The 55174-nt window shown below is 72.9% G+C and carries 53 protein-coding genes and 1 pseudogene; 27 read left to right on the top strand and 27 right to left on the bottom strand.

What is annotated here, in order from left to right:
* Positions 1 to 25: 25 nt before the first annotated feature.
* Positions 26 to 1504: an MFS transporter gene (locus ABZ857_RS11000; protein WP_357040948.1), complete on the bottom strand. Its 1479-nt coding sequence runs from the start codon at positions 1502 to 1504 to the stop codon at positions 26 to 28.
* A 191-nt stretch (positions 1505 to 1695) separates the two neighbouring features.
* Here ABZ857_RS11000 and ABZ857_RS10995 point away from each other — a divergent pair, with 191 nt between their 5' ends.
* The 6 genes from ABZ857_RS10995 to ABZ857_RS10970 all read left to right on the top strand — a co-directional run bounded on the left by ABZ857_RS10995 (position 1696) and on the right by ABZ857_RS10970 (position 8999).
* Positions 1696 to 2052 (top strand): helix-turn-helix domain-containing protein, encoded by a 357-nt coding sequence (locus ABZ857_RS10995; protein ID WP_357040945.1) that lies wholly within the window; start codon positions 1696 to 1698, stop codon positions 2050 to 2052.
* Between the two features lie 490 nt (positions 2053 to 2542).
* The gene (locus tag ABZ857_RS10990; protein ID WP_357040942.1) at positions 2543 to 4477 is read left to right on the top strand and encodes an AfsR/SARP family transcriptional regulator; all 1935 of its coding nucleotides are present in this window, start codon (positions 2543 to 2545) and stop codon (positions 4475 to 4477) included.
* 239 nt (positions 4478 to 4716) lie between these two features.
* The gene (locus ABZ857_RS10985; RefSeq protein ID WP_357040939.1) at positions 4717 to 6108 is read left to right on the top strand and encodes an aminotransferase class III-fold pyridoxal phosphate-dependent enzyme; all 1392 of its coding nucleotides are present in this window, start codon (positions 4717 to 4719) and stop codon (positions 6106 to 6108) included.
* Positions 6090 to 7142 (top strand): NAD-dependent epimerase/dehydratase family protein, encoded by a 1053-nt coding sequence (locus ABZ857_RS10980; protein ID WP_357040936.1) that lies wholly within the window; start codon positions 6090 to 6092, stop codon positions 7140 to 7142. Before ABZ857_RS10985 ends, ABZ857_RS10980 begins: the two co-directional genes overlap by 19 nt.
* Positions 7143 to 7228: 86 nt before the next feature.
* On the top strand, positions 7229 to 8143 hold the full coding sequence (locus ABZ857_RS10975; protein WP_357040932.1) for a UbiA prenyltransferase family protein: 915 nt from the start codon (positions 7229 to 7231) through the stop codon (positions 8141 to 8143).
* Positions 8144 to 8204: 61 nt separating this feature from the next.
* A complete protein-coding gene (locus ABZ857_RS10970; RefSeq protein ID WP_357040929.1) occupies positions 8205 to 8999 on the top strand; it encodes a BTAD domain-containing putative transcriptional regulator in 795 nt (264 codons plus the stop codon).
* A 9-nt stretch (positions 9000 to 9008) separates the two neighbouring features.
* Here the strand turns inward: ABZ857_RS10970 and ABZ857_RS10965 are convergent, their stop codons facing one another.
* The 4 genes from ABZ857_RS10965 to ABZ857_RS10950 all read right to left on the bottom strand — a co-directional run bounded on the left by ABZ857_RS10965 (position 9009) and on the right by ABZ857_RS10950 (position 13428).
* Entirely contained in the window at positions 9009 to 10091 is a 1083-nt protein-coding gene (locus ABZ857_RS10965) for an endonuclease/exonuclease/phosphatase family protein (protein WP_357040926.1), read from the bottom strand.
* Between the two features lie 148 nt (positions 10092 to 10239).
* A complete protein-coding gene (locus ABZ857_RS10960) occupies positions 10240 to 11274 on the bottom strand; it encodes a glycosyltransferase family 2 protein (RefSeq protein WP_357040923.1) in 1035 nt (344 codons plus the stop codon).
* 3 nt (positions 11275 to 11277) lie between these two features.
* A complete protein-coding gene (locus ABZ857_RS10955) occupies positions 11278 to 12309 on the bottom strand; it encodes a glycosyltransferase family 2 protein (protein ID WP_357040920.1) in 1032 nt (343 codons plus the stop codon).
* Between the two features lie 66 nt (positions 12310 to 12375).
* On the bottom strand, positions 12376 to 13428 hold the full coding sequence (locus ABZ857_RS10950; protein ID WP_357040917.1) for a glycosyltransferase family 2 protein: 1053 nt from the start codon (positions 13426 to 13428) through the stop codon (positions 12376 to 12378).
* Between the two features lie 143 nt (positions 13429 to 13571).
* Between ABZ857_RS10950 and ABZ857_RS10945 the strand changes: the two genes are divergently transcribed.
* The 4 genes from ABZ857_RS10945 (at position 13572) to ABZ857_RS10930 (ending at position 17691) form a co-directional block, all read left to right on the top strand.
* The gene (locus tag ABZ857_RS10945; RefSeq protein WP_357040914.1) at positions 13572 to 14795 is read left to right on the top strand and encodes an endonuclease/exonuclease/phosphatase family protein; all 1224 of its coding nucleotides are present in this window, start codon (positions 13572 to 13574) and stop codon (positions 14793 to 14795) included.
* A gap of 39 nt (positions 14796 to 14834) precedes the next feature.
* Positions 14835 to 15917: a glycosyltransferase gene (locus ABZ857_RS10940; RefSeq protein WP_357040911.1), complete on the top strand. Its 1083-nt coding sequence runs from the start codon at positions 14835 to 14837 to the stop codon at positions 15915 to 15917.
* A complete protein-coding gene (locus ABZ857_RS10935) occupies positions 15914 to 16921 on the top strand; it encodes a lysylphosphatidylglycerol synthase domain-containing protein (protein ID WP_357040908.1) in 1008 nt (335 codons plus the stop codon). Before ABZ857_RS10940 ends, ABZ857_RS10935 begins: the two co-directional genes overlap by 4 nt.
* Before the next feature lie 113 nt (positions 16922 to 17034).
* A complete protein-coding gene (locus ABZ857_RS10930) occupies positions 17035 to 17691 on the top strand; it encodes a maleylpyruvate isomerase N-terminal domain-containing protein (protein ID WP_357040905.1) in 657 nt (218 codons plus the stop codon).
* A 10-nt stretch (positions 17692 to 17701) separates the two neighbouring features.
* Here ABZ857_RS10930 and ABZ857_RS10925 read toward each other — a convergent pair whose 3' ends face one another.
* Positions 17702 to 18658 (bottom strand): tyrosine-type recombinase/integrase, encoded by a 957-nt coding sequence (locus ABZ857_RS10925; protein WP_357040902.1) that lies wholly within the window; start codon positions 18656 to 18658, stop codon positions 17702 to 17704.
* A 98-nt stretch (positions 18659 to 18756) separates the two neighbouring features.
* On the opposite strand from ABZ857_RS10925, the gene ABZ857_RS10920 reads away from it, so the two are divergent.
* Positions 18757 to 21810, top strand: a complete 3054-nt coding sequence (locus tag ABZ857_RS10920) for a BTAD domain-containing putative transcriptional regulator (RefSeq protein WP_357040899.1) — start codon at positions 18757 to 18759, stop codon at positions 21808 to 21810.
* A gap of 90 nt (positions 21811 to 21900) precedes the next feature.
* Here the strand turns inward: ABZ857_RS10920 and ABZ857_RS10915 are convergent, their stop codons facing one another.
* Genes ABZ857_RS10915 through ABZ857_RS10905 form a run of 3 tightly spaced genes read right to left on the bottom strand, consistent with a single transcriptional unit; the run spans position 21901 to position 24170 of the window.
* Positions 21901 to 22329 (bottom strand): glutaredoxin domain-containing protein, encoded by a 429-nt coding sequence (locus ABZ857_RS10915; protein WP_357040896.1) that lies wholly within the window; start codon positions 22327 to 22329, stop codon positions 21901 to 21903.
* Positions 22330 to 22359: 30 nt separating this feature from the next.
* Entirely contained in the window at positions 22360 to 23187 is an 828-nt protein-coding gene (locus ABZ857_RS10910) for an ABC transporter permease (protein ID WP_357040893.1), read from the bottom strand.
* Positions 23184 to 24170: an ATP-binding cassette domain-containing protein gene (locus ABZ857_RS10905; RefSeq protein WP_357040891.1), complete on the bottom strand. Its 987-nt coding sequence runs from the start codon at positions 24168 to 24170 to the stop codon at positions 23184 to 23186. Before ABZ857_RS10905 ends, ABZ857_RS10910 begins: the two co-directional genes overlap by 4 nt.
* 75 nt (positions 24171 to 24245) lie before the next feature.
* Here ABZ857_RS10905 and ABZ857_RS10900 point away from each other — a divergent pair, with 75 nt between their 5' ends.
* The 3 genes from ABZ857_RS10900 (at position 24246) to ABZ857_RS10890 (ending at position 26640) form a co-directional block, all read left to right on the top strand.
* Positions 24246 to 25013, top strand: a complete 768-nt coding sequence (locus ABZ857_RS10900; protein WP_357040889.1) for a TetR/AcrR family transcriptional regulator — start codon at positions 24246 to 24248, stop codon at positions 25011 to 25013.
* A 269-nt stretch (positions 25014 to 25282) separates the two neighbouring features.
* Complete coding sequence (locus ABZ857_RS10895; RefSeq protein ID WP_357040886.1) at positions 25283 to 25822, top strand: DUF2243 domain-containing protein; 540 nt, start codon at positions 25283 to 25285, stop codon at positions 25820 to 25822.
* Positions 25819 to 26640 carry a cytochrome c oxidase assembly protein gene (locus tag ABZ857_RS10890; protein WP_357040883.1) on the top strand — a complete coding sequence of 274 codons (822 nt, stop codon included), beginning with the start codon at positions 25819 to 25821 and terminating at the stop codon, positions 26638 to 26640. Before ABZ857_RS10895 ends, ABZ857_RS10890 begins: the two co-directional genes overlap by 4 nt.
* Positions 26641 to 26698: 58 nt before the next feature.
* Here the strand turns inward: ABZ857_RS10890 and ABZ857_RS10885 are convergent, their stop codons facing one another.
* Both ABZ857_RS10885 and ABZ857_RS10880 read right to left on the bottom strand, forming a co-directional pair.
* The gene (locus ABZ857_RS10885; RefSeq protein ID WP_357040880.1) at positions 26699 to 27859 is read right to left on the bottom strand and encodes a cation:proton antiporter; all 1161 of its coding nucleotides are present in this window, start codon (positions 27857 to 27859) and stop codon (positions 26699 to 26701) included.
* Positions 27860 to 27868: 9 nt separating this feature from the next.
* A complete protein-coding gene (locus tag ABZ857_RS10880; protein WP_357040877.1) occupies positions 27869 to 28351 on the bottom strand; it encodes a cation:proton antiporter regulatory subunit in 483 nt (160 codons plus the stop codon).
* Between the two features lie 117 nt (positions 28352 to 28468).
* Between ABZ857_RS10880 and ABZ857_RS10875 the strand changes: the two genes are divergently transcribed.
* Positions 28469 to 29083, top strand: coding sequence for an XRE family transcriptional regulator (locus tag ABZ857_RS10875; RefSeq protein WP_357040874.1), 615 nt, complete (start codon positions 28469 to 28471; stop codon positions 29081 to 29083).
* On the opposite strand, the gene ABZ857_RS10870 is transcribed toward ABZ857_RS10875, so the two are convergent.
* The 7 genes from ABZ857_RS10870 to ABZ857_RS10840 form a co-directional block, all read right to left on the bottom strand.
* Positions 29058 to 29846, bottom strand: a complete 789-nt coding sequence (locus ABZ857_RS10870; protein ID WP_357040871.1) for a class I SAM-dependent methyltransferase — start codon at positions 29844 to 29846, stop codon at positions 29058 to 29060. The genes ABZ857_RS10875 and ABZ857_RS10870 overlap by 26 nt on opposite strands.
* A gap of 34 nt (positions 29847 to 29880) precedes the next feature.
* Positions 29881 to 30732, bottom strand: a complete 852-nt coding sequence (locus tag ABZ857_RS10865) for an SRPBCC domain-containing protein (protein WP_357040868.1) — start codon at positions 30730 to 30732, stop codon at positions 29881 to 29883.
* The gene (locus ABZ857_RS10860; RefSeq protein ID WP_357040865.1) at positions 30725 to 31294 is read right to left on the bottom strand and encodes a helix-turn-helix domain-containing protein; all 570 of its coding nucleotides are present in this window, start codon (positions 31292 to 31294) and stop codon (positions 30725 to 30727) included. The genes ABZ857_RS10865 and ABZ857_RS10860 overlap by 8 nt, the downstream gene beginning before the upstream one ends.
* Positions 31295 to 31374: 80 nt before the next feature.
* Positions 31375 to 32625: an RNA polymerase sigma factor gene (locus ABZ857_RS10855; protein ID WP_357040862.1), complete on the bottom strand. Its 1251-nt coding sequence runs from the start codon at positions 32623 to 32625 to the stop codon at positions 31375 to 31377.
* Positions 32626 to 32708: 83 nt separating this feature from the next.
* The gene (locus ABZ857_RS10850) at positions 32709 to 33080 is read right to left on the bottom strand and encodes a YciI family protein (RefSeq protein ID WP_357040859.1); all 372 of its coding nucleotides are present in this window, start codon (positions 33078 to 33080) and stop codon (positions 32709 to 32711) included.
* 48 nt (positions 33081 to 33128) lie between these two features.
* Positions 33129 to 33803, bottom strand: coding sequence for a DUF998 domain-containing protein (locus ABZ857_RS10845; protein ID WP_357040856.1), 675 nt, complete (start codon positions 33801 to 33803; stop codon positions 33129 to 33131).
* Between the two features lie 125 nt (positions 33804 to 33928).
* On the bottom strand, positions 33929 to 34534 hold the full coding sequence (locus ABZ857_RS10840; RefSeq protein WP_357040852.1) for a TetR/AcrR family transcriptional regulator: 606 nt from the start codon (positions 34532 to 34534) through the stop codon (positions 33929 to 33931).
* 346 nt (positions 34535 to 34880) lie between these two features.
* Here ABZ857_RS10840 and ABZ857_RS10835 point away from each other — a divergent pair, with 346 nt between their 5' ends.
* The 4 genes from ABZ857_RS10835 to ABZ857_RS10820 all read left to right on the top strand — a co-directional run bounded on the left by ABZ857_RS10835 (position 34881) and on the right by ABZ857_RS10820 (position 38519).
* A complete protein-coding gene (locus ABZ857_RS10835; protein ID WP_357040849.1) occupies positions 34881 to 35441 on the top strand; it encodes a hypothetical protein in 561 nt (186 codons plus the stop codon).
* A 1-nt stretch (position 35442) separates the two neighbouring features.
* A complete protein-coding gene (locus ABZ857_RS10830) occupies positions 35443 to 36882 on the top strand; it encodes an NAD(P)/FAD-dependent oxidoreductase (protein ID WP_357040846.1) in 1440 nt (479 codons plus the stop codon).
* Positions 36883 to 37050: 168 nt separating this feature from the next.
* Entirely contained in the window at positions 37051 to 37899 is an 849-nt protein-coding gene (locus tag ABZ857_RS10825) for an oxidoreductase (protein ID WP_357040843.1), read from the top strand.
* Positions 37899 to 38519, top strand: a complete 621-nt coding sequence (locus ABZ857_RS10820; RefSeq protein WP_357040840.1) for a TetR/AcrR family transcriptional regulator — start codon at positions 37899 to 37901, stop codon at positions 38517 to 38519. Before ABZ857_RS10825 ends, ABZ857_RS10820 begins: the two co-directional genes overlap by 1 nt.
* Positions 38520 to 38608: 89 nt before the next feature.
* On the opposite strand, the gene ABZ857_RS10815 is transcribed toward ABZ857_RS10820, so the two are convergent.
* Positions 38609 to 38977, bottom strand: a complete 369-nt coding sequence (locus ABZ857_RS10815) for a VOC family protein (protein ID WP_357040837.1) — start codon at positions 38975 to 38977, stop codon at positions 38609 to 38611.
* A 35-nt stretch (positions 38978 to 39012) separates the two neighbouring features.
* Positions 39013 to 39786, bottom strand: coding sequence for an oxidoreductase (locus tag ABZ857_RS10810; RefSeq protein ID WP_357040834.1), 774 nt, complete (start codon positions 39784 to 39786; stop codon positions 39013 to 39015).
* An 80-nt stretch (positions 39787 to 39866) separates the two neighbouring features.
* On the opposite strand from ABZ857_RS10810, the gene ABZ857_RS10805 reads away from it, so the two are divergent.
* Both ABZ857_RS10805 and ABZ857_RS10800 read left to right on the top strand, forming a co-directional pair.
* A complete protein-coding gene (locus ABZ857_RS10805; RefSeq protein WP_357040832.1) occupies positions 39867 to 40439 on the top strand; it encodes a TetR/AcrR family transcriptional regulator in 573 nt (190 codons plus the stop codon).
* Positions 40440 to 40749: 310 nt separating this feature from the next.
* On the top strand, positions 40750 to 41628 hold the full coding sequence (locus ABZ857_RS10800; protein WP_357041101.1) for a pentapeptide repeat-containing protein: 879 nt from the start codon (positions 40750 to 40752) through the stop codon (positions 41626 to 41628).
* A 181-nt stretch (positions 41629 to 41809) separates the two neighbouring features.
* Here the strand turns inward: ABZ857_RS10800 and ABZ857_RS10795 are convergent, their stop codons facing one another.
* Positions 41810 to 43792 (bottom strand): AfsR/SARP family transcriptional regulator, encoded by a 1983-nt coding sequence (locus tag ABZ857_RS10795; protein ID WP_357040829.1) that lies wholly within the window; start codon positions 43790 to 43792, stop codon positions 41810 to 41812.
* Positions 43793 to 43930: 138 nt separating this feature from the next.
* On the opposite strand from ABZ857_RS10795, the gene ABZ857_RS10790 reads away from it, so the two are divergent.
* Positions 43931 to 44809, top strand: a complete 879-nt coding sequence (locus ABZ857_RS10790; RefSeq protein WP_357040826.1) for an alpha/beta hydrolase — start codon at positions 43931 to 43933, stop codon at positions 44807 to 44809.
* A gap of 34 nt (positions 44810 to 44843) precedes the next feature.
* On the opposite strand, the gene ABZ857_RS10785 is transcribed toward ABZ857_RS10790, so the two are convergent.
* A complete protein-coding gene (locus ABZ857_RS10785) occupies positions 44844 to 46385 on the bottom strand; it encodes an alpha/beta hydrolase (RefSeq protein ID WP_357040823.1) in 1542 nt (513 codons plus the stop codon).
* A gap of 257 nt (positions 46386 to 46642) precedes the next feature.
* Here ABZ857_RS10785 and ABZ857_RS10780 point away from each other — a divergent pair, with 257 nt between their 5' ends.
* Positions 46643 to 47317 carry a pyridoxal 5'-phosphate synthase gene (locus tag ABZ857_RS10780; protein ID WP_357040820.1) on the top strand — a complete coding sequence of 225 codons (675 nt, stop codon included), beginning with the start codon at positions 46643 to 46645 and terminating at the stop codon, positions 47315 to 47317.
* A gap of 58 nt (positions 47318 to 47375) precedes the next feature.
* On the opposite strand, the gene ABZ857_RS10775 is transcribed toward ABZ857_RS10780, so the two are convergent.
* Positions 47376 to 47858, bottom strand: coding sequence for a MarR family transcriptional regulator (locus tag ABZ857_RS10775; protein WP_357040817.1), 483 nt, complete (start codon positions 47856 to 47858; stop codon positions 47376 to 47378).
* Between the two features lie 54 nt (positions 47859 to 47912).
* Between ABZ857_RS10775 and ABZ857_RS10770 the strand changes: the two genes are divergently transcribed.
* Entirely contained in the window at positions 47913 to 49175 is a 1263-nt protein-coding gene (locus tag ABZ857_RS10770; protein ID WP_357040814.1) for a multidrug effflux MFS transporter, read from the top strand.
* A 37-nt stretch (positions 49176 to 49212) separates the two neighbouring features.
* Here the strand turns inward: ABZ857_RS10770 and ABZ857_RS10765 are convergent, their stop codons facing one another.
* Positions 49213 to 49626 carry a hypothetical protein gene (locus ABZ857_RS10765; RefSeq protein WP_357040811.1) on the bottom strand — a complete coding sequence of 138 codons (414 nt, stop codon included), beginning with the start codon at positions 49624 to 49626 and terminating at the stop codon, positions 49213 to 49215.
* Between ABZ857_RS10765 and ABZ857_RS10760 the strand changes: the two are divergent.
* The 3 genes and pseudogenes from ABZ857_RS10760 to ABZ857_RS10750 form a co-directional block, all read left to right on the top strand.
* Positions 49618 to 49947: pseudogene (locus tag ABZ857_RS10760) on the top strand (pyridoxamine 5'-phosphate oxidase family protein); the annotation flags it as partial. The gene ABZ857_RS10765 and the pseudogene ABZ857_RS10760 sit on opposite strands and share 9 nt — an antisense overlap.
* Before the next feature lie 165 nt (positions 49948 to 50112).
* Entirely contained in the window at positions 50113 to 51336 is a 1224-nt protein-coding gene (locus ABZ857_RS10755; RefSeq protein ID WP_357041098.1) for an APC family permease, read from the top strand.
* Positions 51337 to 51376: 40 nt separating this feature from the next.
* Entirely contained in the window at positions 51377 to 52117 is a 741-nt protein-coding gene (locus ABZ857_RS10750; protein ID WP_357040808.1) for a MerR family transcriptional regulator, read from the top strand.
* 80 nt (positions 52118 to 52197) lie between these two features.
* On the opposite strand, the gene ABZ857_RS10745 is transcribed toward ABZ857_RS10750, so the two are convergent.
* The 3 genes from ABZ857_RS10745 to ABZ857_RS10735 form a co-directional block, all read right to left on the bottom strand.
* Positions 52198 to 53076: an aminoglycoside 3'-phosphotransferase/choline kinase family protein gene (locus ABZ857_RS10745; RefSeq protein WP_357040806.1), complete on the bottom strand. Its 879-nt coding sequence runs from the start codon at positions 53074 to 53076 to the stop codon at positions 52198 to 52200.
* 33 nt (positions 53077 to 53109) lie between these two features.
* A complete protein-coding gene (locus ABZ857_RS10740) occupies positions 53110 to 53916 on the bottom strand; it encodes a putative protein N(5)-glutamine methyltransferase (RefSeq protein ID WP_357040803.1) in 807 nt (268 codons plus the stop codon).
* Positions 53917 to 54120: 204 nt separating this feature from the next.
* Positions 54121 to 55170, bottom strand: a complete 1050-nt coding sequence (locus ABZ857_RS10735; RefSeq protein ID WP_357040801.1) for a DUF418 domain-containing protein — start codon at positions 55168 to 55170, stop codon at positions 54121 to 54123.
* Positions 55171 to 55174: the final 4 nt, after the last annotated feature.

Raw genomic sequence — 55174 nt, 5'->3', positions numbered from 1 at the left:
CGGAGTACGGCGGGTCCGGGCCGAGTCACCGTGCGGCGAGCGGCTCCTCGCTCTTCGCCGTCGACTGCGCGCCCGCCATGGTGGAGGGCTTGGGCAGGGTGAGCGTGATCAGCAAGCCGAGGAGCATGCCGGCGGCGGTGAGCAGCACGACCAGGAACTCGCCCTCTGCGGTGGCCTTGAGCAGCACGTCTCCGGTCTTGCCGCCGGTGCCGATGTCGGCTATGGCGGTGAAGACCGCCAGACCGATGGCGTTGCCGATGTTGAGCGAGGTGGACGCGGCGCCGTTGGCGACGCCCTGCTCGTGGGCGGAGGTGCCGGTGGCGGCGGCGATCCACATGGCGGTCCACACGACGCCCTGGCCGACGCCGGAGACGATCAGTCCGGGCAGCAGGGCGAGGTAGCCCGCGTCGGCGTCGAAGCCGAAGGCGAGGACGGCCGTGCCGACGACGCCGACCAGGAAGCCGCCGATCAGCGTCGGGCGCAGGCCGGTGCGCGTGGTGAGGCGCTCGCCGAGCTGAGTGCCGAGAGCGATGGCCAGCGAGGGGACGAGGAAGGCGAGGCCGGTCTGCAGGGCGCTGTAGCCGTGGACGGTCTGCAGCAGGACGGTGAGGAAGTACGGCAGGACGCCGAAGGTGGCCATGTAGATGAAAGTGACGGCCGTGCTCGCGGCCAGGCTGGGGTTGCGGAAGAGCCGGAACGGCATCAGCGGGTCCGAGCTGCGGGTCTCGATGAGCGCGAAGGCGGTCAGCAGGACCGCCGCCGCGACGAACGCGCCGATCACCCAGCCACTGAGCCAGCCGAGCTCGGGGCCCTGGACCAGGGCGAAGACGAGGAGCGTGGCGCCCGCCGTGACGCTGAGGGCGCCCGGCAGGTCGAAGCGCCGGCGCTCCGTGCGGGCCGCGTCGCGCGGGATGACGAACAGCGCGGCGAGGGCGACGAGCCCGGCGAGCGGGACGTTGACGAAGAAGACGGCCGGCCAGCCGAAGTTCTCGGTGAGGACGCCGCCGAGCAGCGCGCCCACGGTCAGGCCGCTGGCGCCGGCTCCGCCCCAGACCGCCAGAGCACGGTTCCGCCCGGGGCCTTCCTCGAAGAGGGTGTTGATCAGCGAGAGCGTGGACGGCAGCAGCAGCGCGCCACCGATCCCCTGGACGACGCGAGCCGCGATGATCACACCGGGGTCGCCGGCCAGTCCGCCGGCCAGCGACGACACCGCGTAGACGGCGAGCGCGAGGACGAAGATGCGCCGCCGGCCGAGCAGGTCGGCGGCCCGCCCGCCAAACAGCAGGAAGCCGCCGGCGAAGACGACGTAGGCACTGACCACCAGTTGCTGGGTCTGCCCAGGGAAGCCGAGATCGGAGCCGATCTCGGGTAGCGCCACGAAGACGATGTTGAGGTCCAGCGCATAGATCAGTTGCGCCAGGGCCAGCAACGCCAGGATCCAGCCCAGATGCCGGGAGCGGCCGGGAGATTGGGCATGGCTCACGGGCGCGGACGAAGCGGACATGCAAGTGAACCTTTCTCGAGTCCTGCCGTGGGGAGGCCCCCGGCAGCGGGATGGGGGCGATGAGCCTCGTTCCACAGTACGAATGTTCGTAAGATTACGTACAGTCGAACTGTAGCGGCAACCTCGGCCGGCGACAGAGGGGTAGGAGCGCAGAGGACGCGACAATCGGACTGTCGACGTACCGTAGGACAGTGAGTTACCGACACCCGGACCGTGAGCAGATCCGCATTGAGGACGTCCTCTCCGCCCTCGGCAACCCGATACGGCTGGCCGTGGTGCGGGTGCTCGATGCCGGGGGCGAGCACAACTGCGGCAGCGTCCTGAACATCCTGGGTGTGACGTCGAAGTCGACCATGACCCACCACTGGCGGGTCCTGCGCGACAGCGGCGTCATCTGGCAGCAGCCCTCCGGACGGGAAAACGCGCTGCGCCTGCGCCGGGAGGACCTGGACGCCCGCTACCCGGGACTGCTCGACGCCATTCTGACCGGCGCCGTCGACGACGAGACGGTCGAGGCGGACCGCGAAAGGCTCCGCTCCGGAACTTGAACCACGCATCGGCCGGCGGGCGCTCGGCTGCCACCGCCGCGCGGGTTTCATGGGGTGAACGGACCCGCCGGGCCCGGACCGGGCAAGGCGGCCGGTCAGGGCGGGCCGCCGGCGTCCGCGCCGTCCGCGCCGTCCGCGCCGTCCGGGCCGCGGCGGCCGTCAAGCCGGCATCCTTTGTTGACGCTGGACTTTTGTTCGAAGGCGAATACGCGCATGGCTCTTTCCCGGTCGCGGGCGCTGCCGTCGGCTCTCGGCGGCAGACCGTTTCCTCGCCCATATCGACGGGAAATCCGGAATTTCACGCGCCCGGAATGTCCATAGGGGCCGTGGGGTGCGGCAGGGATGGGGATTCGGACGCGTAATACCTTTATTGCTTTCGGGGGAGTACCCTCCGATGGCCGCCTCCGCCGATCATTGGTCGGACATATCAAGATATATGGTTATTTGTACGGTTCCTCTCGGTCAACACTGGGCGCTGCAGGGTGGCGACATGGATTTCAAGATCCTCGGGCCGATCGAGGTCCGTACCTCCTACGGGAAGGCGATCGCACTCGGGCGGCGCAAACAGCGGGTTCTGCTCGCCGCCCTGCTGCTCAACGCGGGAAAGGCGATCCCGAGTCACCGGATGCTCGACTGGCTGTGGGGCGAGCGGGCTCCCGCCACCGCCGAGTCGAACCTCTACACCTACATCTCCGCGCTGCGCAGGGCCCTCGGCGCACCGTCCCGCATCGAGGCGGGCTCGAACGGGTACGTGCTGCGGGTCACGCCCGGCGAGGTCGACGTGACGCTGTTCGAGGATCTCGCCGCGCAGGGCCAGCGGGCGCTGGCGGAGGGGCGCCACGACGTCGCGCTCGAACGGCTGACCCGGGCCCTCGGCCTGTGGCGTGCCGAGTCCGTCCTGGAGGGGCTGCCCCTGCCCGCGCCGCTGCGTGGCGAGGCGGCGCGGCTGGAGCGGCTGAGGGCGATCGTCGTGGACGCCTCGCTGGAGGCGCGGCTGGCGCTCGGCCAGCACGGCGAGATGCTCGCCGACCTGGAGGCACTGACCGGCAGAGACCCGCTGAACGAGCGGCTCCGCGCGCAGCACATGCTGGCCTTGTACCGCACCGGCCGCCGGGCCGACGCGCTCGCGGTCTACCACCGCGTGCGGGCGATGCTCGCTGCCGAGCTCGGCATCGATCCCGGCCCGGAGCTGGTCCGTATGCACGAGCGCATCCTCGCCGACGACCCCGCCCTGGCGCCGCCGCAGGTGAGCACCGTCCGCAGGGCGTTCGCTCCGGCTGAACTGCCCATCGGCTCTCCCTCCTTCACCGGCCGGACCGCCGAGATCGCCCGCCTGCGTACGGCGCTGACCTCATCGGGCCCGGGCGCGATCGCCGTCTCGGCGATCACAGGGGCGGCGGGAGCCGGCAAGTCCGCGCTGGCCGTGCACGTCGCCCACCAGGTCGCGGACCGGTTTCCGGACGGGCGGCTCTACGTGGACCTGCACGGCTCCACGCCCGACGTCGCGCCGCTGCACCCGGCCGACGTCCTGGCCCGCCTGCTGCGCTCCCTCGGCGACGACACCGCCGGGCGGCCCGACGTGGACGAGGCCGCGGCGCGGTTCCGCTCGCTGACCGACGGCAGGCACCTGTTGCTCCTGCTCGACAACGCCCGCGACGCCGCGCAGGTGCGCCCGCTGCTGCCGGCGAGCCCCACCTGCCGCGTGCTGATCACCGCCCGCAGGATGCTCACCTCGCTGGACGCCGTGTCGCACTTTCGCCTCGGCATCATGAGCGAGGACGAGACCTCCACGCTGCTCGGGCGCCTGATCGGGGAGGAGCGGGTCGCGGCCGACCGGCGGGCGGCGCGCGCGATCGTGCGGTCGTGCGGCGGCCTGCCGATGGCGATCAGGATCGCCGCCGCCCGGCTGAACGCCAGGCCGGGGCTGTCGCTGCGCGCCCTGGCCGACCGTCTGGCGGTGGAGGACCGCCGCCTGTCCGAGCTCCAATCCGACGACCAGGCCATGCGGGCGTGTTTCATGATGAGCTACCGCGGCCTCGATGCCGAGTCCTCCCGCATGTTCCGGCTGCTCAGCCTGCTCGGTGGCTCCGCCGTCAGCGTCGCGGTCGCCGCGGCCCTGGCCGACCGCCCGGAGCCTCGCACCGCCGACCTGCTGGACCACCTCGCCGAGGCCCAGCTCCTGGAGGCGTCCGACCACGACGAGTACGGCATGCACGATCTGCTCCGCCTGTTCGCCCGCGAGCGGGCCCGGGAGGAGGAGACCGAGGAGGATCAGGAGCAGGCCGTACGGCGGGCGCTGCGCGGCGCCTGGACGACACCCGCGGCGACTCTGTCACCCGCTCGGCCGGCCACGTGCGCGACCGCGGGCAGAAACCGGTCGGCGACCCGGCGCGCGGAAATCCTCCACATTCACTCTGATATCTGACCAGTTGTTTTCGGCGGCCCGCTCCCGGCCGCTTTCTTCTTCTCGCCGGCTTGTGTCCGCATTGACCTACACAGATTTGTATGGTGCCGGGTATAGCCTCGATCCACATTATTGACGACATGTCCGGCCTCTTCGCATGCCAGGAGAAGGCGGGCACCTTGCGGAATTCATGGGAATACGTAGGGGGTTGAGCGGACGTGTCCGAGCTGATCGGTGTCGACGAGTGTGAGAATCTCACGGTGAAACAGGTCCAGGACCTGTACAGAAGGTATGTCAGCCGCAGCCAGGTCAACCTCATGACCTCTTTCGGCTTCGGCCGCGAACTCGTCGAGCGCGCGGAGGGCGCCTGGATATGGACGCGCGACGGCCGCAAGGTCCTCGACGTCACCGGCGGGGTCGGCGTGCTCAACCACGGCCACAACCACCCCCGCATCCTGGAGGCGCGGCGCCGCTTCGCCGAACTGCGGCGCATGGAGGTGCACAAGGCGTTCTTCTCGCCGTACGTGGCCGCCCTGAGTCACAACATGGCCGAACTGCTGCCGGGAGACCTGAACATCTCCTACTTCCCGAACTCGGGCGCGGAGGCCAACGAGGGCGCCGTCAAGCTGGCGTACAAGTACCACGAAGGGCGTCGCAACACGATCCTGCGCTCCGACATCAGCTTCCACGGCAAGACCCTCGGCGCGGGCAGCCTGACGGGGTCGGCCGAGAACTCCTTCCGATTCCCCGGCCTTCCCGGCATCGTCGTGTACCCCTACGGCGACGTCGCGGCCGTCCGCGAGGCCGTCGAGGCCGCACGCACCCCGGACGGGAGGTGCGACGTCTACGCGATCATGGCGGAGCCGTTCAGCGCGTCGAGCATGCGCTGCTGGCCGGAGGCGGATCTCTACGAGTTGCGGCGGCTCTGCGACGCGAACGACATCATGCTCATCTTCGACGAGGTCTATACGGGATGGGGTAAGACGGGCAGTCTCTTCTACTTCATGCGCTACCCCGACCTGTTGCCCGACATCCTCGTGTACTCCAAGTCGCTCGGCGGCGGCAAGGCCTCGATATCCGGGTACACCGCCCGCGAGCCCGTCTTCCGCAAGGCGTACGACCGTCTCTCCGACGTCATCCTGCACAGCACCACCTACTACGGATTCGGCGAGGAGACCGTCACCGCCATCGAGGCCGTCAACATCGCGGTCGAGGACGACTACCCCGCCAGGGCGCGGCAGATCGAGCGCATCCTGCGGCCCGGCCTGGAGAACATCCACAAGCGCCACCCCGACGTGGTCGGCCGCGTGAGCGGCGTGGGCGCGCTGTGGGGGGTGTTCCTCGACGGCGGCCCCAAGGTGCTCGACCTGGCCGGCAAGCTCGCGCCCGGTTTCTCCCACGACCCGCGGTTCCGCACCAAGCTGATCACGCTCTCCGTGATCGCCGAGCTCTACCGCGAACACGGCATCGTCTCCTACTACAGCCCGAACGCCGACAACCCCCTCGTCGTCGCGCCGACCCTCGCGATCGAGGCCGAAGACGTCGAGTACTTCCTGGACGGCCTCGACAAGACGCTGGCCAAGGGCCTGCCGCGGCTGCTCGGCCGGTTCGTGCGAGACAAGGTGGGGTCGCGATGGTCCACCAGGTCGTAGTCACCGGCAGTGCGGGAATGCTCGGCGGCAACCTCGCCCGCAGGCTGGCGGTCGAAGGGCACGACGTGCTCGGGGTGGACCTGCGCCCGCAGGCCGACCCGCTGCTGGCGGCGCGGCACCGGTCCGGCGACGTGCGCGACCTGCGGCTGATGACCGAGGCGATGGCCGGGGCGGACGTGGTCGTCCACTGCGCCGGCGCGCTGCCGAGCTACCCGGCCGAGCAGATCCGCGATCTGATCGTCGAGGGCACCCACACCGTACTGGAGGCCGGGCGCCTGGCCGGGGTGGAGCGGGTGATCCACATCTCCTCCACCGCCGTATACGGGTTGCCGAAGCTCGTGCCCACACCGGAGGATCACCCGCGGGAGCCGGTCGACCCCTACACGAGGGCGAAGGCCGAGGCGGAGGAACTGGCCGAGAAGTACCGGGCCGGCGGGATGTGCGTGCCCATCCTGCGCCCCAAGACCTTCCTGGGCCCGGGCCGTATGGGCCTGTTCGCGATGCTGTTCGAGTGGGCCGAAGAGGGCCGGAACTTCCCCGTCCTCGGCAGGGGGGACAAGCGCATTCAGATGTTCGCCGTCGAGGACCTGGTGGACGCCCTGGTCGGCGTCCTGGACGCGCCGGCGGGCGTCGCCAACGACACCTACAACCTGGCGGCCGCCGAGTTTGGCACGCTGCGCGAGGACTTCCAGGCGGTGCTCGACGCGGCCGGCCGCGGCGGGCGGGTCGTCTCGCTGCCCGCCGGCCCGGCCCTGGCCGGGCTCCGGCTGCTGGAACGCAGCCGGCTGTCGCCGGTGTACGGGCGGCTGGTGCGCAAGCTGCTCGCCGACTCCTACGTCAGCATCGACAAGGCCCGTGAACGTCTCGGCTTCCGTCCACGGCTGTCCAACCGCGACGCGATCCTCCGCACGTACGCGTGGTGGCGGGAGCGGCGCGCGGCCGGCTCACCGCACGGCTCACCGCACGGTGCGGGCCGGACGAGCCGAGACGCGTGGCGGCAGGGCGCGCTGTCGCTGGCGAAAGTCTTCTTCTGAGCTGACCGGGGTAGAGCATGCGCGTCGTCGAATCGGCAGACGTCCCAGACAGCCCGCAGCGTCCGGAACCGGCGCCGGTCCGGGCAGTGGAGACCCGCACGCGCCTGGCCGCGGACCTCGCGGGCCTGGTCCGCCCGTCCCACGCGGTCAAGGCGATCCTCCTGGTGCCCGTGGCGCTCATCGGCGCGCCCTCCTACGGCCCGGCCACCGTGGCCGGGATCGTCTCGGCGACAGCGGCGTTCATGCTCGCCTCCGCCGCCGTTTACATCGGCAACGACATCACCGACCGGCACCGCGACCGGCGTCATCCCGTCAAGCGCCACCGGCCGATCGCGGCGGGCCGGGTGGGGGTGGTGACCGCGGGCGCCTGCTGCGCGGTCCTGCTGGCGCTGCTCGCCGCCATCGTCGCGCGGGCGCCGGCGTCATACTGGCCGGTGCTGGTGTACCTCCTGCTCAACGTCGCCTACAGCCGCTTCCTCAAGCACATGCCGCTCATCGACGTGGGGACGGTGGCGGCGGGCTTCGTCCTGCGGGTCGTGCAGGGGTACGAGGTGACCGGAGGCCGGGCGCCCGCCTGGCTGCTGATCACGGTTTTCTCGATGTCCCTGCTGCTGCTCGTCGGCAAGCGGCGTCAGGAGCTGCTGCACGGCGGGGCCGCCCACCGGCCCGCGCTGCGCGGCTACTCGATGGAGCTGACCAACTGGCTGCTGCAGATCGCCTCCGTGCTCGCCCTCGTCTCCGGCCTGATGTACCTGCGTGACGAAGGGCCGTTCGGGCCTCAGTACGGCCAGACGGCGATGATGCTGTCCACTCCGTTCGCGTTGTTCGCCCTCTTCCGCTACCTGCAGCTCCAGCTGGTCGACAAGGAGGGCGGTGACCCGGTCCGCATCCTGCTGCGCGACCGCGTCATGGTCGCGAACTCGATGCTGTGGGCCGCCACCCTGGGTGTGACGCTCGTGCTCGTCCACCACCCGTCCCTGGCGGCCGCCGTCCCGTTGTGAGAACGACCGAGATCGACCGAGATCGACCGAGATCGACCGAGATCGACATGGAAGGAAGGCGATGGACGTCCGCTTGTTGGGACCGGTGGAGGTGACCTCCGGCGGCCGTTGCCTCCCCCTGGGGCCGCCCCAGCGGCGCGCGGTGCTGGCCGCCCTGGCGGTCGACGCCGATCGCCCCGTGACGCTCCGCACGCTGATCGAGCGCGTCTGGGACGATCCGCCGGACGGGGCGACCGACTCGCTGTACGCCCACATCGCCCGCCTGCGGCAGGCGCTGACCGCGACCGGGGCCTCCATCGAACGCCGCGGCGGCGGCTACGCGCTCGGGGTGGACCCCGAGCGGGTGGACGCCTACCGGTTCCGCCGGCTCGCCAGGCAGGCGCAGGGCGCGTGCGACGACCTCACCCGGGCCGCGCTGCTGGCCGAGGCGATGGAGCTGTGGCGCGGCGCGCCCCTCGCCGGCATCCGGGGAGACTGGGCCGCCCGCATGCGGTACGGCATCGAGCAGCAGTTCGTCGGCACCGTCGTCACGTGGGCGCAGGCGCACCTGCGCCTGGGACGGCCGGACATGGTGGTCACCGAACTGACCCCGCTGGTGCCGCGCTACCCGCTCGCGGAGCCGCTCGCGAGCATGCTGATGCGCGGCCTGCAGGCCCTTGGACGCACCGCGGAGGCGGTGGCCCTGTACGCCCGCCTGCGCGGATACCTGGCCGACCACCTGGGTATCGAGCCGGGGCCGGAGCTGCGCGAGCTGCATCTGCGGATGCTGCGCGGCGGCGACGAGGATCGTCCGCTCTTGCGGCCGGCCGGGCGGAACGGGGCGCGCGACCTGCTGTTCGCCCAGGCCACCGGTTGAGCGCGCGGATCACCGGCCGAGCGAGAGGACCAGGCGCTGGCCGCTGTGGTCCGACTGGCCGTCCGAGCGGACCAGCCGGTAGTCGTGGACGGTGACCTCCGGGGTGGTGAACGCCCAGTCGATCCGCCACCACGGCCACCGGTCGTCCCAGGTGGCGGGGTAGAGCGACGCGAGCGCCGGAGCGGCGTCGGTCATCCGCTCCGGCAGCATGCGCAGGATGCCCATGGCCGGGGAGGCGTTGAAGTCCCCGGCCAGGACGGCCGGCGACGAGTTCGCCCGGACGTCGGCCGCGAGCGCGCGGAGGTTGGCCTCGCGCGCCTCGTGCTGGACGCGGTCGAGGCGGCGGGGATCCAGGCCGCGTGAGGACGGGTCGACGGGCGAGTTGATGTGGGAGTTGTAGAACGAGACGGTCCTGCCCCCCACACGCAGGTCCGTGCGCAGCGTCTTCACGGTGTAGAAGCCGGGCCAGGCGGAGCCGGGCGGCACGGGGGTGTCCCGGCCGTCGTCCAACCAGGGGCGCAGGTCGAGACCGCGCTTCAGCACGATCGGGAAGCGCGACAGCGTCACCAGCTCACTCGCCGTGGCGATGTGGTATCCCGGGAACTCGCGGCGCAGCCTGTCCAGGTCGTTCACCCGGATCGGCCGGGAGTCGGCGCCGAAGTAGACGTACTCCTGCAGCAGGAGCACGTCGGCGTCCTGGGCCCGCAGGTACCGGTAGAAGGCGGCGACGTCCCGCTCCGGCGTGCCGGTCGGCGGGGGCATCGGCTCCCCGCCCGCCGCCGGCTGATCCCAGTACCAGGTGTTCCAGGAGAACACGGTGAGCGCGTCCGGCGGGGCCGGGGTGGTGTGGTGCCACAGCGTGGCGAGGTTGAGCCCGCTCGCGCCCCCGCCCACCGCCAGTGACGCCAGCGCCATCGCGACGGCCGTACGCCGCGCGCGGCGCGCCACCAGTACGGCTGCGAGCAGCACGACGGGAACGGCCGCGAACGCCAGTGGGGGGACGAGCTCGGGGACCTGCCACCACCACACCCGGCCGGACAGCGCGCGGTGCAGCCCCGCGAACACCAGCCAGGCGGCCGCCGCAGCCGTCACCACCGGGAATCTCCGGGAAGCCCGCGAAGTGCGCCGGGACTCGCCGGGCCGCGTCGCGACCCGGGTGCCGCCCGTCATCCGAGCGGCCCCAGCTGACACCGCGGCGGACAGATGGGACACGGCGGACGCAGCGGACACAGGGGGGTTGTCACGTGGCCTCCCCGACAGCGCGCACGTGCAGGTCGGAGTCGTAGAGCCGGCGGAACCTCGCCGAGCACAGCCACCGCGCGGCCCCGGCCGCCACTCCGGCCGCGATGGTCAGGTTCACCAGGAAGTGCACGGCGCCGAAGTAGAGCAGGAACAGCGGGCCGCGCCTGCGCAGCACGAAGCGGTACATGCCGAGGTCGGCCACCACCGATACGGCCAGGGCGAGGGCCGGCAGCGCGGCGCCGGCCGAGCCGAGCGGCACCGCCACCGGTACCGCGGCCACCGCCGCCAGCGCGGCGAGGCTGCCGCCGGCCCGGTTGGAGGTCTCGAACCCGCGGGCGAACCGACGCCGCCGCGCGTACAGCGGCACCCGGGCGCGGCCGCGCCGATACAGCTTGCGCAGCAGCTTGAACAGCTTGTCGTCGTGGTCGTGCCGCGAGCGCACGGCGGTCGTGAGCACCATCCCGTACCGCTGGGTGAGGCGGTGGCCGTAGTCGACCTCCTCGGTCTCGCGCAGCCGCGTGTTGAACGGCCCGACGTCGTCGAACACGCGGCGGGGCATCGCCATCAGCGCAGGGAACAGGAACGAGATGGGGCCCTCGGAACTGGCCGTCCAGTAGTGGTACTGCAGCGCCCGATACTCCTCGACGAGGCTGTCGCGGATCAGCGGCTCAGGATCGTGGACGCTGCACACCGCCCCGAGCGCCGGGTCGGCGGCGAGCATGCCCACCGCCACCTCGACGGCGTCGGGGTAGGGGGCCACGTCGGAGTCCACGAACACCAGGATGTCACCGCGGGCGTGCGCGGCGCCGAGGTTTCGCGCCCCGGCCACCCCCATGTTGCGCTCGGTGCGGACGACCCGTACGCCGAGCCGCCGCGCGACCTCGACCGAGTCGTCGGTGCTGCCGTCGTCCACGACGATCAGCTCCAGCGGCCGGTAGGTCTGCGCCAGCATCGCGCGCAGGCACAGCTCCAGGGAGACGGCGTAGTTGTAGTTGGGCACGATCGCCGACACCAGGGGCGAGTGTCCGGTCATCGCTCACACCTCCGCCGACGCGGAGCGGGCGGGGACGTCGTAGGTGTGCCGGAACCGGCTGGACACGAGGCACTGGGCGGCGCCGGCGAACACCGCGACCGCGACGGTCACGTTCACCAGGAAGTGGACCGCGGTGAAGTAGAGGGTGAACGGGGTGCCGGCGTAGCGCCGGACGTAGCGGTACATGCCCAGGTCCGCCGCGATCGATCCGGCCAGCAGCGCGACGGGCGCCGCCGGCCAGGCCGGGCCCAGCACCACCGGCAGCGGCGCGGTCAGCACGGCGAACAGGGCGGCGAGCGAGCCCCAGCCGCGGCTGCTGTCGGCCGGGCCGCCGTTGAAGCCGGGGCGGCGCAGGTACAGCGGGATGTGCAGGCGCGCCCGGTGGAAGAACTTCGACAGCACCACGCGCAGCCGGTCGTCGTGGTCGTGCCGGCCCCTGATCCTGTTGTCCAGCACGATGCGGTACCCCAGGCGGGTGATCCGGTGGCCGTACTCGGCGTTCTCGCTGTGCCGCAGCGCGGGGTTGAGCGGGCCCACCTCGCGGAAGACCTCCGCCCGCATGGCGAACAGCGCGGAGTAGATCGTGGTGATCTCGCCCTCGTCACCGGAGATCCAGTAGTGCAGCTGGAGGCTGCGGTAGCGCTCCACGAGGCTGTCCGGGATCAGCGGCTCCGGGTCGTAGGTGCCGCACACCACTCCCAGGGCGGGGTCGGAGGTGAGCAGGCCCACCGCGTGCTCGACCACGTCCTCGGCCAGCGCCAGGTCCGAGTCCACGAAGAACAGCACGTCCCCGCGCGCGTGCTCGACGCCGAGGTTGCGCGCCGCGGGGGCGCCGATGTTGGTCTCGGTCACCACGACCCGCGCTCCGTGCCGGTGGGCGATCTCCACCGAGTCGTCGGTGCTGCGGTCGTCGACGACGATCACCTCGATGCTCGGGTAGGTCTGCCGCCGCAGCGCGCTCAGGCACAGGCCGAGCGTGCGGGCGTAGTTGTAGTTCGGCACGATGACCGAGACCAGCGGCCGTCGCTCCTCCATGTCGATGCCCCTTCGCGCGCGATGGTCGATGACGATGCGTCGTACGTGCCTGCTCGCCCCGTGTCTTCAGTCCTGGCCGGCGAGCACCCGGGCGGGCTTTTCCAGGCGTGAGAGCGCGAGACGTTGCAGGACGCCCACGGCCCCGCCGAGGGCGCCGGTGAAGGTGACGGCGAGGTGCACGCCGGAGAAGTAGACGCCGAACGGGACGCCCCGCTGGGCATAGGCGAAGCGGTGGGTGCCGGCGTCCAGGGCGACGGCGGCGGCGACGAGGGCGCATGGCACGAGCGCGCCCGCACGGCCCGCCACCACGGGCAGGGCGAGCGCCGGGACCGCGGCGAGCAACAGGACGCCGCCGACCGCGCGGGGCACCGAGTCGCCCGGCGTCTCTCCACGGCGCCAGTCCAGCGCGCTGACGCGGGCACGGCGGAACACCTTGCGCAGGATGGTCCGCACGGTGGCGTCGTGGTCCTTGCGGCCGCGTACGGCGTCGCTCAGCTTCACCTCGTAGGACCGCGTCACGCGGACGCGGTAGTCGGAGGAGACGGTCTCGCGCAGCCGGGGGTCGAAGGGGCCGATCTCGGCGAACACCTTGGCCGGGACGGCGAGCACGGCGGCGTGCAGCTCCAGGGTGGGCCGGTGGGCGGGCATCCACCAGCGGTGCATCTGCAGAGCGCGATACTGGGAGGCCAGGGTCTGGGACAGCAGCGACTCGGGCCGCAGGACGCCGCCCAGCGCGCCGATCTCCGGGTGGGACTCGAGTATCCGCACCGCGTTCTCCACCGCATCCGGATCGAGGGCGATGTCGGCGTCGAGGAAGAACAGGATTTCCCCGGCGGCGTGCTCGGCGCCGAGGTTGCGGGCGGGAGTCGGGCCGCCGTTGACCTCGGTGCGCACCACCGTGGCGCCCCTCGACGCGGCCACCCGCGCCGCGTCCTCCGTGCCGCAGTCATCCACCACGATGACCTCGATGTGCGGATAGGTCTGTTCTTCCAGCGCGTCCAGGCAGAGGCGTAATACGTCGGACCGGTTGTAGCTGGGGACGATGACCGAGACTAGCGGGCGTTCCCGACTCATGATGTGCTCCAGTGGCTGGAGGTCGTCGCTTCCGAACACGTGCATGTCGCACCTCGTGTTCGGTTCACGCTAGGCACGGAGGCTTGTCCCATTCTTGTCGCGCGGGCCCGGCGGTCGGCGGCTGACAAGGATGCGACAAGGACCCCTCAGTACGTTCGGAGCCGGCCCACTCACCGAGGATGGTGTCGATGACCGATCGGGACGCCCTGATCGAGGAGCAGTCCGCCACTGCCCCGCCCCCGCGCGCGATCGGCTGGGCGGCACGTGTCCGGCGTTTCGTCCGCCCCCGGCGGCGCTGGTGCTGGGGGACCAGGCTCGTCGTGACCGCCTCGGTGGCCTGGCTGCTCTTCGTGGTCTGTCATCTGCTGGCGAGCGGGCGGACGTCGCTGTGGGCGCCGATCGACCTGATCCCTCCGCTGCTGTTCCTGGCGGTCCCCGTGCTGCTGATGGCGGTGGCGCCACTGGCGCGGCCGGTCCGCTGGCGGATCATGTCGCTGCTGGTGGTCACCGCGGTGCTGGGCGCCGGGCGCAGCGGGGTCAACTACGCCACCCTCTGGTACACCCCGCCGCCCGCGGGCCCGGGAGCCATCACCGTGGTCGCCTGGAACACCGAGTTCTGGGACCAGGACTGGCGCACCGCCGAGGGCGACCGGTACTCGCCCGGGTTCTACGACTATCTGCGCAGGCTGAACGCCGACGTCTACCTGCTGACGGAGTACCTGTACGTGGACACCCGGGCGGGGGACATGCGCTCGCAGCGCTGGACGGCCGACCTGGCGATGCGTATCGACAAGCTGGCGGAGCTGCGCCGCGAGTTCCCCGGTTACCACGTCGCGGTGTCCGGCGAGCAGATCACGCTCTCGCGGTTCCCGATCGTCGCGCACCGCGGCCTGGACGTGCGCCCGTGGCTGCCGGCCGATCAGAAGGAGATCCCCGAGGCGCTGCGGGACTGGCCGGAGGGCTACACGGTCGAGACCCTGCGCACCGACATCGACGTGAACGGCAAGGTCGTCTCCTTCTACGACGGGCAGGTCTCCCAGCCCCCGCTCGAATGGCGGCTGTACAGCGCCGAGTCCCGCGACATCGACTTCAGCCGGACCCTCCGCCGGGAGGCGAGCTACCGGGCCATCAGCGCGGACGTCGCGGCCAACCCGCACCCCGTCGTGCTCGCCGGCGACCTGAACACCTCCCCGGCCATGGGCATCCGCCGCCTGCTCCCCGGGAAGCTGGTCGACCGGACGCCCGTGATCTCGTCCCTCTATCCGGCGACCTACCTGGCGGGGACCGCCGAGCTGTGGCGGATCGACTGGGTGTACACCACCCCGGACGTGGCCGTGCACAGGTACGACCTGCTCGGTTCCGAGGGGCTGTCCGATCACCGGGCCCAGCGCCTGGTCGTGTCGCTGCCCTGACCGGGGCCGGCCCGGACCTGACCAACGAAGGGAACGGACATGCCTGACGTGACGACCTGGCATGGTGACGTCGCGGTCATCGTGCCGAACTACAACAAGAGGAAGACCCTGCGCGCCTGCCTGGAGTCGGTGTACGCGCAGACCTACCGCCCGGCCGAGGTCGTCGTCGTCGACGACGTCAGCACCGACGGCTCGCTGGAGATAGCGCGGGAGTTCCCGTGCACGGTCGTCGAGTCGCCGCGCAACCGGGGGCCGGCCGCGGCCCGCAACCTCGGAGTGGCGAGAAGCTCGGCGCCGCTGCTGTTCTTCGTCGACTCCGACACGGCGCTCGCGCCGGACGCGGTCCGCAACGCGGTCAAGGCGTACCGGGAGACGCCGGACTGCGGCATGGTTCAGGGGATCTACGACGCCGAGCCGTTGTACGACGACGGTCCGGTCGAACGCTACCGGGTGCTGTGCGAGCACTACGAGCGCAGCCAGACCACGGCCACGTTCCTGTCCTGCACCCTGATCCCGCGCCACGTCTTCGAGGAGGCGGGACGGCTGGACGAGCGGCTGCGCGACGGTGAGGACTTCGAGTTCGGCACGCGCGTCCCGGCCCGTTACCGGCTGGTGGTGACCACCTCCGTGGTCACGAAGGCCGATGACGAGGACAGCTTCTGGGGGTGCCTGGCGGAGCGGTTCGTCCGGTCCACCACGCTACCGGTGATCATGGTCCGCGCGCGCCGGCTGCGGGACGAGGGAAAGGTGGGCTTCCAGCTCAACATGATCGGGACGGGTCAGCACAAGCGTCGCAAACCGCCCCGGGTCTCCTCCGCGTCGGCGACGGCCACCTTCCTCACCCTGCCGCTCGCACTCGTCAGCCCCTGGGCTCTGGCGGTTCCGGCGGCGACGCTGGCGGTGTTCCTGGGCGTGAACAGCAGATTCCTCGGGTTCGCGCGCCGCTACCGGGGGGCCCGCTTCGCGCTGTGGGTCGCCTGGATGCAGCTCTGCTTCCACACCGCCTTCTTCCTCGGCGCCTGCGCGGGGCTCGTACGCGTCGCCTACGAGCTGGGCCGCCGGCGGGGAGAGCCGGTCAGGGCCGGCGCGTCCCCGGTGCCCTCCGCCGGTGTGCGCGAGTGAGGGCGTTCAGGCTTCCGCGGCTGCCGCGCCCGATCCGGCGGGCGCTGACGGCCGCCTTCGCCCTGGCCGTCGTGGGCGCGATCGCGCTGACGCTGGCCCGGCTCGACTGGGGCGTGGTCGCCGTCATGTTCGCCCGGCGCGACGCCGGGCAGATCGGTCTCCTGCTGGGCGGCGCGCTGCTGGCGAGCATGGCGGGTCTGTCGTTCGGGTTCCTCGCCTGGCGCGTCGTGCTGCTGGAGAGCGGCCCGCCGGTCAGCGAGCCGAGAGTGGTGCGGATCTTCTTCGTCGGCTTCCTGTCCAAGTACGTGCCCGGACGGGTGCCCGGCATGATCGCCGTCACCAAGGTGGCCACAGCCAACGGCGTCGGCTTCGCCCGGCTGATCAGCACGGCGGCGCTCGTCATGAGCCTGGTGTTGCTGAGCGGTTTCACGGTCGGGCTGCTCGCGGGCGTGCAGATGCTGGGCGCCCGGGCGGCGTGGCTCGCCGGCGCCGCCGTACTGATCGTGCTCGTCCTGGTGCGCCCGCAGATCGTCAACCAGGGCTCCGCGCTGCTGCTACGGCTGCTGCGCCGCCCCGGGGCGGCCAAGGCCGCCTCGATCCGGGGAGTACGGCTCGCGGTCGCCTGGCAGAGCCTGTCGTGGGTGGTCACCGGGCTGCACCTGTGGCCCCTGGCCATCGCCGTGGGCGCGCCCCCTTCACGCTCCCTCGCACTGTGCGTCGGCGCGTTCACGCTCGCCACGTCGATCGGCATCGCGAGCGTGTTCATCCCCGACGGCATCGGCGTTCGCGAGGCGGTGCTGGCGGCCGCGCTGGCCCTGGTGCTCCCCGCCCCGGCCGCCGCGGTGGTGGCCCTGGCCAGCCGGGTGGTCTCCATCGTCGGCGAGGTCCTCCTCGGCGTGGCCGCCCTCGCGACCGCCGAATACCTCATCCGCCGCGGACGGACCGATCGGCGGGAGGCCGGCCAGGCCGCCGGTCCCTCGCCCGCCGGTTCGTCGCGGGCTTGACGGCCGGAGCCGCCGCGCGCCGCCGGGCGGCTTCGGCCGCGGCGGGGGCGGCGCGCGAGCCGGCCGTCCGAATGCGTTTGTGCGCCCTTGCGGCACCGCACTACCGTGCCGATGTGGACCTCTTCTCACGTTCGTGGTCGGCGCTGCGCGGGGCGGTCGCCGAACTGCGGGACGAGGACTTCGCACGGCCGTCCGGCTGTGCCGGCTGGCTCGTGCGAGACCTGGTGTGCCATCTGGTGATCGACGCTCAGGACGTCCTGATCACCCTCGTCACCCCCGCGGAGACGGAACCGACCCGCGACGCGGTGACCTACTGGGACGTCGCCGAAACGCCGCCGACCGGCGACGACCCGCTCGACGCGCTGATCGTCCGGCTGGCCGCCGCCTACGAGGAGCCTCGGCTGCTCAAGTTCCACCTGGACGACGTCGGCTCCGCCGCCGGCCGTGCCGCGGAACTCGCCGACCCGGACCTCAGGGTCGGCACCCGCGGAGAGGTCCTCACCGCGGGCGACTACCTCTCCGCGTACGTCCTGGAGTGGACGCTGCACCACCTCGACCTGGTCGCGCACCTCCCGGACGCGGCGGAACCGCCCGCGGAGGGGCTCGCCCGGTCCCGCGAGATGCTGGAGAAGATCGCCGGGACCGCGTTCCCCGCGTCGTTCTCCGACAAGGACGCGTTGCTGGTCGGCACCGGGCGGCGTGCCATGACCGACGCGGAGAAGGCCGCGCTGGGCGAGCCGGCCGCGAGACTCCCGCTCGTCCTCGGGTGACCGTCCGGGGTCAGGACGCGGCGGCGCCGGGGACGCGGAGCCGGTCGACGGCCTCGCGGCGGCGCCGCTCGGGCCGCCGGTCGTACCGCGCCGTGGTGGCGGGGGAGGCGTGGCCCACCAGGGCCTGGGTGGTGGCGAGGTCGACCCCGGCGTCGAGCAGCTCGCCGATGAACGTGCGCCGGAAGTCGTGCGGCGTACGGGGGGACGCGCCGGCGGCGGCCAGGCGCCGGGAGACGATGTCCGCGATGGCCTGGCCGGTCATGTGGGCCAGTCGCAGCCGCCCTCCCTTGTTGACGGGGCAGAACAGAGGGCCCTTCGCCCGGCCGCGTACGGCGAGCCAGAGGTCGAGGCGTTCGACGGCCTCCGCGGTCAGATAGACCAGTCGTTCCTTGTCGCCCTTGCCGCGCACCCGCAGGGAGCGCGCGTGGGGGTCGAAGTCGGCCAGGGTGAGCCCGGCGATCTCGGCCCGGCGGCAGCCGGTGGAGTAGAGCGCCGCGAGCATGGCGCCGTCGCGGCGGCCGGCGGGGGAGTGGTCGCCGTCGCACACCTCGAGCGCGGCCGCCAGCGCCGCGGCCTCGACGTGCCGTCCCGCGGGGACGCGGGTGTGCTTGTAGGCGGGCAGGTCGGCGGCGCGCTGGTAGTCCTCGCCGCTCATCAGGCCGAGCCGCCAGGCCTCCTTCAGCACGCGGCGGAGGGCGACCAGGTGCTTGTTGACGTGGGCGGGCGACCAGCCCTGTTCCCGCATCAGTGTGCGCAGGCGGATCGTGTGCTCGTAGCGGAGCAGCTCCCAGGGCTGACCGGCGCCGGTCGCCTCGGGGTCGCCGGTGATGAGGCGGGCGATGCGGTCGAGGCAGCCCTTCATCGTGCGCTTGGACTCGGGGCTCTGCAGCGCGTCGAGATACACCCGGTAGGGGTCGCGCTCGGGCCGTGCGGGGGCGTTCCGCTCGGGGACGGCGGGGGTGTTCATCGCCTCGATCCTACTATGAATCTACAATGTAAAGGCGACCGGTTATTGCAAGATCATTTACACCGCCGACCAAAACCCTCGACGACAATGAGGGAGCCATGCGAATCGGGATCCTCGGACCGTTGCGGGTGACGGACGCCCCCATCAGGGGCGCGCGCCTGCGTGTGCTCCTGATCCGGCTCGCTCTGGAGCCCGGCGAGGTGGTCACCGCGCAGAGACTCGCCGACGACCTCTGGGAGGAGCCGCCGGCGAATCCGGTGGCGGCGCTGCACTCCCTGGTGTCGCGGCTGCGCCGTGAGCTGCGGAAGGGACTGCAGGAGGGACTGCGCGGTGCCGTGGTGTCGCATCCGGCCGGTTACCTGCTCGACGTCCCGCCGCAGGAGGTCGACGCGGCGGAGTTCGAACGCCTGGTGAGAGCGGGCCGGGCCGAGCGAGATCCCCGGCGTGCCGCGGTCTTGCTGCGGTCGGCCCTGTCGCTGTGGCGTGGTGCGGCGCTCGCCGACGCGGCGGACCTGCCGTTCGCGCGGGTGGCGGCGGCGCGCCTGGAGGAGCTGCGCCTTTCCGCGCTGGAGGCCAGAACGACCGCCGATCTCGCCGTGGCGGACCCGACGGCGGCGGGTGCGCTGGTGGCGGAGCTGGAGGAGACTGTCGCCGCGCACCCGCTGCGCGAGCCGTTCCACGCCCTGCTGGTGCGAGCGCTGTGCGCGGCGGGGCGGCGCGGGGACGCGCTGGAGGCGTTCGAACGCGTCAGGCTGCGGCTGGCGGACGAGCTGGGCGTCGATCCCGGGCCGGAACTGCGCGCGGCCCATCTGGAGGCGCTGCGCGAGCCGCCTCCGGCGAGGGTCGTGCGGTCCGTACGGGGGAACGTGCCGGCGCCGGTCACGGGCCTGGTCGGGCGGCGGGAGGACGTGGCGCGGGTGCGGAGCCTTCTTTCGGCCGCGCGGCTGGTCACGCTGACCGGACCGGGCGGCGCGGGCAAGACCAGGCTGGCGGTGGAGGTCGCGGGCGGGCTCGCCGCCGCTTCGGGCGTCTGGCTGGTCGAGCTGGCCGCTGTCGGGGACCCGGCGGCCGTGGCCGCCGTCGTGCGGGCGACCATACCCCCGGCCGTGCCCAAGCGGGACGCGCCCGAGCTGGACAGGGACGTCGCCGGGCGGCCGGCCGCGTCGCCGCTCGACGCGCTGGTGGAGGCGCTGGCGGGCCGGGAGCTCGTGCTCGTGCTCGACAACTGCGAGCACGTGGTGGGCGGCGCGGCGGCGGTGGCGGAGCGGTTGCTGGCGGGGGTGCCGGGGATGCGGATCCTGGCCACCAGCCGGGAGCCGCTGGACGTCCCCGGCGAGCATCTTCATCCGGTGCGGCCGCTGGCGCTGCCCGGCTGCGGGGTGGACGCGGCGCGGGCGCTGGAGTTCCCTGCGGTGGCGCTGTTCGCGGAGCGGGCGTCGGCGGCGCGGCCGGGGTTCGTCGTGGACGACTCCGTGGTGGCGGATGTGGTCGCGGTGTGCCGGGAGCTGGACGGCCTGCCGCTCGCGATCGAGCTGGCGGCGGCCCGGCTGCGGTCGTTCACGCTGCGGCAGCTCGCGGAGGCGGTGGGGGAACGGCTGACACTGCGCGGCAGCCGTACGGCGGGGCCGCGGCACCGGACGCTGCGTGCGGTGATCGACTGGAGCTGGGGTCTGCTGTCACCGGCGGAGCGCGTGGCGTTGCGCCGGTTGTCGGTGTTCGCCGGCGGGGCGACGGCGGAGGCGGCGCTGCGGGTGTGCGGGGCCGACCTGGAGACGGTCGTCTCGCTGGCGGACAAGTCGCTGGTCGTGGTGGCCGAGCCGGACGGACCCGCGGACCGGGGGGAGCGGGTGCGTTACCGGCTGCTGGAGACCGTCCGGGCCTACGCGGCCGAGCGGCTGGAGGAGGCGGGTGAGGCGCGGGCCATGCGGGACCGGCATCTGGGCTTCTTCCTCGAGTCGGCGGAGGAGGCGGAACCGGGGTTGCGGACGGCCGATCAGCTTCGCCTGCTGGCGATGCTGGACGCCGAGCGGGGAAATCTGGACGCGGCGCTGGGCCACGCCGTGAGGACCGGGCAGGAGCGGCCGGCGCTGCGGCTGTTCACGGCCAGGTTGTGGGCGTGGACGGTGCGGGGACGCGGCGACGAGGCGGCCGGGTGGGCGCGGGCGATCCGGGCGGCGCTGGGTGAGGCCGCGCCTCCCGGGCTGGAGCTGCCGCACGCGTTGTGTGCGCTGCTGGCGTCCGACGGGCCCTACGCGTCGCCGGAGGCGCTGCGCGTGGTCGAGGAGTCGGGTCATCCCGTGGCGTTGTGGGCCTGGGTCGTGGGGGCCAGGCCCTCGGGCGGGGGCGTGGAGCACTGGCGCAGGGCGCTCGCGGCGAAGCGGGCGTTCGGCGATCACGAGGACCCGTGGGCACGGGCGACGGCGCTGCTGATGGGCGGGATCGGGGAGTTCGAGTACGGCAGGGCGGGGGCGGGGGCGGCCGAGGCGTGGTTGCGGGAGGCGCTGGCGGGTTATCGCGCGCTGGGGGATCGGTGGGGGCTGTCGCTGACGCTGTACTGGTTGTCGCTGGCGGCGGAGAACCGGGGCGACGCGGCGGAGGCGCTGACGCTGCTGGAGGAGGCGGCGGAGCTGGCGGGGCTGGTCGGGGGGATGGAGGCGATTCCCGTCCCGTTGATGCTGCGCGTGCGGCTGGCCCAGTTGCGTGCCCGTACGGGTGACCTGGCGGGGGCGGAGCGGGAGCTGGCGCGGGCCGGAGAGGTGGCCGGCCGTACGCGGGACCGGGTGGCGCTGGCGCGGGTGCGGCAGGCCGCCGGGGAGGTGGCGCGGCGGCGTGGGGCGCTCGGCGAGGCGGAGGGCCTGCTGGTGGAGGCGTTGGAGCTGGCCGGCGGGCAGGCGGGCGTGCCCGCGCAGTTCCTGGCCACGGTCCAGGTGGAGCTGGCCCGGGTGCGGGCGGAGTGCGGTGACCGTGAGGCGGCGTGGCGGTCGCTGCGGTCGGCGCTGGAGTCGTCGGGCCGCGCGGGTGACGAGACGGTGCGGGCGATGGTGCTGGAGGCGGTGGCGGAGTGGTGCGCCGGGGGCGGGGACCTGTCGCGTGCCGCGCTGCTCGCGGGTGCGGCCCGGGCGCTGCGCGGCCTGGACCGTGTACGGCCTTGATGGTGCGTGGCCTGGATAGTGCGCGGCCTTGACGGTGGGGTGCGCGGCCTTGACGGTGGGGCCCGTGTCCGGAGCCGCCGCCGAGGTTCGTCAGGGCAGTTGCGCGCGCACCCATCGGGGGTCGGGGTTGACGTGCGGCGTGCCCGCCACCACCACGGTCGGCACCGTCTCGTCGCCGCCGGTGGCGGCCCGGACCGCCGCGGCGCCTTCCGGGTCGCGCCAGATGTCGACCCAGTGCATCCGGTAGGCGTGGCGGCCGAGGCGGGTGCGCAGCCGCAGGCAGTAGCGGCAGCCGGGGCGCCAGTAGACGATCGGACGGCCGTCGGCCTGGCTGCGGCGCAGCGCCTCCGCCGCGCTCAGGGACCTCGGGAAGACGAGGGGGGACAGCAGGGCGGCGGCCGGCAGGAACAGCAGGAGCAGCACGACGGCGGCGCCCGGGGACCCCTCGCCGGCCCGCCGGGCCGCCGCGGCGAGCCCGACGGCCAGGAAGAGGATCGGCGGCATCCATCGGCGCAGCATGGCGGTCACGCTAGCGCACCGGCCGGGGCGTCAGCGGTCGAGGCGGCGGTAGCGGCGGACCGACAGCGGGAAGAAGACCGCGATGAGCAGCAGCGGCCAGGCCAGGGCCATGACCGCGGCGTGTTCGGCGATCCAGGTGGTGCCGCCCGCGCCGGGGTTGCCGAACAGGTCGCGGGTGGCGGCCATGGTGGCCGACAGAGGGTTCCACTCGGCGACGGCGGCGAGCCAGCCGGGCATGGTGCCGGTCCAGGCGAAGGCGCTGGACAGGAAGCCGACGGGCCACACGAGGATCTGCACGGCCATGACGGTTTCCGGGCCGTTGAGGGTCAGCCCGAGGTAGATGCCGACCCACAGGAACGCGAAGCGCAGCAGCAACAGCAGTCCGACGGCGAGGGCGGCGCGGGCGGGGCCTTCGTGCCAGCGCCAGCCGACGGCCAGGCCACAGGCGATCATGACGGCGAGGCCGAGGAGGGTGTTGAGCATGTCCGCGACGGCGCGGCCGACGACGACGGCGGAGGAGGCGACGGGCAGGGAGCGGAAGCGGTCGGTGACGCCATTGGCGGCGTCGCGGGCGACGGCGGTGAAAGTGGCCTCGATGCCGAAGAGCATGGTCATGGCATACATGCCGGGCATGAGGTATTCGCGGTAGTCGCCGTCGCCCGGTACGGCCATGCCGCCGCCGAACAGGTAGCCGAACATCAGCACGATCATGACGGGGAACAGCAGGCCCGCCACGACCTGGCCGGGTTTGCGGGCCCAGTGACCGAGGTCGCGCAGGGTGACGGTCCAGCTGTCGGCCAGGGCCCAGCGCAGCCGGGCGGCCGCGGTGCGGGGGATTTCCGGTGCGGTGACGGTCATACCGCGGCTTCCTTTCTCGTGCCGGTCAGGTGGAGGAAGACCTCGTCCAGGGTGGGCCGTCGCACGGCGATGTCCGCCACGGTGATGCCGGCGGCGTCCAGGGCGCGCAGGACTTCGGGGAGCGCGGCGGACCGGTCGCGTACGGGTGCGCTGACGCGGCGGGAGTCGGCGTCCACGTCCAAGGCGGCATCACCCAAGGCGTCACCCGAGGCGTCACCGGGGGCACCGGTCACCTGACCGACGATCGCGGCGGCGGCGGGCAGGTCGGCGGTGTGCCGGACGACGACGTCGAGGCGGTCGCCGCCGAGCGCGGACTTCAGCTCGTCGGGGGTGCCCTCGGCGACGACGCGGCCGGCGTCGACGACCGAGACGCGGGAGGCCAGTTGGTCGGCCTCCTCCAGGTATTGGGTGGTGAGGAGCACGGTGGTGCCCGCGGCGACGAGGGCACGGACGGCGTCCCACACCTCGGTGCGGCCGCGCGGGTCCAGGCCGGTGGTGGGCTCGTCGAGGAACAGCACCGGCGGGGAGCAGATCATGCCGACCGCCAGGTCGAGGCGGCGGCGCATGCCGCCGGAGTAGTGCCCGACTGGCTTGGTGCCGGTGCCGGCGAGGCCGAACCGGGTGAGCAGTTCGTCGGCGCGGGCGCGGGCCGCGGCCGGGCGCAGGTGGTGGAGGCGGCCGAACATGACGAGGTTCTGCCTGCCGCTGAGGACCTCGTCGAGGGCGGCGTGCTGGCCGACCAGGCCGATGCTGCGGCGCACGTCGGCGGCCCGTCGTACGACGTCGAAGCCGGCGACGCGGGCCGTGCCGCCGTCGGGGCGCAGCAGCGTGGTGAGTATCCGGACGGCGGTGGTCTTGCCGGCGCCGTTCGGCCCGAGCAGGCCGTGCACCGTGCCCTCGCCGACGGCCAGGTCGAGGCCGTCGAGGGCGGGGGTGTCCCCGTATCGCTTGCGCAGCCCTTCGGCCACGACCGCGTGTGTCATGGTGACTCCTCCATAGGTTCAGTACGGCGTACCGTACAACATACGGAACCAAGGTGCGCATAGAATTCGCAGGCGATGACGGAGTACAGCTCGCAGGGAGACCCGGCGCGGAGTCTGGCCCTGCTGTGGCGCACGGGTGAGCGGACCGGCCGCAAGGGCAAGCCGGAGATCGGGGTCGACCGGATCGTGCGCGCGGCGATCGAGGTCGCCGACGCCGAGGGCCTGGCCGCGCTGTCCATGCGCAAGGTCGCCGAGCGGCTCGGCGTGGGGACGATGTCCCTGTACACCTATGTCCCGGGCAAGGCCGAGCTGATCGACGTCATGCTCGACACGGCGTACGGCGAGCTGTCCGCGCCCGCGGAGGTGCCAGGCGGCTGGCGGGGCAGGCTGGAGCTGATCGCGCGGGAGAACCTGGCGCTGTACCGGCGGCACCCGTGGATGCTGCAGGTGTCGTCGATCACCCGGCCGCCGCTGGGCCCCAACCTCATCGCCAAGTACGACTACGAGCTGCGGGCGGTCGACGGCATCGGCCTGGACGACCTCGAGATGGACTCGGTGGTCACGCTGCTGAACGGCTATGTGAGCGGCGCGGCGCGGGGCGCGGTGGAGGCGGCGCAGGCGGCTGGCGACACGGGCGTCACCGATGAGCAGTGGTGGTACGCCCACGCGCCCTACCTGGCCAAGGTGTTCGATCCTCGGCGTCACCCGGTCGCCGCCCGGGTGGGCGCGGCTGCGGGCGAGGCGTACAACGCGGCCTACGACCCCGACCAGGCCTTCGAGTTCGGCCTGCAGCGGGTGCTCGACGGCATCGAGGCGTTCGTCGCCGCGCGCGCCGCCGGATGAATGGCGTTCCGATCACACCGCACTGCGCTGAGACACTGCACTGAGACACTGCGCTGAGACACTTCGCTGAGACACGTAAGCACCAGGCCGGATACGGCGCGACGTGATCCGGGGGGGGCGACTGTGCGGGAGCAACCTCAGCCGCTCGCTAAAGAGTCGGTAGGCCCGCGGCGGCTCCGCGCGTGCCTGCGTGACTACACCCTCTCGTCCGGAGAACCTGCCGTGGCGGAGATCCGCATAGCGGCGGCGGAGGGGACGGAGACAGGGCGATGGCGACCACCGCGGGCGAGGCCCGGGCCGATGTGACGCCGGCCAGTCTGCGGCTGCCGGGCATCGTGCTCGGGGTAGGACTCGGCGGGTTCATCGACGGCATCCTGCTGCACCAGCTTCTGCAGTGGCATCACATGCTGAGCAGCACCGACAGCGACCACATCGGGGTGAAGTACTACAACCCCCACACCGTTTCCGGGCTGGAGATGAACACGGTGTGGGACGGCGTCTTCCACGCCGTGTGCTGGCTCGCGGTGCTCATCGGCCTCGCGATTCTGTACTCCAGGGTCACCCGCAACCGGCGCAGGGTGTGGACCTCACGGGTGCTGTGGGGCTGGATCCTGGCCGGCTGGGGGATCTTCAACCTCGTCGAGGGCGTCCTGGACCACCACATCCTGGCCATCCACCATGTCCGCGGCGGCCCCTACCAGCTCTGGTGGGACATCGGTTTCCTCGTCCTGGGCGCGCTGCTGCTCGCCGGGGGCTACCTGCTCGCGCGCGGCGGGCGGTCCTTCGATCCCGCCGAGACCCCCGCATGACGGACCACGGCGTGATGGACCACGGCGTGATGGACCACGGTGGCCACTTCGCGGGGTTCTCCGGGGTGCTGCTGCCGGTCCTCGCCCTGCTCGTGTATCTGCACCTGGCCCGGCGGACGCGCCGCCGCAACCCGGTGCTGGGCTGGAGCCGGTGGCGTACGGCGAGTTTCGCCGCCGGGCTCGTCCTGTCGGCCGCGGCGCTCCTGCCGCCCGTCGCGTCTGTCGCCCACGCCGACTTCCGCGGTCACATGCTTCAGCACATGCTCATCGGCATGTACGCCCCGCTCGCCCTGGTGCTGGGTGCCCCGGTCACCCTGCTGCTGCGGACCCTGCCCGTCGGCGGCGCCCGGCGGCTGTCCGCCGTCGTGCACAGCCGTCCCGGCCGGCTGCTGACCCATCCGGCGACCGCCCTGCTGCTGTCCACCGGCAGCCTCGTGGTGCTCTACTTCACCCCGCTCTACGACGCCGTCACGGCCCGGCCAGCCGGGCACTGGCTGCTGCACGCGCACTTCCTGCTGTCGGGGTGTCTGTTCGCGCACGTCATCGCCGGTCCCGACCCCGCGCCCGCCCGGCCGGGCGTCCGGGCCCGCCTGGTCTACCTCGGGTGCGCCATCGCCGTGCACGCGATCGTCGCGCAGCTGATGTACGGCGGCTTCTGGGTGGACGTCCACGCACCCGTCGCCGAAGTCCAGGGCGGGGCGGAGATCATGTACTACGGCGGCGACATCGCCGAACTCCTTCTCGCCGCCGCCCTCGTCTCCACCTGGCGTCCGGAACGCCGCTCCCGGCCCGTCGCCGGCCGGACCGTACGGGCCTGAAACGCACCGGCCCGCCGCCGCGGTGCGGGGCAGGCCGGATCGGGGAGGGGGACGGTCCTCAGGCGCGACTGGCTATGCGCGTGAGGAGCGGCTGCACCAGGCGGGCCGCCAGGGGACCGAAGGCCGCCAGGATCAGGACGTACGCCGCAGCCAGGGCGCCCAGGTCGGGATGGGCGCCGGCGGCCACCGCCAGCCCGGCGATGACGATGTTGAACTCACCTCGGGGGATGAGCGCGATGCCGGCGCGGACCCGTCCGGCGCGGGCGATGCCGGCGCGGCGGGCGGCATAGATGCCGGTCAGCAGCTTGGTGATCATCGTCACGAGCGCCAGGCCCGCGGCCAGGCCGGCGGCGGGCAGGATCTTGGTGGGGTCGGTCTGAAGGCCGAAGAAGACGAAGAAGACCGCGGCGAACAGGTCGCGCAGCGGCGCGAGCAGCGCCTGGGCGTCTTCGGCCAGCTCGCCCGACAGCGCGATGCCGACGAGGAACGCCCCGACCGCGGCCGACACCTGCAGCTGCTGGGCCAGCCCGGCCACCAGCAGCGCCAGCCCGACCACCTTGAGCACGAGCACTTCGGAGTTGGGGCTGGCGACGAACGCCTCGATGTAGCGGCCGAAGCGCAGCGCGACCAGCAGGACGACGCTCACCGCGGCGAGCGCGATGGCCACGGTGACCGCACCGGCGACCAGGCTCAGGCCCGCCAGCATGGCGGTGAGGACCGGCAGGTAGACCGCCATCGTGAGGTCCTCGAACACCAGCAGCGACAGCACCACCGGGGTCTCCCGGTTGCCGATCCAGCCCAGGTCGGACAGGACCTTGGCGGTGATGCCGGAGGAGGTGGCGTAGGTGACGCCGGCCATGGCGACGGCGGCGACCGGCCCCCAGCCGAGGAGCAGCGCGCAGATGGCGCCGGGCGCCGCGTTGAGCACGAGGTCGACCAGGCCGGCGCGGGCGTTGCCCTTGAGGCTGGTCATCAGCTCGTCGGCGTTGTATTCCAGGCCGAGGGTGAGCAGCAGCAGGATGACGCCTAATTCGGCGCCGGTGGCGATGAAGTCCTCGCTGGTGGCCAGCGGGAGGATGCCACCGGTGCCGAAGGCCAGGCCCGCGATGAGGTAGAGAGGGATGGGGGAGATGCCGGCGCGCAGCGCCAGTGCTCCGAGGATGCCGAGTCCGAGGACGACGGCGCCGAATTCCAGGAAGAGTATCGCGGTATTGTGCACGCGCTGCCCTCAGCCGCTGGCGAAGATGTCGGCGACGGCGGCGGTGCTGTCCTCGCTGCCCACCACGACCACGATGTCCTCCCCGGTGAGGAGGAAGTCGGGGGCGGGGCTGGCGAACACGTGCCCGGCGCGGACGACGGCCACGATGGAGGCTCCGGTGCGGGTGCGCACCTGCGCCTCGCCCATGGGCCGGCCGGCGTAGGGGGAGCCCGGCGAGATCGGCAGCTGGACGCTGACCAGTCCCTCGACCTCGCGATGCAGGGCGTTGAGCCGCTGGACGATGCGAGGAGCGCCGAGCAGCTCGACGAGCGCGTCGGCCTCCTCGTCGTTGAGTTTCACTGTCTCGCAGGCCCTGTCGGGATCGTCGGGATCGTAGATCACCAGGTCGCGCCGCCCGGTGCGGTGGGAGACGACCCCTATGCGCCGTCCCGAGCGCGTGGTGAACTCGTGCCGCAACCCGATCCCCGGCAACACCGTCTGCTCGACATCCACGGCGCCGCTCCTCCGTTCAGATAAGTCAACACTTATCCAGGAACCTACCAATAATGGACGGAGGTCTCATTTCCGCCGTCTTCGCACGTCTCGTTGCCCGTATGGCAAGCTGGCGGCGTGGACGACGACCTCGAACACGCGCTCGTCTCGGTCGGGCCACGGCTGCGCGCGCTGCGCCGGCAGCGTGAGACGACCCTGGCCGACCTGTCGGCGGCGACCGGCATCTCGGTGAGCACGCTGTCGCGGCTGGAGTCGGGTGCCCGCCGGCCGACCCTGGAGCTGCTGCTGCCCCTGGCCAGGGCCCACGGTGTCACGCTGGACGAGCTCGTGGACGCCCCGCCGACGGGGGATCCGCGCATCCACCTGCGGCCGGTCGTCCGCTACGGCATGACGATGCTGCCGCTGACCCGCAGGGCCGGGGGCATCCAGGCGTACAAGCTGGTGATTCCCGCGGGCAGCGCAAGGAGGCAGCCGGAGCCGAAGACCCACGAGGGGTACGAGTGGCTCTACGTGCTGAACGGGCGGCTGCGGGTGGTCCTCGGCGAGCAGGATCTGGTGCTGTCACCGGGCGAGGCGGCCGAGTTCGACACCCGGCTGCCGCACTGGTTCGGCGCCGCCGACGATCAGGCGGTCGAGTTCCTCAGCCTGTTCGGCAGCCAGGGCGAGCGCGCCCACCTGCGCGCCCGCCCGAGGGCGAAGCGGGAGCCTACGCGGGCCGGCGGGCGAGGGTGAGCATGTGGCCGCTGACCCCGAGAAGCGACGGCACGCGTTCCAGCGTGCGCTGGGCGTCGAGCATGTGCCTGCGGCGTTCGGGGTCGTCGAGCCAGTCGTTCACGTCGCCGTACAGCCAGAAGGCGCCCTCCAGGCCGTACCGCTCGGCGCCGGGGAGCCCGGCGTCGGCGAACTCCCCGGGCACCTCGTCGGGCTCGTGCAGGTAGGCGGAGAAACCCTGCACGGGACCCAGCAGGCGGCCGTCCTCCATGGCCTGGCGCGCGGCCCGGCGGTGTGGTTCCTGGTCGTAGACGCCCAGGTGGACCATGTCGTGCACGGCCGCGTAGCGGTTGATGGTGGCGGCGGCCACCAGGCCCCCGGGGCGCACCACGCGGCGCGCCTCGGTCAGGGCGGTGACCCGGTCGGCGCGGTCGGCCAGGTGGTAGAGCGGGCCCAGCAGCAGGACCGCGTCGGCGCTCGCGTCCGGCAGGGGCAGGTCGCGTGCGTCGCCCTGCCGGGCCGTCACGCCCGGCAGGGCCGCGGCCCGCTCGACGTGGAGCGGGATCGGGTCCAGCAGTTCGACCTCGTAGCCGTCGGCGACCAGCCATTCGGCGTGCACTCCGGTGCCGCCGCCGACGTCGAGCACCCGGGCGGGCGGTGACGGCAGTGCCCGGCGCAGCACGTCCTGCGTCCGCCACAGCTCCAGCCGGCCCCGGCCCGTACGGAGCCTGCCGTCCTCCTTGTCCTGCTCGTAGTAGGCGAGCACTTCCCGGGTCACCGTCATGGCCGATCACACTCCGGCTGGTCGTGGGTGGGGGCTAGGCCGCCGGTTCGGCGGGGAGCCAGATCCGGTGGCCGCCAGGCACCTCATGGTAGCGGCGCAGCGCGGCCAGGCCGCTGAGCCATCCGGTCCAGGCGGCGTACGGCGGGTTGGTGGTGTCGAAGCCGCTCTGGACGAACGTCAGGTGGGTCTTGCCGCCGCTGTCCTCCAGTTCCCAGGTGACGACGCCTCCCGGTCCCCAGTCGGCCGACATGGTCTTGCCGGGGACCAGGTCGATGATCTTCGCGGGGTGCGGGTCGGCGTCCAGGCCGCCCATGGCGAAGCGCCCGCCGACGTACGGCTCGATGCCGATGGGGTATCCGAACCAGTCGCTCGCCTTGTCGGAGTCGACCAGGGAGTCGTACACCTGCTCAACGGGCGCCTCGACGACCATCTCGCCGCGGAAGTCGGCCGAGGTGAAGTCGGGCTGGGGGCCGATCTCGCGCCCTTCGACGTAGTCGGCCAGGTTGGACAGCGCCAGCGACCAGAAGGTCTGCAGCACGCCCCGGATGCTCGCCCCGGTGATGACGTCCTGGAAGTCGAAGTGGCTCTGCGACAGGGTCAGGACGGTCGTGTCCGGGGTCTCCTCCGCCAGCGTGATCTCGGTGGTCGTCTCCACGCCGTCCAGCAGCCAGGCGAAGCGCAGCGTGTGGTCGTCGGCGTGCAGCGGGCGCTGGTGGGGGGCGTCGCCGTCCGGGGTGCGGCGGCCCCAGAACGCGTAGCGGCCGGGCAGGTCGGCCTCGGCGTGCTCGGCCAGCCACACCCGCATCGCGGCGGAGTCGGTCAGCGCGTGGCGCACCTCCTTCAGCGGAGCCGCGAGGCGGACGCGGACGATCATCGGTTCACTCATGGTCGTCTCCCTGGGGGTGGTGGGGATAGCAGGCCACGGCGAGCTTGAAGGCGTCGCCTTCGGCGCCGCCGTAGCGGGTGAACAGGTCCTGCAGCGCGGTGCGCAGGTCGGCCAGGAACTCCTGGCGTCGTTCGGGGGGCACGCGCACCTCGCCGGACACGCCGATGGACGGTAGCTCCGGCGCCGTCCGGTCGAGGGCGGCGATGTCGGCCTGCACCTCTTCCATGAGGTCGAGCAGGTAGCCCAGGCTGAGCTCGTCCTGCCGCCGGCGCAGCCCGCCGATCCGGCCCACCAGGCTCGGCGCCAGCCAGTAGGAGCGGGCGCTCGCCTGGTAGATGCCTTCGGTGATGCCGCGCACCCGCCGCTCGGAGACCTGGTCGACCAGGCCGGCCTCCACCAGGCGTTTGACGTGGTAGTAGACCCGCTGCGGCGTCTGGTCGAGCACCGCCGCCACCTCGGTGCAGGTGCGCGGCACGGCCAGTTGCCGCAGCACCTCGATGCGCTGCGGTTTGAGCAGGGCCTCGGCCTGCTCGATCTGCTCCAGGTACAGGACGTCTCTCATCGCAAAAACAATGTTGTACGTAAAAACTCTCTTTGTCAATCGCCCGTGGAAGGGGGTGGGGGTCATGGGACAGGGGGCGGCTACCCGCAGTCGGCGGCGCGGGCCAGGAACAGGGCCCGCTCCCGCTCGTTGCCGGTCAGGGCCGCCGCCCGTTCGAACTCGCGCCGCGCCTCGTCCGTACGGCCCAGCCGGGCCAACAGGTCACCGCGTACGGCGGGCAGCTGGGGGTAGCCGCGCAGGGCCTTGTCCGCGGCGACGGCGTCGGCGATCTCCAGCCCGCGCGCGGGGTCGCCGGCCATCGCCACCGCGACGGCGCGGTTCAGCTCGACCACGGGGGAGGGCGAGACGTGGACGAGCACCCGGTAGAGGGCAGCGACACGTTCCCAGTCGGTGTCCTCGGGACGAGCTGCCCGGGCGTGGCAGGCGGCGATGGCCGCCTGCAGGGCGTACGGGCCGAAGGCACCGCCGAGCGACTCGGCCCGCTCCAGCGCCTCCAGCCCCCGGCGGATCAGGAGCCGGTCCCACAGGCGCCGGTCCTGGTCGGGGAGCAGGACCGGCGCGCCGTCCGGACCGGTGCGGGCACGCAGGCGGGATGCCTGCAGTTCCATCAGCGCGGCCAGGCCGTGCACCTCCGGTTCGCGGGGGAGCAGGCCCGTCAGGAGACGGCCCAGGCGCAGCGCCTCGTGGCAGAGGTCGGGGCGGGTCCAGTCGTCGCCCGCCGTGGCCGAGTAGCCCTCGTTGAAGATCAGGTAGACGACTTCCAGCACCGAGGCCAGCCGTGCGGCCAGGTCGCCGGGGGACGGCATCTCGAACCTGACCCCTTTGGTCGCCAGGGTGCGCTTGGCGCGGACGATCCGCTGCGCCACGGCCGGCTCGGTGGCCAGGAAGGCCCGGGCGATCTCCGTGGTGGTCAGGCCGCCGAGCAGGCGCAGCGTGAGCGCGACGCGGGCCTCGGTGGTCAGCGCCGGGTGGCAGGCGGTGAAGACGAGCCGCAGCATGTCGTCGCGGATGTGGTCGTCCGGATCCGGCCCCGGCCTGCTCTCGATGTCGCGGCCGATCTCCTGGAGCTTGCGCTCGTAGCGGCTGCGCCGCCGCAGGTGGTCGATCGCGCGGTGCTTGGCGGTGGCCATGAGCCAGGCGCCCGGGTTGTCCGGCACGCCCGCCTCCGGCCACTGCTCCAGCGCGATGAGCAACGCGTCCTGGGCGAGCTCCTCGGCCAGGCCGACGTCGTCGACGAGGCGGGCCAGCCCCGCGACGAGCCTGGCGGACTCGATCCGCCAGACCGCCTCGATCGCGCGGTGCGCCGCGAGCAGCGCATCGGTGCCGGTCATCGGAGTGCTCAGCTCACAGTGGCTCAGGACAGTGGCTCGGGACAGGGGCTCAGGACAGGGATGCTCGGGACAGTCAGGGCTGCTCAGGCCGGCGGGGCGAAGTCCTCGGGGCCGAGCACCTTGACCACCTCGGCCTCGCCCTCCCAGCCTTCCCACAGGTCACGGTGCAGGCGCATGAAACGCGCGGTCCACTCGACCGCCTCCTCCTTCGACCGCACGTCGTACAGGGCGTAGCTGATCAGTTCCTTGGACTCGGCGAACGGCCCGTCGGTCACCTTCAGGTCGCCCTCGGCGAGCCGTACGGCGGCCGCGGACGCGCTGGGGGCCAGCCCGGCGGTGTCGAGCAGCGCCCCGGCGACCGTCGCCTCCTGGCCGAGCTTGGCGATGGCCTCCATGAGGTCGGCGGGCGGCGGGGTGTCGGGCTGGGCGGCCCTGAGCAGAACCATGTATCGCATCGTTCGTCTCCTTCCGGTCAATGATCTATCAGGTGAACGCGGGACGGGTCAGGCGTTCCGGTACGCGTGCACGGCCAGGGCGCTGATCCAGGCCCAGCCGAGCACCACGGCGCCGGTGAAGGCGAGGTTGGCCCAGGCCGCGCCCGCCCCCGAGGCCACGGCCAGGAATCCCGCGGCGAACAGCGCGCCGGTCGCCCGCGAACTCCACGCCCAGGCCGCCTGCCCGCCCCGGGCGAAACGGCGGGCGAGGACGAAGCAGGCCGCGACCAGGCAGGCGAACCCGACGCCGCCGGAGGCCAGGTGCGCGATGCCGTGCCAGCTCACCTCACCCCCCGGAACGCCCCCCGGAACGCCGCGCGGGAAGCCCTGGGCCGGGTCTGCCCGGAAGGCCCCGGCCGCCAGCAGGCTCAGGCCGTACGCCCCCAGCAGGCGGGGAGCCCAGCCCCGGCTGTGGGCCCGGCGCAGCCCCACGGCGAAGGCGGTGGTCATCGCCCCGGCCAGCACGAAGTTCGCGACGTGGATCCAGCCGAGGTCGCCGTTGGCGAGCAGGCTCCAGGCGTGCCGGGTCAGGTCGAATCCGTCCCGGGTCAGGGCCTCGGTCAGCGACACCCCGACGTAGACCGGGCCGGCGATCACACCGTACCCGAGGAGGCTGCGGGTGACGCTGGTCTCGCGGTCGCAGGTGCGGGCGGCGGTGGCGGGGTGAGCGGCGGCGCTGGTCATGGGTGGTTCTCCCTTCGGACGGGCCGGTCCCTCACCGGCCCTTCACCCACTCCTCGAACGGGACGACCCCGGATCGACACGCCTCCCGGATTTTTCTCAAGATTTTTCCGAGCAGGGCGGCGGCTTCAGACGCCCGCCGGTCCGTTGTAGTCGGTGGCGGCATAGACCTGCAGGAGCCTCTCGACTCCGCGAAGGAAGGTCTCGCAGATCAGCACCGGGTCGAACAGGCAGCCGGCGGCCATGGCGCCGTCGCGCATCATCACGAAGTGACGGGCGGCGGGCTCGGCGCCGGTCTCCTGGATCTTGGCCAGCAGTTCCGTGACGGTTTCCAGGAACCATTGGCGGTGGGCGAGCACGGCCTTGTGCACCGGGGACTCGGGGTCGGGGTACTCGGCGGCGGCGTTGAGGAAGGCGCATCCCCGGAAGCCGGGGGACTTGATGCTTTGGGCGATGGACTCGCTGAGGGCCCGGATGTTGTCGGCGGGTAGTCCGGCGGCCACAGCCTCCTCCGCCTGGCCCCGCATGGCTCGGTCGACCTCGTTCAGGTAGGCGAGGACGAGGTCTTCCTTGCCGGGGAAGTGCCGGTAGAGGGTGGCCCGCGTCACCTGCGCTTCGGCGACGATGCGATCGATGCCGACGGCGTGGATGCCCTCAGCGTAGAAGAGCCGGATGGCCGTGTTGAGCAGCCGGGACCGCGCTTCGGACGGCCGGCCTTCGGGTGGGCTGGGCATGCCACCATCCTAGGGGGTAGAACGTTCGGTCTTGACAGCCTGCGCCGCAGATTGCCATGCTTTGCCAAGACAGAACGTTCGGTCTTGTCGGGGTGGTCCAGCAGCGGCTCGTCGTATTCACGTACGCACCAGTGGCTGCCGTGACCAGGGGCGCGTCGCGCAGGGCCGTCCGCCAGGAGCGCGCCCCCATTGGCACGAGCGAGGCGGCGGCCTGGCAGATCACCCCGTCCTGGCGCCTGGTCAGCAGGCAGGACCAGGCCGGCACCGGTCGCCCACCCGATCGAGAAGGCCGACCATGGGCCGCTCTGAACCGCTCTCCAGATCGCTCATCACCAAAAGGAGCATCATGCGCACTATCGCTGCTTCACCCGGTATTTCCGAGACCGCGTCCGCACTGCGGCGGCTGTACTTTGTCCGGTTCGCGTTCGCGATCGTCTGGGCCCTCGTGATGTTCACGACCGCCTCGAATCTGGGTCCGCTCGCGGTCACTCTGCTCGTGCTCTACCCGCTGTTCGACGTGGCCGCCGCCGTCGTCGACACCCGCGCGTCGCGCACCACCGGATCGCCTGCCCTGCTGTACGCGAACATCGCGGTCAGTCTGATCACCGCCATCGGCGTGGCCATCGCCTGCGCGTCTGGTATCCCAGCGGTGCTGCGGGTGTGGGGTGCTTGGGCGGTCGCGGCCGGGCTGGTCCAGCTGATCGTGGGTGTCACTCGCCGCAAGATGGGCGGCCAGTGGCCGATGATCATCAGCGGCGGCATCTCCGTATTCGCCGGTGCGTCGTTCATCGTTGGCGCCTCCGCGGACAGCCCGACGCTGATCAACGCGGCCGGGTACGCCATCCCCGGCGGCATCTTCTTCCTCATCTCGGCCTTCCGTCTCGGCCGCGCCGCGAAGGGAAACTGACATGGACGGCAAAACTTACGACGTCGTCGTCCTCGGGGCGGGTCCGGCCGGGGAGAACGTCGCCGACCGGGTGGTGCAGGGTGGGCTGAGCGCCGCCGTCGTCGAGCGCGAGTTCGTCGGTGGGGAATGTTCCTACTGGGCCTGTATGCCGACCAAGGCGTTGCTGCGCAGCGCGGCGGCGTTGCGGGCGGCGCGTCAGGTGCCCGGGGCGCGCGAGGCGGTGACCGGTGGTCTCGACGTGGCCGCGGTGCTAGCCCGCCGGGATTCCTTCGCCTCGCATTGGAAGGACGACGGTCAGGTCGGCTGGCTCGATTCGGCCGGGATCGCTCTGCTCCGTGGCCAGGGCCGGATCGTGTCCGCGGGCGTGGTCGAGGTGACCGGCGACGACGGCGTCGCGGTCACGTTGACGGCCCGGCACGCGTTGGTTGTCGCGGCCGGAAGCGGCGCGTTGATTCCGGACATTCCCGGTTTGCGCGAGGCCGCGCCGTGGACCAGCCGGGAGGCAACCGCCGCGAGCGCGGTCCCGGGTCGGCTCGCGATCATCGGTGGTGGCGTGGTGGCGTCGGAGATGGCAACCGCCTTCGCCGCCCTGGGGTCCTCGGTGACGATGCTGGCCCGTGACGGTGTGCTGCCGCTGGCCGAGCCGTTCGCCGGCGAGCGCGTCACCGAGTCGTTGCGGGAGGCCGGAGTGTCGGTACGCCTTGGCGCGGAGGCCGCATCCGTGCACCGCGACGAGGCCGGAACGGTGCACATCACGATGACGGACGGCGAGCAGCTCGAGGCAGACGAGCTTCTGGTGGCGATCGGCCGGACACCGAACACCGAGGACATCGGTCTCGGCGCCGTCGGCCTGACACCGGGTGCCTGGCTCACGGTGGACGACACGTTGCGAGTGGTCGGGGAGGACGGGGCGCCAATCGGTGATGGGTGGCTGTACGCCGTCGGTGACGTCAACCGGCGAGTGCTGCTGACCCACCAGGGTAAATACCAGGCCCGCGCGGTCGGCGACGTCATCGTGGCGCGTGCGAAGGGCGAAGCGGTCGACGACGGCCGCTGGGGCCGGCACGTCGCCGCGGCTGACGAGCGCGCGGTGCCCCAGGTGGTCTTCACCGAACCGGAGATCGCGCCTGTGGGGCTGACGGCCGCCGCAGCCGAGGCCGCCGGGGTACGGATCCGCGTCGTCGACTACGACCTGGGCGCCGTCGCCGGATCCGCCCTGCACGCCGACGGCTACCGGGGGCACGCCCGCATGGTCGTCGACGAGGACAGGAAAGTGATCGTCGGCTTCACGCTCGCCGGCCCGGATGTCGCAGAACTGCTGCACGCCGCGACGATCGCGGTCGTCGGCGAGGTTCCGCTGGACCGCCTGTGGCACGCGGTTCCGGCGTTCCCCACGGTCAGTGAGGTGTGGCTGCGGCTGCTGGAGGCGTACGGCCGCTGACCGCAGGGCCGCGCGCTGTTCCTCTGGCGTGGCGAAGTCCTCCCGCATCCACGTCATGAGCCGTTAGGCGTCACGAGAATCTACACGATGATGATAAAAATCGACGCAGTGTAGAATTTGGACTGCGAGAGCAGTCCGGCTCCTTGCGAGTTCTTCTCTGGAGAAGCAATGCAGAAGCAGAAGTGGCTCATCACCGGCGTCAGCACGGGCCTTGGACGCGCCTTCGCCCAAGCCGCCCTGGCCGCCGGGCACACCGTCGTCGGCACGGTCCGCTCCGAGGAGGACCTGCGGGCGTTCGAAGGGCTCCAACCCGGGCGCGCTCATGGCCGCATCCTGGACGTGACGGACGACGACGCCGTCCCGCGGGTGGTAGCGGAGGTGGAGCAGAGCGTCGGCCCTCTGGACGTCGTCGTCGCCAACGCCGGCTACGGCCTGGAGGGCACCCTCGAGGAAACCCCGCTGGCCGAGGTGCGGCGGCAGTTCGAGGTCAACGTATTCGGGGCAGTGGCCACCCTGCAGGCAGCACTGCCCCACATGCGCCGGCGCCGTCGCGGACACCTGATGGCCGTCACTTCCATGGGCGGGCTCATGGCCGTGCCCGGCATGTCCGCCTACTGCGGCAGCAAGTTCGCCCTGGAAGGGATCCTCGAGGCGCTGGGCAAGGAGGTCGCGCAGTTCGGGATCCATGTCACGGCGATCGAGCCCGGCTCCTTCCGCACCGACTGGGCCGGGCGGTCCATGACGCGCGCCGCGCGGAGCATCGACGACTACGACGAGCTGTTCAATCCCATCCGGGAGGCGCGGCACAAGGCGAGCGGGAACCAGCTGGGCAATCCCGCCAAGGCCGGGGAGGCCGTCGTGCACATCGCGTCGGTCGACCGGCCGCCGGCCCACCTCGTCCTGGGTTCGGACGCGCTGCGACTGGTCACCGCCGCGCGCGCGGCTGTGGACGAGGACATCCGCGCGTGGGAGGCGCTTTCCCGCACGACCGACTTCGCCGAGGGTGCTCAGCTCTGATGTCTGGCCACGACCGCGCGCGGGGCCGGCGCACCACCGAACGCAAGGGCGATGTCCGGGAGCGGGCCATTCTGGGCGCCTGCGAAGCCCTGCTGGCGCAAAAGGGCTACGACGCCATGACCGTCGGCGACATCGCCCAGGGCGCCGGCATCACGCGCGGTGCCCTGTACTTCTACTTCGGCTCCAAGCAGGAAGTGGTCGCGGCACTCGTGGCCCGGACCGTCGAGCACCTGTGGGAGCGGTCCCGGGTCACCGCGCAGGCCGAGGAGCCGCGCCAGGCCATCGCAGCGGCCATGCGGCGCACGGTCGAGCTGTGGAACGAGCACGGCCTGGTCTTCCGCACGGCGATCGACCTGTCGTTGACCGTGCCGGAGATCGGCGTGCTGTGGAGCCATACAGCGGACTTGTTCATCACGGCCATCACCGCCGTCCTGGAGCGAGCAGGCGTTCAAGCCGGCACCGAACCAGACCAGGCGTCAGCGATCGCACGAGCCCTGTGCTGGATGATCGAGCGGACCTTTTACCACGCCTCACAAGAGTCCCGCGAGGAATTACAGAAGGCATCGGCGACCTGCGAACACATCTGGCTGATCAGCGCCGGCATGGACAGTGAAGCTTGAGAACCGAACCTCCATGCATGGGCCTCTACGTCAGGTTCCAGAGTGCGGTTCGGAGGCGCTGGCGCGGTTGTTCGTGCTCGGTTTCGGGGTCAGGCCGAGCGAACGCAGAAGGGGTGTCCGGCCGGGCTGGCGTAGACCCGGGAGCCCGGCTGAGTGGAGGCGACGACATCGTCAGCCGGTCGCAGCCGCCGACCGCCGGCGTCGAGCACCCGCTTGTCCGCGATCGCCGCGTCGTCCGTGGCGAGGTCGAAGTGCATCTGCTGGGAGGCGCCGTCGGGCCACTGCGGCGGCACATGTCCCGGAGCGTGCTGGATCACGATCACGGGAAAGCCGTCGATCTGCAGAAAGTGGTGCGTCGCCGTCCTCGTGATCGAGCCGCCGAGTAGCCGGTGCCAGAACGAGCTCTCGCTCTCCAGATCGGCGGCATCCACGATCAGTGACGTCAGGCTGAAGGTCATGGTGTTTCTCCTCGAATCGCGTACGGGGGTGCGGCTCAGACCACGGGGATGATGCCGCCGTCGACCCGGAACTGGGCGCCGGTGAGCCATTTGGCGCGGCCGGAAGCGAGGAACGCGATCATCTCTGCGACGTCCTCGGGTTCGCCGGGGCGCCCCATCGGCACCTTCAGGTGGTCCACGATCTGCTGCTTGACCTCGTCGATGCCCACACCCTGGCCATCGGCCATCTGCTGAAGATGGTCGACCGCTCCTTCGGTGACGACGAAGCCCGGCAGAACGCACACCACGCGTACGCCGTGCTCGCCCACCGCCGTCGCCAACTCGCGGCTGTAGGCGTTGAGCGCCGCCTTCGACGCCGCGTACGACGCCTCGGCAGGTTGGGGAAGGTGGCTGGCGATGGAGGAGACGTGCACCACGACGCCGGAGCCACGCTCGACCATCCCGGGAACCAGGGCCCGGTCGAGCCGGACCGCGCTGAGCAGGTTCATCTCCAGGTCGGCGAGCCAGGACGCGTCCGACCGCTCCAGGGTCGGCATCGGTCCGGTTGCGGCTCCGGCGTTGTTGACCAGAACGTCGACGCCTCCGACGCTGTCCACTACGCGTCGGCCGAGTTCCGCCGCCCCCTCCTCCGACCGCAGGTCGGCGGGAATGAAGGTGGCGGGCAGGTCTTCCGGGGGCGCGGTTCGCGAGGCCGTCAGCACGGTGGCGCCGGCTGCGGCGAAGCGACGAGCCGTCGCCTCCCCGAGCCCTCGGCTACCGCCGGTCACCAGCACTCGCAGGCCGGCGAGCTGTTCGTGCTCGAACGTCACGGGGTACTCCTTCAGTAAGGTGAACCTGGCTCCGGAAACTGTACACATAAACGGAATTGGACTCACCTTATGGAGGACCGTTGCCGTCATCTCGTCCACTGCGCGCCGATGCCCGCCGCAACCGTGAAGCGCTCCTGGCTGCGGCGCGTGAGGCGTTCCTCGCCGACGGCGCCGCCCATGTGGAGGAGATCGCCCGCCGGGCCGATGTGGCCGTCGGCACGCTGTACCGCCACTTCGAAACGCGCGAGGCGCTCGTCGCGGAGGTGTACCGACAGGAGGTCGCCGAGCTCTGCGCAACCTCCGCCCGGCTGCTCGCGCAACACGCCCCGGACGAAGCACTGCGCACCTTCCTTCTGCTGCTCGTGGAGCACGCGGCAGTAGGCAGAGGGATGGGTGAGGCGCTGGAGAGCATCATGGCAACCGATTCGCCGGTCTTCGACGACGCGCGCGACGAGATGGCCCGCGCCCTCGACGAACTTCTCGCCGCAGGTGTCGCAGCCGGCCTCGTCCGCAGTGGCATCAGCGGGCGCGTCGTGCTGCGCGCTCTCGGCGGCATCTGCGGGATGCGCGCCAAAGGCTGGAAGGACGATGCGCTACGCATCGCCACGATCCTGTATGACGGGTTGCGCTACGGCGCAACGAACCACGGCTAGATCGACCACAGCGCATCCGAGCGGAGTCGGACTGGTCCGGATGGTCCGCCGCCTCACCGGGGCAGCTGACGATCGACCCGGGGACGGGCGTCCGGACGCCTGAGCGGCCGGCCCTCGGCGGGTGGTCCGGCGTCCTGCGTTCGGCCGGTGGGATACGTTCTTGCTGGGCGCCGGACGGCGAGCGGTCCCGGCCGCACCCATCGAACACGAGGAGACCAGGAAGTTGCCCGACACGCACGACCGCGGGGACGCCCACGTGGACGCCTCGGCCGGCTCCGGCTCCGGCGGACGAACCGACCGGCGGACCGACCTGCGGGCCGACTGCGCGAACTGCTTCGGGCTGTGCTGCGTCGCGCTGCCCTTCGCCGCCTCGGCCGACTTCGCGATCAGCAAGGACGCCGGGCGGCCCTGCCCCAACCTGCGGGACGACTACCGCTGCGGCATTCACGCGCGTCTGCGGGACAGCGGCTTTCCCGGCTGCACCGTCTACGACTGCTTCGGCGCGGGGCAGAAGGTCTCGCAGGTCACCTTCGGGCGCAGTTGGCGGGACGATCCGCACACCGCGGCGCGGATGTTCGAGGTCTTCCCGGTCGTACGGCACCTGCACGAGTTGCTGTGGTACCTGGACGAGGCGCTGTCCCTGCCGGTGACCCGCCCGATCCGGGCCGAGTTGCGCGGCGCGTTCGAGGAGACCGAACGCATGACCATGGGCACCCCCGACGAACTGCTCGGTGTGGACGTCGCCGCCCACCGCGAGAAGGTCAACGTGCTGCTGCTGCGGACGAGCGATCTGGTGCGGGCGTCGGCCGGGGGTCGCGCTCCAGACCGCAGGGGAGCCGACCTCATCGGGGCCCGGCTGAGGAAGGCCGACCTGCGCGGGGCCAATCTGAGGGGCGCCTACCTCATCGGTGCGGACCTGCGCGGCGCCGATCTACGCGGCGCGGACCTGATCGGGGCGGACCTGCGCGGCGCCGATCTCGGCGGGGCCGACCTCACCGGGAGCGTCTTCCTCACCCAGGCCCAGGTCAACGCGGCCAGGGGAGACGACGCCACGAAGCTGCCCACCGCCCTCACCCGTCCGGCGCACTGGTCGGTCCCGGCGGCCCGCCCGGCGAGCCCGGCGAGCCCGGCCGCGGAGGGGGGCCGGGCCTCCGCCCGCAGGCCGCGCCCCCGCCGCCGGCGCGGCTAGTGAGCTGTCCACCAACGTTCACCGGGGTGGAGGGAGCGGAAAGGAAGGGAGCGAGGACCGCGGCGAAGGCCCGGCGGAGCGGGCTTCGCGAGGACCGGAGGTTCCTTCCGGCGCGGTGACCGACCCGGCCAAGGTTCGTGGACACCCCACTAGCCTCGATCTGTCGGCACGCCCTCGTCAGTCACCCGAGAGCGGCGACGAGGTCGTCCAGGTGCGCCGCCACCGGGCCGAGCGTCAGCACGCCGCTGCCCGCCCCGGCCAGCTCGCCCGCGGCGGGCAGCAGCGCGGCGTGGGCGCGTTCCATCGTGGTGCGGTCGCCGAGCGCGAGGGCCGCCCGGGCGGCGAGGCACCACAGGGCCTCGGTCAGCAGGTCGTGCGGCGGTTCGGGGAGGGCGCGCAGCGCCGCCGCCGCCTCGGCGCGGCGGTCACGCGCCAGCAGCACCAGAGGCCGGGCCCACGGCGCGTACGGCCCCCAATCGGCATGTCCGACGTCCGGCGGGGGCTGCCCGTGCCGCAGGCGCAGGCACAACAGCGCGAGCGGCAGCAGCCCGCGCTCCATGCCGGGCATGCCGGCGCCGTCCAGCCGGGCGGCGGCGTCCCGGTAGGCGGCCTCGGCCTCCTCCGGCACCCCGCCGGTCGCGTCCACGCGCAGCGCCCGATACCAGGCGGTGAACACGTCCACCAGGGGCCGCTCGTGCCGTACGGCCAGGCGCTCGGCGGCGGCGGCGTGCGCGTCGGCGGCCGGGAAGTCCGCGAGCGCCGACCGGGCCTGCATCCGGATGAGGTGCCCGAGCACCTCGAAGGTGACCAGGCTATGCCGGGCGGACAGATCCACCAGTTCGGCGCCGATCTCGTCGCGGCGGGCGGCCAGTCCCGTGCGGTGGAAGGTCTGCATGAACAGCCCGCTCAGCGCGAACGCCAGCAACGCGGGGTCGTTCAGGCGGCGGGCGATCTCCTCGGCCTGCCGGGCCGCCCGCAGCCCGTGGCCGGAGCGGTCGCCGCGCGACTCCAGCGCGATCGTCGCCAGCAGGCGGGCCCGGGCCGCCTCGTGACCGGTGGCGTCGTGACCGGTGGCCAGCGCGGTCAGCGTGCGCCCGGCCGCCGCCACGATCCGCGCCGCCTGCCCGGGGTCGTCCGACCTGGTCCAGATGGCCGGGACGTCGAAGGCGCCGATCACCCGGGCGGTCAGCTCGGCGTCGCCGAGTTCCTCGGCCGCCTCGACGGCGGCCACACGGTGCTCGCGGGCCGCCCGCAGGCCGCCGCCCCCGGTCACCGCGAGGTCGCGCAGCAGTCCTGCCGTCGACTCCAGGCGGGCCCGTGCCCCGGAGGCGACCGCGCGGTCGTACGCGGCGGTCGCCTGGGCCCACACCCGCTCGGCCGCGTCGCGGACGGAACCGGGCACGGCGGGGTCGAGGTGGTCGGCCTGGCGCAGCATGTCGGTCTCCAGGCGGCGCAGCCGCGGGCCGGGGTCCACTCCCAGCTCGTCCACCAGCAGCGCCCGCGCCCGGCGCAGCACGGCGAGCGCGTCGCCCTGCCGCCCGCTGCGGTAGAGCGCGAGCGCGAGCAGCCGCCAGGCCTCCTCCCGCCAGGGGTGCCCGGCCGCGTGCGCGTCCAGGTCGGGTACGGCCTCGGCCGCCCGCCCCAGGGCCAGCCGCATCTCCGCGTGACGCTCGACCGCGTGCAGCCGGAGCTCGGCCAGGCGGGAGCGCTCGGCGCGGGCCCAGTCCTGGTCGGCGAACTCCGCGTAGGCGGGGCCGCGCCACCACCCCAGCGCCTCCTCCAGCCGTCCGAGCCCGTCTTCGGGGGACAGGTCCGCGGTGGCGGCCACCGCGTGTCCGAAGCGCCAGGCGTCCACCGCGTCGGCGCCGGCCCGCAGCGCGTACCCCGGTCCGTCGGTGACGAGCAGCCGCGCGGGGGTGCGGGGCGGCCGGTCGGGTTCCAGCGCGCGGCGCAGCGCCGCCACGAACGTCCGCACGGCCCCGGTCGCGCCCGCCGGCGGTTCGTCCCACAGGTCGTCGATCAGGCGGGTGACCGGGACGACGCGGCCGCGGGCGACGATCAGCCGGGCCAGCACCGCGCGGTGGCGCGGCCCCTTCAGGTCGATCGCGCCGCCGGCGCCGTCCCAGGCCGTCACCGGCCCCAGCACTCCGAACGCGATGGCCACCCTGCGGCCCCCCTTTCCGCGCGTATCCCCAGGTCAAAGCAACTGCCACGGCAACTGTCACGGTAGCGCGCTGATCGGATGCTCATTCACGCCCGGCAGCCTGGAGGCATCTGATCCCGCACAGAAAGGGGGCGCGTCATGGCGCCTGTCCTTCCCGGTTTCGACTACCTCCGCGTGCCGGTCGCCGACGGTGTGTCGCTGAACGCGGCCGTCGCCGGGTCGGGGAGCCCGATCGTGCTGCTGCACGGCTTCCCGCAGACCCACCTGATGTGGCGGCACGTCGCCGCCGACCTGGCCGCCGACCACACCGTGATCTGCCCTGACCTGCGCGGCTACGGCGCCAGCGACAAGCCGGCCGAAGCCGGTCGCGAGACCTATTCCAAGCGCACGATGGCCGCGGACGTCGTCGCCCTGGCCCGGGCGCTGGGACATGAGCGGTTCGCGCTGGCCGGGCACGACCGCGGCGCGCTGGTCGCCTTCCGCGCCGGGCTCGACCACCCGGAGGCGATCAGTCACCTGGCCTGCCTCGACGTGCTGCCGACGCTGGACATGTGGGAGGTGATGCACGGCGTCGGCGCCGCCGTCGGGTTCCACCTGTACCTGATGGCCCAGCCGCCCGGCCTGCCCGAGCGGATGATCGGCGCGAGCGCGGACGCCTTCTTCGGTCACTTCCTCGACGTCTGGACCCTCGATCGAGGGGCGATCCCCGCCGACGTGCGCGCCGCTTATCTGGACGCCTGCCGTACGGCGGTGCCCTCGATCGTGGCCGACTACCGCGCGTCGGCGGGGATCGACGTGGACCACGACCAGGCCGACCGGGAGGCCGGGAACCGGCTGCGGATGCCGGTGACCGTGCTGCAGCAGGACTGGGGGGCCGCCCTCGGGTACGACGCCGGGGCGCTGTGGGGCGCCTGGGCCCCCGACCTGGTGCACACGACGGTCAAATACGGGCACTTCATGGCCGAGGAGGACCCGGCCGGCGTCGCCGGGTCCCTGCGCGCCCTCCTCACCCGCTGACCGTTTCAGCCGTACGGCGGGCCGCCGTGCTCTGTCAGCAGGCGACGTCGGCGGGCGGGAGCGTCCCGGTCGTGAGGAAGGCGTCGACCTGGCCGTTGAGGCAGGCGTCGCCGAAGGCGGGGTAGGGCGCGTGGGTGTGCGCGTCGATGGTGACCACGCGCGAGCCTCGGATGCCTGCCGCCACGGCACGGCTGTTGGCGATCGGCACCGCCACGTCCCGCAGCGCGGCGGTCACCAGAACCGCGGGCGCCCGGCCGGCCGGCAGCCGTGCCGGCTCGTCCTTGACCCGGGGCCAGAAGGCGCACGGTGTGATGTTGGCGTTGGCCGGGCCGAACAACGGATACCGCGCGCTGTAGGAGGCGAGATCACGCCGGTAGTCGCGGGGATCGCGCGGCCAGGGGCCGTCTCCGCACCGGTAGGCGATGTTGGCCGCCGTGTGGTTGTCGGCCGGGACGCCGGGCACCCCCGCGGGCGGCAGCGGGCGGACGGGGAACGGCACGTACGGCTCCCGGCCGGCGGCGAGGTCGGCGAACGCCGCCGCTATCAGTCCGAAGGAGCGCTCGTCGTAGATTCCCGCCACGAGCAGCGCCCCCAGTTCCCCCGACGTCCAGGCGTGGCCCGCGATGACGACCGGGGCCGTCGCGGCGCGCCGGATCAGCCCCGCGACGGCGTCGGTGACCTCCCGCGCGGTGCCGCCGAGGCCGTACACGGCGTCGTGCTCGGCCGCCCAGGTGGCGAAGGCGGCCGTCCCGGCCTCGAATGCCGGGGTGCGGGCCAGTTCGTACGGCCGCCACGCGGCGTCCGGGTTCACGGGGCTGTCCAGCACGAACCTGTCCACCCGTCCGGGAAACACAGCGGCATAGACCGCCCCGAGCATGCCCGCGTACGATCCGCCGAGGTAGGAGATCTTCTCCTCGCCGAGCGCGGCCCGGATGACGTCCATGTCCCTGGCGGCGTTCGCCGTTGTGGCGTACGGCAGGGCCCACCCGGCGGCGCGCACGCAGTCGCGGGCGTATGCGCGGGCCTCGGCCGCGTCGGCCGGGAAGCTTCCGGGTGAGGCCGTGCGGACCCGGTAGCCGCCGGGCTCCTCCACGGCCTGGCCGCAGCCGATGGGCGTGCTCCGCTCGACGAATCGGATGTCGAAGCCGATCAGGTCGTAGCGCGCCCGCACCTCGGGGGACAGCATGGGCGCCAGGCTCGACGGGAGGGGCACCCCCGGCCCGCCGGGGCCGCCTCCGGTGGTGAGCAGTACGCCCCGGCGCCGGGCCGGGTCGGTCGCAGGCAGCCGCGAGATCGCGATCGTGATCGTCCGGCCACGGGGGCGGCGGTGGTCCAGCGGCACGGCGACCTCCGCGCAGCGCAGGGCGGGGTCGCCGACCCCCGCGCAGTCGCCCCAGCGCAGCTCCTGCCGGGAGAAGCCCGGCGTGCCCACTGCGCCCGCCGTGCCCACTGCGCCCGCCGTGCCCACTGCGCCCGCCGTGCCCACTGCGCCCGCTGGGGCGGCCGGCGCCAGGCAGGCTGCTATCGCGAACGCCGCCAGAAGGACTCTTCGCGACGTGTCGGCCGAGTGCGTCATGCCGTCCGGCCTCCGTCCTGGTCATCGCGGATACCGCCACGATGACCGGCGAAGTGCCGCTCGCCAACGGTCCGGGGTGCCGCGTACCGGCCGCCGGGGGAGTGCGCGCTGTTCCCGGGCACGGGCAGCACGCCCGCACCCTGAAACTTTCGCGGGCCTGGAGCTTCGGGGGCCGGTGAATGGGCGCCGCGCTCGCGGTGGTAGGCATGGCTGTGGCTTCGGAGATCACCGTCGCGGTTCGAGGTGGAGGAGCGATCGTGGGGGAAAACGGTCCGGCGGGTTCGATTCGTGATCTGTTGCGGGGGCTTCCCGTCTTTGAAGCCGAACTGCCGGGGTTCGACGTCGACGCCGCGCCGTCCGATCCGGTCGCCCTGTTCGTGGAATGGCTGACCTCGGCCGTCGAGGCCGGGGTGCGCGAGCCGCATGCCATGTCCCTCGCGACGGCCGACGCCGCCGGACGGCCCTCTTCCCGTGTGCTGATCTGCAAGGACCTCGCCGCGGACGGCACCTGGTATTTCGCGACGAGCGCGGGCAGCCGTAAAGGACGGGAGCTGGCCGCCACCCCGTACGCCGCGCTGTGCTTCTACTGGCCCGAGCAGGGCCGTCAGATCCGGGTGCGGGGCACGACCGTCCCGGCGGACGCGCAGCGCGGCGCCGCCGACTTCCTCGCGCGGTCGCCCGGCGCTCGTGCGGACGCTCTGACCGGCCGCCAGTCGCAGGTCCTGGACAAGCCGTCCGACCTGGACGCCGCCCTGCGCGCGGCGCATGCTCAGATCGAGGCCGACCCTGGGGTGGTCGCGCCGGGATGGACCGTGTACGGCGTCCACGCCGAGGAAGTCGAGTTCTGGCAGGCCGACCACGACCGCCGGCATACCCGCCTGCGCTACACGCGCGAGGAGGCCGCCTGGGTGCGGCACCGCCTGTGGCCTTGACCGGGTGAGGAACCCGCGCCCGCGGTCGCCCCGGGTCGGGGCCGGAATCAGGAGGGCGTCACTGTGAGCCGTCCTGGGCGGCCGTGTCAGCGGCCGTGTCACGTGTGCGCAACGCGCGCTCCAGCGCCCGCAGGGCGGGGACCGCGTCGAGCAGAGCCTGCGCCTGGTGATCGGGAAGCTCGGCGAGGACCTCATCGAGGACCCTGGCCCAGGTCTCCTCGATGCGCCGGGAGTCGGCCACGGCCTTGGGCGTGGGCAGAACACGGCCGGCGCGCCGGTCCGCAGGGTCGCTCTCCCGCTGGACCAGTCCCAGCTCGGCCAGATGCCGTAGCGCCGTGCTGACGTTGCTCGGCTTCATCTGCAACTCGGCGGCGAGCCTGCCGGGGCTCACGCCGGGCTCCCGGACGATCGCACGGATCATGTCCGCCTCGGAGGCGGGCAACGGTTCGAGGCCCGACCGGACGACGCCCGTGCGCAGCAGCGTGCGCGAGGTGTCCCGGAGAGCGGGCATGAGGTCCCGGAGCACGGCGAGGCGGTCCACGCGTACATCGTAGGGTATTTATGGATTTATAAGTATCTTTCTTGAGGGAGTGTCATGTCCTCCGCTTCGCCGCCTCCGACCGGCTCCGGGGTCTCCCGGCCTCTGCTCGCCGTGCTGGCCCTGCTGTCGGCGGTGGCGCCGTTCGCCACCGACATGTACCTGCCGACGTTCACCGACATGGCGGCCGACCTTCAGACCGGCGCCTCCAGCGTGCAACTCACGCTCACCGCGTTCTTCGTCGGGATCGCCACCGGACAGCTCGTCATCGGACCGCTGTCCGACCGGTTCGGGCGGCGGCGGCCGATCCTGCTGGCCACTACTGTGGCCGTGGCCGCCTGCGTCGCGTGCGCGCTCGCGCCGAACGTCTGGTCGCTCATCGTCTTCCGGTTCGCACACGGCTTCGCCGGCGCCGCCGGCGTCGTGGTCGCCCGCGCCGTGGCCGCCGACCGCACGAGCGGCAGGGAGACGGCCCGGCTGTTCTCGCTGCTGGCCGCCATCGGTGGCGTCGCCCCCGTCATCGCTCCGCTGGCGGGCGGCCTGCTGGCCGCCGCAGGATGGCGCAGCGTCTTCTGGGTGCTGGCCGCCATCTCGGCGCTCATGCTGCTCGGCGCGGTCCTGGTCGTCCCGGAGACGCTCCCGCCCGCACGCCGGCACGGAGGCGGGATCGCCGCCACCGGCCGGGCCGCGCGGCGCCTGCTCGCCGACCGCGGATATCTCGGCTACACCTTCGCCTTCGGCTTCGGGTTCGCCGGGCTGATGGGGTACATCTCGGCCTCGCCCTTCGTCGTGCAGAACGTGCTGGGCCTGTCGACCACCGCCTACACGGTGACCTTCGCGGCCAACGCGCTGGGCCTGACGGCCGCCAGCGTCGCCGGGGCCCGCCTGCTGCGCCGGTTCTCCCCTGAGCGGCTGCTGCGCGTCGCTCAGGGCACCGTGCTGGTGCTGTCGGCCGTCCTGCTCGCGGCGCTGGCCGCCGGCCTGCCGGCCGCCGCCGTGCTGCCGGTGCTGTTCCTGACGGTCAGCTGCTTCTCGCTCGTCATGGGCAACTCCTCGGCGCTGGCCGTCGGCCGGGCGCCGTACGCCACCGGCACGGCCGCCGCCGTGCTGGGCGCGCTGCAGTTCGCGTTCGGCGCCCTGGTGGCGCCGCTGGTCGGCGTGGGAGGGGAGGGGACCGCCCTGCCGATGGGCGTCACGCTGGTGGTCAGCGCCATGCTTGGCATCGGCGCCCGCCTGGTCGCCGCGAAGGCGGCTCCCGTCGTGCCGTCCACCTCGGATGCCGCCTCCGAAGCCGCGCCCGCCGAAGCGGGGCGCGGTTGACGAGCGGCCGCGGAGGCGCCGAGCCGGTCGGGGTCCGTCACCCGGGGGGAGTGAAGCGGGACAGGTCGTAGATGCCAAGCGCCTTCTCGATGTCGGCGACCTGGTCGACCACCCCCTCGAAGCCGCGCGGCCCGAAACGCCGGTGCTCCTCGTCTTCGAAGACCTCGGCCAGGCGGAGGAACTCCTTGGCGGGCACGACCCCACGGAAGGCGGGGAACACCACCGTGTCCTCCCGCGCCTCGTGGGGCTCGTACATGCGGACGAACGCCGCCATGTCGGCGACCAGGGTCCGGGCGGCCCCGGCCCTCGTCATACGCCGGGTGGCGGAGGGGCATACGGCGCAGCCGCCGCCGAGGGGGCCGTGACGGTCGCCGCCCCCCACGACAGCGGCGGCGGCGGACAGGCCAAGCAGGTCGCGGCGGCGCACCACCGGTGAGTCGCGATCGTCCACTCCGTCTCCGTCCTCGCCCGGTCGTCAGGTCTCGCCCGCACGCTCGCCTGTGATCGGAGGCTGCCCCACACGGCCATACACCACGCGGCGGAGCGGGTAAACGCTCGGGCACGGCGAGCGGCGCCGGATGCCATGTCCCTGGCGACGGCCGACGCCGCCGGACGGCCCTCCTCCCGGGTGCTGATCTGCAAGGACCTCGCCGCGGACGGCACCTGGTATTTCGCGACGAGCGCGGGCAGCCGCAAGGGACGGGAGCTGGCCGCCACACCGTACGCCGCTCTGGCGTTCTACTGGCCCGAGCAGGGCCGTCAGATCCGGGTGCGGGGCACGACCGTCCCGGCGGACGCCGAGCGCGGCGCCGCCTGTGGCCCTGAGACGAACGCGCCCGCCCGGCGCCCTCCGCCGGGCGATACCGTGATCGATGTCGGATCCGTGTCTGTGGAGGTCGTCGTGACGGGCACACCGGCCCGCGCCGGGCAGGGGCCGCTGGAGCGCCGGCTGGGCCTGGCCGACGCCGTGGTCATCGGGCTGGGTTCGATGATCGGCGCGGGGATCTTCGCCGCCCTGTCGCCCGCGGCGCGGGCGGCCGGGTCCGGGCTGCTGCTCGGGCTGGCGGCGGCGGCGGTGGTCGCCTACTGCAACGCGACATCCTCGGCCCGGCTGGCCGCCCGCTACCCCGCCTCCGGCGGCACCTACGTGTACGGGCGGGAGCGGCTGGGGGACTTCTGGGGCTACCTGGCGGGGTGGGCGTTCGTGGTCGGCAAGATCGCCTCGTGTGCGGCGATGGCGCTGACCGTCGGCTCCTATGTGTGGCCGGAGCAGGCCCACGCGGTGGCGGTGGCGGCGGTGGCGGCGCTGACCGCCGTGAACTACGCGGGGATCCACAAGAGCGCCTGGCTCACCCGGGTCATCGTCGGGATGGTCCTCGCCGTGCTGGCCGCCGTGGTGGTCGCGGGCCTGACGTCCGGCGCCGCGGACCCGGCGCGGCTGGACGCCGGAGCCGACGCCACCGCCGGCGGGGCGCTGCAGGCGGCGGGTCTGCTGTTCTTCGCCTTCGCGGGATACGCCCGCATCGCCACCCTCGGCGAGGAGGTGCGCGACCCGGCGCGGACGATTCCCCGCGCGATTCCGCTCGCGCTCGGGCTCACCCTGGTCGTCTACGCGGCGGTCGCGGTGTCCGCGCTCGCCGTGCTGGGCGGCGCGGCGCTGGGGGACGCGGTGGCCCCCCTGGCCGCCGTCGTGCGGGAGGCCGGGCATCCCGGTCTGGCCCCGGTCGTACGGGCGGGTGCCGCGGTCGCCGCCACCGGCTCGCTGCTCGCTCTGATCCTCGGGGTGTCCCGCACCACGCTGGCGATGGCCCGCGACCGGCACCTGCCGCACGCCCTGGCCGCCGTCCACCCGCGCTTCACGGTGCCCCACCGCGCCGAGCTGGCCGTCGGCGCGGTCGTGGCGATCCTGGCCGCGACCGCGGACCTGCGCGGCGCGATCGGGTTCTCCTCCTTCGGGGTGCTGGTCTACTACGCCGTCGCCAACGCCGCCGCCTGGACCCTCGGCCCCGGTGAGGGGCGGCCGCCGCGGGTCGTGCCCGCCGTCGGCCTGGCCGGGTGCCTGATCCTGGCCTTCGCCCTGCCGCTGTCCTCGGTGGTCTCCGGGGCCGCCGTGCTCGCCGCCGGCGCCGCACTTTACGCCCTGCGCCGGGCCTTCACCTGACGGACGGGGCTTGAGGCTCGCAGGTGATTACCATGAGCGGATGCGATCCGAAGCCTCAAGTGCGGTGAGCCGCAGGGCGCTGCGCCCGGTCGATCTGGCGCGGGAGGCGGGGGTCTCCACCCAGCAGATCCGCAACTACGCCGACGCGGGCATCCTCCCGGCTGCCGAGCGGACGGCCTCCGGCTACCGCAGGTTCGACACGCGGCATCGTGCGGCCCTGCTCGCCTACCGGGCGTTGGCGAAGGGGTACGGGTGGGAGGCCGCCCGTTCGGTCATGCTGGCGGTGCACGACGGCGACCTGGCGGGCGCGCTCGCCCTCGTGGACGCCTGCCACGCCGCGCTGCACCGGCAGCGGCTCGCCCTGCGGGCGACGAGGGAGGCGCTCGAGGCGGTCGCCGGGCAGGATCCCGGCGGCCCGGCGGCGCCGCAGTCCGCCCTGCGCATCGGGGAGGTGGCCGCCCTCCTCGGCGTGCGCACCTCGGCGCTGCGGGTGTGGGAGGCCGCCGGGCTGCTGACGCCGCAGCGTGAGCCCGGCACCGGCTACCGGTGGTACGGCCCGGCGGAGGTCCGCGACGCCCGCATGATCCACATGCTCCGGCAGGGGCGGTATCCGCTGGCGCGGATCGGGGACGTGCTCGACGGCCTGCGCCGCACCGGCAGCACCGAGGCGCTGCGCGCGGCTCTCGCCGAGCGCGGCGCCGCCCTCGCCGCCACGGCCGTCGCCATGCTCGAAGGGGCGGCCCGCCTGCACGAGTACGTCACCGGCGCCGCGGCGCGCTGACAGGTCTATCCGATGATCCCGCGCCGCTGGCTGGCCAAGGCCCGCCTGGCCATCGGCGCCTTCCTCGACCGGCACCTGCGTCACGAGCTGTACCGGTGCAGCAGGGCGTAGGCCAGCAGCCGCCTGCACAGCTGTTCGCCCAGGTCCGACTCGCGGTAGCCGTACGCGAGGAGCAGGGGGCGCAGGATCTCCGCCTCGCCACAGGAGAAGAACAGCCCCACCGAGGCGAACTCGTACTCCCGCGCGCCCCGCATCGCCGGTTCGAAGTCGAACAGCCCCGACAGCCGCCAGCCGTCGCCGTCCCGCACCACCCTCAGGTGCTCGCGCATCACCTCCGTGTGCAGCAGCATGGGCGCGGACGGCGTGAGCTCGACGCTGTCGAGGAAGCCCGGGATCTGCGCCAGCCACGCCTCGTCCAGCCCGTCGGCGCGGTGGTGCGCCACGCACGCCTCCCGCCGCGTACGGAGGAAGCCGCCCCAGTCCTGCGGGCCCACGACCGCGTCGACGGCGGGGGAGGAGACGGAATGGAGCGCCGCCAGCGTCTCGCCCACGACGGCGGCCAGCTTCACCCGGCTGTCTCGCGGGATGCGCGGCCACGCCACGGCGAGGCTCTCACCGCGCAGGCGCGTCATCAGGATGTAGCTCCACCCGTCGAGCGGCCCCGCGTCCAGGACCCGCGGCGTCGGGATCGGCAGGCGTCCCTCGACGGCCCGCAGGACGGCGTGCTCGACGTCGTACCCTTCCGGCAGGGCGATCGACGGGTAGAGCTTGAGCACGTGCCGGTCGCCCACCGCGTAGACCGGCAGCGACCCGTCGGCGAAGCGCTCGACGCGTTCGTCACCCAGCCCGAGCCCGCTCACCAGGGCAGACACGGCCGGGCCGAGACGTGACTCGTCCCGGCGGACGGCCATGAACTGCTCCTGGGTCTCGGCCGGTGGCAGCCGCACGTCGGAAAGCACCGCCCGACGATAGACGACCGCCCCGGAAGCCGATCAACCGGTTTTTCGTGCCGGGCGCGGCATGGTGCCGATCACGGTGGTGGCGTCCAGTTCCTCGTCGTGCGTCAGGCGGGCGGCGAGCCCGGCGCGGGCGACGGCGCCGGCGGTCTCCCGGGCCTGGCCCTCGCTCGTCTCCACCAGCAGGAGGCCGCCCGGCGCGAGCCAGGCCTCCGCCCCGGCGACGACCCGCCGTACGATGTCGAGCCCGTCCGCGCCGCCGTCCAGCGCGACCTGCGGCTCGTGCACGCGCGCCTCCGGCGGCAGCAGCCCGATGGCGCCGGTGGGCACGTACGGCGGGCTGGCGACGAGGACGTCCACCCGTCCCCGCAGACCGGCGGGCAGGGCCGCGTACAGGTCGCCTTCGTACACCCTGCCACCCGCCGGGGCGAGGTTGCGGCGGGCACAGCGTACGGCGGCGGGGTCGACGTCCACGGCGTGCAGCTCGACCGGCCCGACGGCGGCGGCCAGCGCCATGCCCAGCGCGCCCGAGCCGCAGCACAGGTCGACGACGACGGCGCCCGGCCGGGCGAGCGCGGCGGCCTGGCGCACCAGGAACTCGGTGCGCGGCCGGGGCACGAAGACGCCCGGGTCGACGGCCAGGCGAAGACCGCAGAACTCGGCCCAGCCGAGGACGTGTTCCAGGGGCAGGCCGCGGACGCGCCGGTCCACCATGTCGTCGAGCTCGGCGGGCGTACGCGCGGCGGAGACCAGCAGACGGGCCTCGTCTTCGGCGAACACACACCCGGCGGCCCGCAGCCGGGCCACGATCGAGGGAAGAGCAGGGGAGAAGGACAGTGACAAGGGAGAGCCTTTCGGTGTGCCGAGGGCGCTCCCGCGGTCTGCCTGCCTCTAGGCGACCGTACGCACGGGGGTGGGGGAGCACCCGACCTGTTCAGCGGTAATGGGGCTCACCTCCTCGCGTCGTCGCCGCCGTGACCGGCACCCTACACCAGAGCGGCCGTACGCCGTCACGGGCCCGGGCCGCCGCCGGGGCGGGACGACTGTCTACTCACGGCGGAGGGGCGGGCGGCGGCCCCAGGTGGCCCAGCGCCACAGCCACTCCAGCGGGCCCTGCCGGTATCGGCGCAGCCACAGGGTGGACCACAGCCATTGGACGGCGAGGATGGCGCCGGCGATCAGGAGCACGGCCGAGGCTGTCCAGGTGTGCGGCGGGCCGCCGAGGGCGCGGCCCGTCACCAGGACGAGGACCGTCGCCGACAGATAATTGGTCAGCGCCATCCGCCCGAGCGGCGCGAACACGGCCCGCAGCACCGGCCGCAGCGGCGTCCAGAGCAGAACGAGCAGGACACAGACGTACACTCCGGCGATCAGCAGCCCGGCCCCGGCGATCGACACGCTGAAGCCGCGGTCTGCCGGGTCGAACCCGGTCTGGAGCCACAGCACGGGCGCCGCGGCGGCGGCCAGGACCAGCCCGAGCGTGGCCGGCACGCGCGACGGCTGCTCCAGCCGGTCGATCACGCCGTACCGGACCAGTGCCGAGCCCAGCAGGAACAGTCCGGCGATCAGGGCGATCCGGTCACCACCGATGAGCAGCGACACCACGACGAACGCGGGAGCGAGGACGGCGACGGCCAGACGGGGCAGCCAGGTCGAGGGCAGCAGCACCAGCAGGCCGACGACGGCGTAGGTGCTCAGGATGTCGCCGTGCCACAGCAGCACGAAGTGCGCCACGCCGAGCGCGAGCAGCACCAGGAGCCGGCGCAGCAGGATCACACGCGGCCGGGCGGTGCGGGCCGCCGCGGAGTCCAGCAGCAGCGAGAACCCGACGCCGAAGAGCAGGGAGAAGATCGGGAAGAAGCGCTGCTCGACGAGCAGGCCCAGCCAGGCGGCCTCGTTTCCGCCGGAAGCGGACGGCGCGACGAACGCGCCGGTCGCGGCGATCGGCTGGACGTTGGCGAGAAGGATCCCGCACAACGCGAACCCGCGTACGACGTCGAGCGCGGCGATGCGCGGGCGGCCCGCGGAGGTGGTGCTGTGGCCGGTCCCGCCGGGCCGCGGGCGGGCGGCGGGGGAGGGGGCGTTCTCACGGTGCATGGGG

It is taken from the genome of Microbispora sp. NPDC046933, from assembly GCF_040644635.1.
In the GTDB taxonomy this organism is placed as follows: Bacteria; Actinomycetota; Actinomycetes; order Streptosporangiales; family Streptosporangiaceae; genus Microbispora.
Note: the sequence above shows the minus strand (reverse complement) of the source record. Positions and strands in the feature narration are given on the sequence as shown.

Bases quoted from the DNA above. Each gene is read 5' to 3' on its own strand.
- ABZ857_RS10750 (WP_357040808.1), top strand. From the start codon at position 51,377: ATGCGATCCGAAGCCTCAAGTGCGGTGAGCCGCAGGGCGCTGCGCCCG.
- ABZ857_RS10840 (WP_357040852.1), bottom strand. From the start codon at position 34,534: ATGCCCAGCCCACCCGAAGGCCGGCCGTCCGAAGCGCGGTCCCGGCTG.
- ABZ857_RS10785 (WP_357040823.1), bottom strand. From the start codon at position 46,385: ATGACGCACTCGGCCGACACGTCGCGAAGAGTCCTTCTGGCGGCGTTC.
- ABZ857_RS10915 (WP_357040896.1), bottom strand. From the start codon at position 22,329: ATGCTGCGCCGATGGATGCCGCCGATCCTCTTCCTGGCCGTCGGGCTC.
- ABZ857_RS10870 (WP_357040871.1), bottom strand. From the start codon at position 29,846: ATGACGGTGACCCGGGAAGTGCTCGCCTACTACGAGCAGGACAAGGAG.
- ABZ857_RS10855 (WP_357040862.1), bottom strand. From the start codon at position 32,625: ATGACCGGCACCGATGCGCTGCTCGCGGCGCACCGCGCGATCGAGGCG.
- ABZ857_RS10835 (WP_357040849.1), top strand. From the start codon at position 34,881: ATGCGCACTATCGCTGCTTCACCCGGTATTTCCGAGACCGCGTCCGCA.
- ABZ857_RS10900 (WP_357040889.1), top strand. From the start codon at position 24,246: ATGACGGAGTACAGCTCGCAGGGAGACCCGGCGCGGAGTCTGGCCCTG.
- ABZ857_RS10950 (WP_357040917.1), bottom strand. From the start codon at position 13,428: ATGCACGTGTTCGGAAGCGACGACCTCCAGCCACTGGAGCACATCATG.
- ABZ857_RS10825 (WP_357040843.1), top strand. From the start codon at position 37,051: ATGCAGAAGCAGAAGTGGCTCATCACCGGCGTCAGCACGGGCCTTGGA.
- ABZ857_RS10945 (WP_357040914.1), top strand. From the start codon at position 13,572: ATGACCGATCGGGACGCCCTGATCGAGGAGCAGTCCGCCACTGCCCCG.
- ABZ857_RS10970 (WP_357040929.1), top strand. From the start codon at position 8,205: ATGGACGTCCGCTTGTTGGGACCGGTGGAGGTGACCTCCGGCGGCCGT.
- ABZ857_RS10960 (WP_357040923.1), bottom strand. From the start codon at position 11,274: ATGACCGGACACTCGCCCCTGGTGTCGGCGATCGTGCCCAACTACAAC.
- ABZ857_RS10955 (WP_357040920.1), bottom strand. From the start codon at position 12,309: ATGGAGGAGCGACGGCCGCTGGTCTCGGTCATCGTGCCGAACTACAAC.
- ABZ857_RS10925 (WP_357040902.1), bottom strand. From the start codon at position 18,658: ATGAACACCCCCGCCGTCCCCGAGCGGAACGCCCCCGCACGGCCCGAG.
- ABZ857_RS10790 (WP_357040826.1), top strand. From the start codon at position 43,931: ATGGCGCCTGTCCTTCCCGGTTTCGACTACCTCCGCGTGCCGGTCGCC.
- ABZ857_RS10845 (WP_357040856.1), bottom strand. From the start codon at position 33,803: ATGACCAGCGCCGCCGCTCACCCCGCCACCGCCGCCCGCACCTGCGAC.
- ABZ857_RS10895 (WP_357040886.1), top strand. From the start codon at position 25,283: ATGGCGACCACCGCGGGCGAGGCCCGGGCCGATGTGACGCCGGCCAGT.
- ABZ857_RS10735 (WP_357040801.1), bottom strand. From the start codon at position 55,170: ATGCACCGTGAGAACGCCCCCTCCCCCGCCGCCCGCCCGCGGCCCGGC.
- ABZ857_RS10850 (WP_357040859.1), bottom strand. From the start codon at position 33,080: ATGCGATACATGGTTCTGCTCAGGGCCGCCCAGCCCGACACCCCGCCG.
- ABZ857_RS10905 (WP_357040891.1), bottom strand. From the start codon at position 24,170: ATGACACACGCGGTCGTGGCCGAAGGGCTGCGCAAGCGATACGGGGAC.
- ABZ857_RS10830 (WP_357040846.1), top strand. From the start codon at position 35,443: ATGGACGGCAAAACTTACGACGTCGTCGTCCTCGGGGCGGGTCCGGCC.
- ABZ857_RS10980 (WP_357040936.1), top strand. From the start codon at position 6,090: ATGGTCCACCAGGTCGTAGTCACCGGCAGTGCGGGAATGCTCGGCGGC.
- ABZ857_RS10910 (WP_357040893.1), bottom strand. From the start codon at position 23,187: ATGACCGTCACCGCACCGGAAATCCCCCGCACCGCGGCCGCCCGGCTG.
- ABZ857_RS10865 (WP_357040868.1), bottom strand. From the start codon at position 30,732: ATGAGTGAACCGATGATCGTCCGCGTCCGCCTCGCGGCTCCGCTGAAG.
- ABZ857_RS10860 (WP_357040865.1), bottom strand. From the start codon at position 31,294: ATGAGAGACGTCCTGTACCTGGAGCAGATCGAGCAGGCCGAGGCCCTG.
- ABZ857_RS10820 (WP_357040840.1), top strand. From the start codon at position 37,899: ATGTCTGGCCACGACCGCGCGCGGGGCCGGCGCACCACCGAACGCAAG.
- ABZ857_RS10890 (WP_357040883.1), top strand. From the start codon at position 25,819: ATGACGGACCACGGCGTGATGGACCACGGCGTGATGGACCACGGTGGC.
- ABZ857_RS10770 (WP_357040814.1), top strand. From the start codon at position 47,913: ATGTCCTCCGCTTCGCCGCCTCCGACCGGCTCCGGGGTCTCCCGGCCT.
- ABZ857_RS10815 (WP_357040837.1), bottom strand. From the start codon at position 38,977: ATGACCTTCAGCCTGACGTCACTGATCGTGGATGCCGCCGATCTGGAG.
- ABZ857_RS10920 (WP_357040899.1), top strand. From the start codon at position 18,757: ATGCGAATCGGGATCCTCGGACCGTTGCGGGTGACGGACGCCCCCATC.
- ABZ857_RS10940 (WP_357040911.1), top strand. From the start codon at position 14,835: ATGCCTGACGTGACGACCTGGCATGGTGACGTCGCGGTCATCGTGCCG.
- ABZ857_RS11000 (WP_357040948.1), bottom strand. From the start codon at position 1,504: ATGTCCGCTTCGTCCGCGCCCGTGAGCCATGCCCAATCTCCCGGCCGC.
- ABZ857_RS10990 (WP_357040942.1), top strand. From the start codon at position 2,543: ATGGATTTCAAGATCCTCGGGCCGATCGAGGTCCGTACCTCCTACGGG.